52 protein-coding genes (1 of these 52 running past the window's edge) are annotated in these 57671 nt (G+C 68.5%); 20 read left to right on the forward strand and 32 right to left on the reverse strand.

Annotated elements, in window-relative coordinates; all coding sequences use genetic code 11:
- The first annotated feature begins 102 nt into the window (after positions 1 to 102).
- The 7 genes from B9S57_RS08920 to B9S57_RS08950 all read left to right on the forward strand — a co-directional run bounded on the left by B9S57_RS08920 (position 103) and on the right by B9S57_RS08950 (position 9992).
- Positions 103 to 933 carry an IS5 family transposase gene (locus B9S57_RS08920; RefSeq protein ID WP_103514946.1) on the forward strand — a complete coding sequence of 277 codons (831 nt, stop codon included), beginning with the start codon at positions 103 to 105 and terminating at the stop codon, positions 931 to 933.
- Positions 930 to 1352 (forward strand): hypothetical protein, encoded by a 423-nt coding sequence (locus B9S57_RS08925; RefSeq protein ID WP_103514945.1) that lies wholly within the window; start codon positions 930 to 932, stop codon positions 1350 to 1352. Before B9S57_RS08920 ends, B9S57_RS08925 begins: the two co-directional genes overlap by 4 nt.
- A 161-nt stretch (positions 1353 to 1513) precedes the next feature.
- Positions 1514 to 2740, forward strand: coding sequence for an SbcC/MukB-like Walker B domain-containing protein (locus B9S57_RS08930; RefSeq protein ID WP_103514993.1), 1227 nt, complete (start codon positions 1514 to 1516; stop codon positions 2738 to 2740).
- A 517-nt stretch (positions 2741 to 3257) separates the two neighbouring features.
- Positions 3258 to 4760, forward strand: a complete 1503-nt coding sequence (locus B9S57_RS08935; RefSeq protein WP_374935925.1) for a Mu transposase C-terminal domain-containing protein — start codon at positions 3258 to 3260, stop codon at positions 4758 to 4760.
- A complete protein-coding gene (locus B9S57_RS08940) occupies positions 4757 to 5539 on the forward strand; it encodes an AAA family ATPase (RefSeq protein WP_103514994.1) in 783 nt (260 codons plus the stop codon). The genes B9S57_RS08935 and B9S57_RS08940 overlap by 4 nt, the downstream gene beginning before the upstream one ends.
- 128 nt (positions 5540 to 5667) lie before the next feature.
- Entirely contained in the window at positions 5668 to 6696 is a 1029-nt protein-coding gene (locus B9S57_RS08945) for a hypothetical protein (RefSeq protein ID WP_103514995.1), read from the forward strand.
- A 371-nt stretch (positions 6697 to 7067) separates the two neighbouring features.
- On the forward strand, positions 7068 to 9992 hold the full coding sequence (locus tag B9S57_RS08950; protein ID WP_103514996.1) for an NACHT domain-containing NTPase: 2925 nt from the start codon (positions 7068 to 7070) through the stop codon (positions 9990 to 9992).
- Here the strand turns inward: B9S57_RS08950 and B9S57_RS34135 are convergent.
- Both B9S57_RS34135 and B9S57_RS08955 read right to left on the reverse strand, forming a co-directional pair.
- Complete coding sequence (locus B9S57_RS34135) at positions 9926 to 11320, reverse strand: hypothetical protein (RefSeq protein ID WP_146057733.1); 1395 nt, start codon at positions 11318 to 11320, stop codon at positions 9926 to 9928. The two genes, B9S57_RS08950 and B9S57_RS34135, sit on opposite strands and share 67 nt — an antisense overlap.
- A gap of 37 nt (positions 11321 to 11357) precedes the next feature.
- Positions 11358 to 12221 (reverse strand): hypothetical protein, encoded by an 864-nt coding sequence (locus B9S57_RS08955; protein WP_103514997.1) that lies wholly within the window; start codon positions 12219 to 12221, stop codon positions 11358 to 11360.
- Positions 12222 to 12361: 140 nt separating this feature from the next.
- Between B9S57_RS08955 and B9S57_RS34370 the strand changes: the two genes are divergently transcribed.
- On the forward strand, positions 12362 to 12508 hold the full coding sequence (locus B9S57_RS34370) for a hypothetical protein (protein ID WP_181011279.1): 147 nt from the start codon (positions 12362 to 12364) through the stop codon (positions 12506 to 12508).
- A 136-nt stretch (positions 12509 to 12644) separates the two neighbouring features.
- Here the strand turns inward: B9S57_RS34370 and B9S57_RS08960 are convergent, their stop codons facing one another.
- From B9S57_RS08960 to B9S57_RS08975, 4 genes are all read right to left on the reverse strand, one after another.
- Positions 12645 to 14132, reverse strand: coding sequence for a UvrD-helicase domain-containing protein (locus B9S57_RS08960; RefSeq protein ID WP_103515279.1), 1488 nt, complete (start codon positions 14130 to 14132; stop codon positions 12645 to 12647).
- Entirely contained in the window at positions 14129 to 14563 is a 435-nt protein-coding gene (locus tag B9S57_RS08965) for a hypothetical protein (RefSeq protein WP_308457387.1), read from the reverse strand. The genes B9S57_RS08960 and B9S57_RS08965 overlap by 4 nt, the downstream gene beginning before the upstream one ends.
- A 32-nt stretch (positions 14564 to 14595) precedes the next feature.
- A complete protein-coding gene (locus B9S57_RS08970; RefSeq protein ID WP_103514999.1) occupies positions 14596 to 15474 on the reverse strand; it encodes a DUF6083 domain-containing protein in 879 nt (292 codons plus the stop codon).
- A 177-nt stretch (positions 15475 to 15651) separates the two neighbouring features.
- A complete protein-coding gene (locus B9S57_RS08975; RefSeq protein ID WP_103515000.1) occupies positions 15652 to 15906 on the reverse strand; it encodes a helix-turn-helix transcriptional regulator in 255 nt (84 codons plus the stop codon).
- A 155-nt stretch (positions 15907 to 16061) separates the two neighbouring features.
- Here B9S57_RS08975 and B9S57_RS08980 point away from each other — a divergent pair, with 155 nt between their 5' ends.
- Complete coding sequence (locus B9S57_RS08980) at positions 16062 to 17081, forward strand: hypothetical protein (protein ID WP_103515001.1); 1020 nt, start codon at positions 16062 to 16064, stop codon at positions 17079 to 17081.
- Positions 17082 to 17308: 227 nt separating this feature from the next.
- Here the strand turns inward: B9S57_RS08980 and B9S57_RS08985 are convergent, their stop codons facing one another.
- The 5 genes from B9S57_RS08985 to B9S57_RS34140 form a co-directional block, all read right to left on the reverse strand.
- Entirely contained in the window at positions 17309 to 17590 is a 282-nt protein-coding gene (locus tag B9S57_RS08985) for an ANTAR domain-containing protein (RefSeq protein WP_181011280.1), read from the reverse strand.
- Between the two features lie 558 nt (positions 17591 to 18148).
- Positions 18149 to 18916 (reverse strand): hypothetical protein, encoded by a 768-nt coding sequence (locus B9S57_RS08995; RefSeq protein ID WP_103515003.1) that lies wholly within the window; start codon positions 18914 to 18916, stop codon positions 18149 to 18151.
- On the reverse strand, positions 18900 to 21200 hold the full coding sequence (locus tag B9S57_RS09000) for a hypothetical protein (RefSeq protein WP_103515004.1): 2301 nt from the start codon (positions 21198 to 21200) through the stop codon (positions 18900 to 18902). The genes B9S57_RS08995 and B9S57_RS09000 overlap by 17 nt, the downstream gene beginning before the upstream one ends.
- A 51-nt stretch (positions 21201 to 21251) precedes the next feature.
- Positions 21252 to 21785 carry a hypothetical protein gene (locus B9S57_RS09005; RefSeq protein ID WP_181011281.1) on the reverse strand — a complete coding sequence of 178 codons (534 nt, stop codon included), beginning with the start codon at positions 21783 to 21785 and terminating at the stop codon, positions 21252 to 21254.
- A gap of 187 nt (positions 21786 to 21972) precedes the next feature.
- Positions 21973 to 22161 (reverse strand): hypothetical protein, encoded by a 189-nt coding sequence (locus tag B9S57_RS34140; RefSeq protein WP_146057734.1) that lies wholly within the window; start codon positions 22159 to 22161, stop codon positions 21973 to 21975.
- A 721-nt stretch (positions 22162 to 22882) separates the two neighbouring features.
- On the opposite strand from B9S57_RS34140, the gene B9S57_RS09010 reads away from it, so the two are divergent.
- Positions 22883 to 24694, forward strand: coding sequence for a hypothetical protein (locus tag B9S57_RS09010; RefSeq protein WP_181011282.1), 1812 nt, complete (start codon positions 22883 to 22885; stop codon positions 24692 to 24694).
- A 182-nt stretch (positions 24695 to 24876) separates the two neighbouring features.
- Here the strand turns inward: B9S57_RS09010 and B9S57_RS09015 are convergent, their stop codons facing one another.
- Both B9S57_RS09015 and B9S57_RS09020 read right to left on the reverse strand, forming a co-directional pair.
- The gene (locus tag B9S57_RS09015) at positions 24877 to 26652 is read right to left on the reverse strand and encodes an ATP-dependent helicase (protein WP_181011283.1); all 1776 of its coding nucleotides are present in this window, start codon (positions 26650 to 26652) and stop codon (positions 24877 to 24879) included.
- The gene (locus B9S57_RS09020; protein ID WP_219818556.1) at positions 26649 to 28601 is read right to left on the reverse strand and encodes an ATP-dependent endonuclease; all 1953 of its coding nucleotides are present in this window, start codon (positions 28599 to 28601) and stop codon (positions 26649 to 26651) included. The genes B9S57_RS09015 and B9S57_RS09020 overlap by 4 nt, the downstream gene beginning before the upstream one ends.
- A gap of 339 nt (positions 28602 to 28940) precedes the next feature.
- Here B9S57_RS09020 and B9S57_RS09025 point away from each other — a divergent pair, with 339 nt between their 5' ends.
- A complete protein-coding gene (locus tag B9S57_RS09025; RefSeq protein ID WP_146057736.1) occupies positions 28941 to 29555 on the forward strand; it encodes a hypothetical protein in 615 nt (204 codons plus the stop codon).
- 161 nt (positions 29556 to 29716) lie between these two features.
- The gene (locus tag B9S57_RS34145) at positions 29717 to 30232 is read left to right on the forward strand and encodes a hypothetical protein (RefSeq protein ID WP_146057737.1); all 516 of its coding nucleotides are present in this window, start codon (positions 29717 to 29719) and stop codon (positions 30230 to 30232) included.
- A 1452-nt stretch (positions 30233 to 31684) separates the two neighbouring features.
- Here B9S57_RS34145 and B9S57_RS09040 read toward each other — a convergent pair.
- Positions 31685 to 32254 carry a hypothetical protein gene (locus B9S57_RS09040; RefSeq protein WP_103515010.1) on the reverse strand — a complete coding sequence of 190 codons (570 nt, stop codon included), beginning with the start codon at positions 32252 to 32254 and terminating at the stop codon, positions 31685 to 31687.
- A 171-nt stretch (positions 32255 to 32425) separates the two neighbouring features.
- Here B9S57_RS09040 and B9S57_RS09045 point away from each other — a divergent pair, with 171 nt between their 5' ends.
- From B9S57_RS09045 to B9S57_RS09050, 3 genes are all read left to right on the forward strand, one after another.
- Positions 32426 to 34336 carry a KAP family NTPase gene (locus tag B9S57_RS09045; RefSeq protein WP_258036312.1) on the forward strand — a complete coding sequence of 637 codons (1911 nt, stop codon included), beginning with the start codon at positions 32426 to 32428 and terminating at the stop codon, positions 34334 to 34336.
- A gap of 5 nt (positions 34337 to 34341) precedes the next feature.
- On the forward strand, positions 34342 to 34536 hold the full coding sequence (locus B9S57_RS35310; protein ID WP_258036313.1) for a hypothetical protein: 195 nt from the start codon (positions 34342 to 34344) through the stop codon (positions 34534 to 34536).
- 87 nt (positions 34537 to 34623) lie between these two features.
- Positions 34624 to 36795, forward strand: a complete 2172-nt coding sequence (locus tag B9S57_RS09050) for a CHAT domain-containing protein (RefSeq protein ID WP_146057738.1) — start codon at positions 34624 to 34626, stop codon at positions 36793 to 36795.
- Between the two features lie 73 nt (positions 36796 to 36868).
- Here the strand turns inward: B9S57_RS09050 and B9S57_RS09055 are convergent, their stop codons facing one another.
- A complete protein-coding gene (locus tag B9S57_RS09055; RefSeq protein WP_258036340.1) occupies positions 36869 to 38185 on the reverse strand; it encodes a transcriptional regulator in 1317 nt (438 codons plus the stop codon).
- A gap of 167 nt (positions 38186 to 38352) precedes the next feature.
- On the opposite strand from B9S57_RS09055, the gene B9S57_RS09060 reads away from it, so the two are divergent.
- Together B9S57_RS09060 and B9S57_RS34375 are read left to right on the forward strand one after the other, a co-directional pair.
- Positions 38353 to 38958: a hypothetical protein gene (locus B9S57_RS09060; protein ID WP_103515012.1), complete on the forward strand. Its 606-nt coding sequence runs from the start codon at positions 38353 to 38355 to the stop codon at positions 38956 to 38958.
- Positions 38959 to 39233: 275 nt separating this feature from the next.
- Complete coding sequence (locus tag B9S57_RS34375; RefSeq protein WP_181011284.1) at positions 39234 to 39374, forward strand: hypothetical protein; 141 nt, start codon at positions 39234 to 39236, stop codon at positions 39372 to 39374.
- An 85-nt stretch (positions 39375 to 39459) separates the two neighbouring features.
- Here the strand turns inward: B9S57_RS34375 and B9S57_RS09070 are convergent, their stop codons facing one another.
- From B9S57_RS09070 to B9S57_RS09145, 15 genes are all read right to left on the reverse strand, one after another.
- The gene (locus B9S57_RS09070) at positions 39460 to 40338 is read right to left on the reverse strand and encodes a hypothetical protein (RefSeq protein ID WP_103515014.1); all 879 of its coding nucleotides are present in this window, start codon (positions 40336 to 40338) and stop codon (positions 39460 to 39462) included.
- 775 nt (positions 40339 to 41113) lie between these two features.
- Positions 41114 to 41470, reverse strand: coding sequence for a hypothetical protein (locus tag B9S57_RS09075; RefSeq protein ID WP_103515015.1), 357 nt, complete (start codon positions 41468 to 41470; stop codon positions 41114 to 41116).
- Positions 41471 to 41783: 313 nt separating this feature from the next.
- Positions 41784 to 42305: a hypothetical protein gene (locus B9S57_RS09080; protein WP_103515016.1), complete on the reverse strand. Its 522-nt coding sequence runs from the start codon at positions 42303 to 42305 to the stop codon at positions 41784 to 41786.
- A gap of 427 nt (positions 42306 to 42732) precedes the next feature.
- Positions 42733 to 43167, reverse strand: a complete 435-nt coding sequence (locus tag B9S57_RS09090; RefSeq protein WP_103515018.1) for a hypothetical protein — start codon at positions 43165 to 43167, stop codon at positions 42733 to 42735.
- Between the two features lie 251 nt (positions 43168 to 43418).
- Entirely contained in the window at positions 43419 to 43571 is a 153-nt protein-coding gene (locus tag B9S57_RS34380; protein ID WP_181011285.1) for a hypothetical protein, read from the reverse strand.
- 114 nt (positions 43572 to 43685) lie between these two features.
- Entirely contained in the window at positions 43686 to 44204 is a 519-nt protein-coding gene (locus B9S57_RS34385; protein WP_181011286.1) for a hypothetical protein, read from the reverse strand.
- Positions 44205 to 44231: 27 nt separating this feature from the next.
- Positions 44232 to 45050, reverse strand: a complete 819-nt coding sequence (locus tag B9S57_RS09100; RefSeq protein ID WP_258036316.1) for a transporter — start codon at positions 45048 to 45050, stop codon at positions 44232 to 44234.
- Between the two features lie 222 nt (positions 45051 to 45272).
- Entirely contained in the window at positions 45273 to 45506 is a 234-nt protein-coding gene (locus B9S57_RS09105) for a hypothetical protein (RefSeq protein WP_146057740.1), read from the reverse strand.
- A gap of 20 nt (positions 45507 to 45526) precedes the next feature.
- On the reverse strand, positions 45527 to 45955 hold the full coding sequence (locus B9S57_RS09110; protein ID WP_103515021.1) for a hypothetical protein: 429 nt from the start codon (positions 45953 to 45955) through the stop codon (positions 45527 to 45529).
- Positions 45956 to 46022: 67 nt separating this feature from the next.
- Positions 46023 to 46831 (reverse strand): IS5 family transposase gene (locus B9S57_RS09115; protein ID WP_374935921.1). Its coding sequence is split into 2 segments (ribosomal slippage): positions 46023 to 46483 and positions 46483 to 46831, totalling 810 coding nucleotides; the frame shifts between segments, so codons are not numbered across the junction.
- Positions 46832 to 46870: 39 nt separating this feature from the next.
- Positions 46871 to 47272, reverse strand: a complete 402-nt coding sequence (locus B9S57_RS09120) for a DUF4279 domain-containing protein (protein ID WP_103515023.1) — start codon at positions 47270 to 47272, stop codon at positions 46871 to 46873.
- 3 nt (positions 47273 to 47275) lie between these two features.
- Entirely contained in the window at positions 47276 to 47572 is a 297-nt protein-coding gene (locus B9S57_RS34030) for a hypothetical protein (protein WP_181011287.1), read from the reverse strand.
- Positions 47529 to 47939, reverse strand: a complete 411-nt coding sequence (locus tag B9S57_RS09130; RefSeq protein ID WP_219818557.1) for a DUF6233 domain-containing protein — start codon at positions 47937 to 47939, stop codon at positions 47529 to 47531. The genes B9S57_RS34030 and B9S57_RS09130 overlap by 44 nt, the downstream gene beginning before the upstream one ends.
- A 510-nt stretch (positions 47940 to 48449) precedes the next feature.
- Positions 48450 to 49025, reverse strand: a complete 576-nt coding sequence (locus B9S57_RS09140) for a transcriptional regulator (RefSeq protein WP_103515025.1) — start codon at positions 49023 to 49025, stop codon at positions 48450 to 48452.
- The gene (locus B9S57_RS09145; protein WP_103515026.1) at positions 49025 to 50605 is read right to left on the reverse strand and encodes a DNA-binding transcriptional regulator; all 1581 of its coding nucleotides are present in this window, start codon (positions 50603 to 50605) and stop codon (positions 49025 to 49027) included. The genes B9S57_RS09140 and B9S57_RS09145 overlap by 1 nt, the downstream gene beginning before the upstream one ends.
- A gap of 174 nt (positions 50606 to 50779) precedes the next feature.
- Between B9S57_RS09145 and B9S57_RS09150 the strand changes: the two genes are divergently transcribed.
- Positions 50780 to 53398, forward strand: coding sequence for a DEAD/DEAH box helicase (locus tag B9S57_RS09150; RefSeq protein ID WP_103515027.1), 2619 nt, complete (start codon positions 50780 to 50782; stop codon positions 53396 to 53398).
- A gap of 154 nt (positions 53399 to 53552) precedes the next feature.
- Here B9S57_RS09150 and B9S57_RS09155 read toward each other — a convergent pair whose 3' ends face one another.
- Entirely contained in the window at positions 53553 to 54035 is a 483-nt protein-coding gene (locus B9S57_RS09155; protein ID WP_181011288.1) for a serine protease, read from the reverse strand.
- A 108-nt stretch (positions 54036 to 54143) separates the two neighbouring features.
- Here B9S57_RS09155 and B9S57_RS09160 point away from each other — a divergent pair, with 108 nt between their 5' ends.
- Positions 54144 to 55334 carry an ISAs1 family transposase gene (locus tag B9S57_RS09160; protein ID WP_103515029.1) on the forward strand — a complete coding sequence of 397 codons (1191 nt, stop codon included), beginning with the start codon at positions 54144 to 54146 and terminating at the stop codon, positions 55332 to 55334.
- Positions 55335 to 55632: 298 nt separating this feature from the next.
- Here B9S57_RS09160 and B9S57_RS09165 read toward each other — a convergent pair whose 3' ends face one another.
- On the reverse strand, positions 55633 to 56784 hold the full coding sequence (locus B9S57_RS09165; RefSeq protein WP_103515030.1) for a glycine amidinotransferase: 1152 nt from the start codon (positions 56782 to 56784) through the stop codon (positions 55633 to 55635).
- Between the two features lie 301 nt (positions 56785 to 57085).
- Between B9S57_RS09165 and B9S57_RS09170 the strand changes: the two genes are divergently transcribed.
- Positions 57086 to 57671: the 5' portion of a cytochrome P450 gene (locus tag B9S57_RS09170; RefSeq protein WP_103515031.1), read on the forward strand. The gene runs 620 nt beyond the window's last position; the window shows 586 of its 1206 coding nt (coding positions 1–586); the start codon lies at positions 57086 to 57088; its stop codon lies off the right edge, out of view.

Raw genomic sequence — 57671 nt, forward strand, 5'->3', positions numbered from 1 at the left:
AGAGTGCGGAACGTAATCTTCTGTCCGGCTTGTGATCGCTCGATGGTGTGACGTTGGGGCATCATCGCCGGTCAGGCGTTCGGGGTTCGCTTGGGTTGTGGCATGAGCATGCGCAAGCCGTACTCGAGTGACGCTTCCGACGAGCAGTGGGCCCTGGTCGAGCCCGTGATCACAGCGTGGAAGGCCGCGCATCCGTCGGTCAGCGGCCATCGGGGCAGATACGAGATGCGGGAGATCGTGAACGCGATCCTGTACCAGAACCGCAGCGGCTGCCAGTGGGACCTGCTGCCCCACGACCTGCCGCCCGCCGGCGCGGTGAAGTACTACTTCTACAAGTGGCGCGACGATGGCACCGACCAGACCATTCATGATCTGCTGCGGTGGCAACTGCGGGAGAGGAAGCGGCGATTAGCCGACCCGAGCCTCATCGTCATGGACACCCAGAGCATCCGCGTGGCCGTCGGCGTCCCGGCCGCCACGACCGGCAAGGACGCGGCGAAACGGGTGCCGGGGCGCAAGAGATGCCTGGCCGTGGACGTACTGGGTCTCGTCGTAGAGGCTGTCGTCCTGCCTGCGTCCGCGCACGACAACGCCGCCGGAATCGCGCTGCTGGACGGCGTGGCCGCCCAGATGGTCACCGTGAAGAAGGCCCTGGTCGACCAGGGGTTCAAGAAGGCCGTCGTCGACCACGGCAAGCAGTACGGCATCGACGTCGAGATCGTTGAGCGCAACCCGGCCGACAAGGGCTTCGTCCCGCAGGCCAAGCGGTGGATCGTGGAGCAGACGAACGGAATCCTGATGTTCTCCCGCCGCCTGGTCCGTGACTACGAGCACCGGCCCGCCACCTCGCGCTCTCGCGTCTTCTGGGCGATGACCTCGGTCATGGCCCGCCGGCTCACCGGCGCCGCCCTGCCCTCCTGGAGGGCCGCATGAGCGACAACCCGCAGATCAGAGCCATCCTTGCCTACCTCGAGGCCCGGGAGACCGAACTCGGCGAGCAGGCCGGGCAGCTCCGCGCGTCCATCGAGGACCTCACCACCCGCCTCGGCGAACTCGACGCGGAAACCGAGAACCTGCGCATCACCCGCAAGACCATCCTGAACATCCCGGTACCCAAGCCCGCCGACGATTCCCCGCGGCCCGAGGCCCCGGACCACCCCGCCTACCAGCAGATCCTCGCAGCCTTCACCGACACCGGCCAGCCGATGCGGGCCCGCGACCTGTGCGAGGCACTCGACCTGCCGATCCTCCCGAAGAACACCGAAGGCATCCGGTCCAAGCTGAAACGCCTGGTCACACGGGGCATTCTCACCGAACCCGAACCCGGCCTGTTCGCTCAGCCCCGCACCTGAGTACCAGTCCGCCCCGCCGACCAGGACTCCTCACCCAACCCCAAGCACCAACCGGACATCAGGTCACGTACCGCACTCTCAAACGGCAGCGCGCCCGCCTGCAGCGCGAACGCAAACGACTGGACAAGACCCAACGACAGTACGAGACGGACCTCCAGGCGTTGCTGACGGAGATCGCAGGACTTCCCGTCTCGGCTCGCCCCGCACAGCGCTCCGAGCAAGAACTCCCCCGTCAGCAGGACATCGCGTCCTCGCACGACGCGGCAGGCCGCCGCCTTACCAATCTCGATCAGACGACCCGGGACCGCGACGCGGCCAGACAGGCCCTCACCCTGCACGACAAGGACCGGCAGGCCCTCGAAGGGCGCCGTCGGCGCACGATCGAGACTCCCGCACGCAACCTCATCAAACACCTGGAACGGTGGGCGGATGCAGCCACCGATGCCGCCGCTCTGCTCGGCGACGAGCCGTCTGTCGAGCTGCCGCCCGTCCCGGACGGGACCGACCTGGCCGCTGTCGACGCCTACGCCCTGGCCCTCGCTCCGTTGGGGCAACGGCTGACCGGCGCGCTGGAGCAGGCCGCGCTGCAGGCTGGCGCCGAGATCCGTGAGTTCGAGCAGGAGCTGGCCCGCGAGGCCGGCGCCGCCGACGACGAAATCGACTCTGCCCCCGGCTTCTTGGTGCCGGACAACAGCGATCCGCTCGATCCCGGCGTTCTCGACCCACTCAGCCGCAAGACAAGCCAGGCGGAGACCGCACACGACACAGCCGAGGCCGATCTGCGTACCGCGCGGTCCAAGATTCCCTACTACGACAAGCTGATCGCTGCCCTCACCGCCGCGGAGCAACAGGCCACCGCGTGGCGGAGTGTGCGCGATCAGCTGACCGACGGGAAATTCCTCAAGTACCTCACCGACCAGCGCACCCTCTCCCTGCTCTCGCACGGCAGCACAATCCTCCAGCGGATTTCCGCAGGGGCCTATGCGTTCACCGAGAAATTCGAGATCGTCGATCTCGCCACGAACCTCCCGCGCCCTCCAGAGACCCTCTCCGGCGGGGAGACCTTCCAGGCGTCCCTCGCGCTGGCGCTGGCGCTCGTCGAGCTCCGCAACAGCGGCGGCAGCAAGCTGGAAAGCCTGTTCCTGGACGAAGGGTTCGGCTCGCTGGACGGGGAGCGGCTGGACGCCGCCCTCGCCATCCTCAAGAGCGGCGTGACCGGGGACAAGACGGTCGCCGTCATCAGCCACCTGTACCCCGTGGCCGACGCGGTGGACGACGTCCTGTTCGTCAAGAGGACTCCCCAGGGCTCTACCGCCTATTGGCTCACGCCGCAGGAACGTGACGAAGTCGTCCGCAACGGGATCCATCGGATGCTGGAACACACCTGAGTCGCACCTGGCCGGTCCCACCGCCCTCGAGGAGGGACCGGCCCGGTCTTCGAACAGCGCTGTCGGACACCGCCCGCCGGACTCCGGTACGGACCGGTCTGCACCGCGACTTCTTCCAGGCAGGCCATCCCCTCGGCGTGTTCTCCCACTCGACGGCGTCCAAGCCCACCCGCACCCGCCGTCACAGGCCACGGCGAAGCGTCCCACCCGAGCGGCCTCTGCAGTACGCGCATCCGGGCAAGCCGATACGGACAGGCCCCCCATTCGACGGCGCGGGTCCACGGCTCCGCCGTACACCCCGCTGCGCATGACAACGCGCCCGCCGGGGCTGCCCTGCCGTCCGAACCGGGCACCAGCCGACGCCACGGAAAGACGCGGCACTTGTGCCCCTTGCACCACTCATTCCTACGAAAAGGAGCAATCCCCAATGAGCGCCCCCGCTGCCGGCCCGCACGGCGTCGACAAACCGGTGTTCACCACCACCTCAGGACGGGCCGCGGCGACGCCGCGGCTGTTGATGCTGGATCAGCGCGACGAGCTGACCACCGCACACGTGCTGCTGGTCGCCCAGGCGCTGGGCCGGTCGGAACGGGCGGTGTGGCGGTGGATCGCCGCAGCCCGCAACACCGGGCAGACCGCCCCGGCCCCCCGGCACCGGTTCACCATCACCCCGGAGATCCGGCAGCTGCTGGCACTGCGGGGAGGCAACGCCTCCGCCGTGCACCGCGAGCTGAAACAAGCAGCCCTCAACGACCCCCAGTTGCCGGCCGCCCCGTCGCTGGCAACCCTCCACCGGGCACTGCGACGGGACCTGACTGCCGGGGACCGGGCCGGGCTCGCCAATGGCGAAGCCGCCCGACGGGCCTTCGACGTGTTCGGAACACGACCAGTGGAACACCGCAACGCCGCCTGGGAAGGCGACCACAAGTGCGTGCCCGTGCAGGTACAGGTCGAGGACGAACTCGCTCGACCGTGGGTGACGTGGTTCATCGACTGCGCACGGAAGGTCATCATGGGTGTGGCCGTGACACCCCACGCACCCAGCAGGGACGCAGTCCTGGCAGCGCTGCGCATGTCACTGGACCGCGCGGAGCCCTTCGGCCCGGCCGGTGGCGTGCCCGACCTGATCCGTGTGGACCGCGGCAAGGACTTCTTGTCCACCACAGTGATCTCGGCACTGGGCGCTCTCGCCGTGCCCGTCATCGATCTCCCCGCCTACACCCCGCATCTGAAAGGAACCATCGAAGCGCTCAACAACGCCGTCGAGACCATGCTGTTCGCCTCCATGCCGCGCTACGTCCACCAGCAGCGCCTCACCGGCGGCCGCACCGCAGATCCGGACGAACCCGCGCTCACCTTCGAGGCGTTCGTGGAACTGCTGCTGGAGTGGGTGCGCTGGTGGAACAACGAGCACAAGCCCAAGGCATTGGGCAGGCGAACCCCGATGGAGGCGTGGCGGGCCGACCCCACCCCCCTGTACGACGTCCCCGCCGGCCAGCTGGCCCGCTTCGGACTTGAGGACGACGGACTCACGCGCATCGTCACCACGCGGGGCGTGCAAATGGGCAACCGGTTCTACATCGACCCGTGGATGGTCGGCCGGGGCGGCACCCGGGTGGTGGTGCGCCGCCTGCCCCATCACGACACCTCCGTCGAGATCTTCGACCTCGACGGCACGCACCTGTGCAGCGCAGTCCTGGCCGAGGCTGCCAGCAAGGAGCAGGTTCGCGCCGTCCGCAATGCCCGCAAGGCCAAGGAACGCCAGCTGCGCGCAGACTTCAAAGCCGCTGCGCGGCTGCGCCGCGAGCGGTTCAAGGCCTCCACTACACCCGTCCCGCCCCAGCGCCTGGGCGCGTTGACCGAGGCGGAAGCCGAGGCAGAGCTCGCCGGATCGGACACCAGCGACCTGCTGCGAGCCAACCCCGGCTACATCCCGCACCGGCCTGTCCCGGCCGACTGGGCTCCCCCGGTGCCGCCGGGCGACGGCCGGCCCGACGAGGGTCCGGAGGAGAGCGCATGACTATCGACCTGTGCGACATGGACTACGGCAGGCTCCCCACCGAGCGCGACGACCACTTCCACCGCCTCGACGCGCACCTGGTGGCCACCGACACACTAATGAGGACCCTGGACAACATCGAAGAGACGATCGAGGCCAAGGCCATGATGGCCATCTACGGAGCAGCCGGACACGGCAAGACGATGTCGGTGAACGCGGCGCTGCGCCAGGTCGCTCCCGACATCACCTACCGCCTGGAGTTGCGCTCGGGCCCCACGCCCCGCGACATCCGTCACGGACTGTTCCGGGCACTGGGACTGACCGGGGACCCACCGAGCCGGCCGATCGAATTCGACACCCTCTTGAAGGAGACCCTGTCGGAGACGTTCCGGGTCCTGGTGTGTGACGAGGCTCAGTGGATGGGCCGCAGTTCGTTCGAGTACTGGCGCCATCTGTGGGACGACCGGCACACTGACATTGCCGTGATCTTCGCCGGCGGCGACAACTGCTACCGGGTTCTCAAGCGGGAACCGATGCTGGCATCGCGGATCTTCATCTGGCAGCAGCTCCAGCGCATGCCCGAGAACGAGGTCGTCGCGACCCTGCCGGCGTTCCACTCCCTGTGGTCCAAGGCTTCGCCGCAGATGATCCGCAACATCAACCGGGCTGCTGCACACGGCAACTTCCGCAACTGGGTCACCATCACCAAGCACATGCTCAACGGCATGAAGAAGAAGGGGCTGACCGAGATCACCGAGGACCTCGTCCTCTGGGTGTACAGCAAGCTCGGCGGCAGGTAGAGCTCAGCGGCAACCGCGGTGGCCCCGGCGAGCGGGGGCGCCGCGGGCCACCGCACCGCGGAGGCTGCCAACGGCCCGATCTTCTGGGCCGCTGTCGGCGCGCGGCCCGGACAGGGGGATGGCAACTGATGTACGGCGACGTGACGATCGTGGTGGACGAGCACGACGACATGTTCTACACGCGGGCAGCGCTGCAGGCGCATCGTCTTGAGGGCGGCTGTGTCACCGTGCAGCCGACACCGGCCAACGGCAGCCCGGCCGCGCTGGCGCACGACGTTCTGTATGCGCTGGGGAAGCGGCTGGCCCCGGGGCCCCGCTCCCCCGACATATGGCTGGACTCGGTGAACGCCGCGTGGCTCGCGGCGGCATCCTGGAGCATCGCGGCCGGAGTGCGGCACGTCGTCGTCCCCCGGGCCCATCTCCTGACCGGCCGTCGCATCGATCAACTGCTCGCCTGGCGCGAGTGGACGGGAGTCCAGCTGACTCTCCTGTGGCAGACGGCCCCGCATGGTCTGCCGCCGCCGCTGGCCCGCATGGAGCGCCGTATCAGCAGCCGGGTCTCGTTCGAGGCGCACCTCGCCGCGCAAGCGCCGCTGCCCGCGCGCCCGTTCCTTCCTCGTGCTCCCACGGCAATGACGACAGCGGCGGCGGTCGGCCCAGGGCAGTCACCTGCTCTGCTCTCACGGGGTGCCCGGTCGGGAGCGGCAAGGCTGGGACGGCAGGCCGGCTCCTGCCCGAGCGCGATGACGACAGCCCAGGTGCGTGAGGTCGTCCCCGAGGTCGAGGTCAGGCCCGAGGGCACTGCGGCCCTGGCCGCTCTTGCTCACCCGCTGATCTCCGGCGCGCTGAGTGTGCTGGCCTTCAGCCAGGGTGGATTGGGCAGTCTGCGCTTGACCCGCGACATCGACTTCACCGGTGACGTCGGCGCCGTCAAGACGCACGGGATCGGCCATCGGGGCTGCTGTGTGTATGCCGTCCCCGGCTGGGGGCGCCCGTTGCTGGCCGCTGCCCGCGCCCATCACCGTCTGATGGGCCGCCCGCCCACGGACCCTGTGTTCGCCCCCGTGATGCCCGCCGAAGCGCGGCATCTGCGTGCGCATGCCGGACGTCTGCCCGGACTCGATCTGACCGCGCCCGCCAGCCTCCTTGTTCCTTGAGTCGGCGTGCCAAGGGAGCTGGACACGGCCGTCCGGCCGGTCAGCTGGCGTCCGTGCCTTTCCTTCAGCGCGGAACCCGCGGTGTCATCGCCGCCCGGGGCCGGGATGTCCTCCCTTCGTTCGGGGGGAGTGGTTCAGCGGATTGGTTGCACCCTCAGGTCCCGCCGCTTCTGCGACAGGTTCAGTGGCGAGTAGGAACCTGCGGGGCCGATTCGGCTTGGCGGGGAAGCTGTGCACCACGGGGTCCCGCTCAAGGTGCGCCCTCAGGCGGCACAGTGGGCCTCCCGTGCCCCGAGGCCAGGCACCGGAACTACGGGCCGAGATCCGGGCATTGGACTGACCTCTTGTTCGCTGGTCGGCATGATGAAGCGGTGGACTACGACTTCAGCGGCCTGGGAGCACGGCATTTCGAGCACCTGACCCAGGCGGTGGCGCGCAAGGTGCTGGGCCAAGACCTGGAAGTCCTCGGGGACGGTCCCGACGGCGGCAGAGAGGCGTCCTGGCACGGCGCCGTTCCCTTTCCCGAGCCTTCCCCCGACTCGCCTTGGGCGGGCTATGGTGTGCTGCAGGCCAAGTACCGTCAGCGCACTGAGGGCACCCGTCGTGACACCGAATGGCTCATCACTCAAATCCGCGAGGAACTGCGTTCCTGGGCCGGCGCGACGGGTATCCGGGACAGAGGCGCTGTCCCGGACTATCTGCTATTCGCCACCAACGTGGTGCTGTCTCCGCAGCAGGAGCGCGGGGGCATCGATCGCGTACATGTGGCCATCGCGGAGACCCTGGCCCAGCTGAAGCTGAGCGTCCGCGACTGGCGCGTGTGGCACTTCGACTCGTTGTGCACCTACCTGGACCAGTTTCCCGACATCCGACGCCCGTACGCGGCCCTCACTACCGCCGGGGACGTTCTGTCCGCACTGCGTGACCGATTAGCCGCTCGTGAGACACATGTCGCCGACCGCGCCATGACATACGCAATGATGCAACTGGAGTCGAATCAGTGGGTACGGCTGGGGCAGGCAGGCCATGGGGACAACCAGCGGCTGCCGCTGGCCGATCTGGCCGTGGATCTCACCGCCACCACAAGCCACACCCACCCTGCCCCTTCATCTCCCGCTTCCACTTCTCTCTTCGATGACTCTTTTCTCACCGACCTCGGTTCTTCCTCGGCCGTCGAGGTTCTTAGCGGCCAGGTACAGGTAGTGGCGCACGTGCTGCGCCAGGGTGAGGAGATCTTGCGCCTCTCAGCATCCCCTGCAGGATTTATGCATCGGGCAGTTCTGGGTGGGCCGGGGCAAGGCAAGACCACGCTCATGCAGATGATCTGCCAGGCCTACCGCGTGGCCATGCTGTCCTCCAGCCCTCAAAAGCTCAGCCCCACTCAGCAAGCCACCCTGAGCGCTCTGCAGGCGCGGTTCGCTCAACTAGGCCTGTCGCTCCCCAACCACCGGCGCTGGCCTGTCCACATTGATCTGCCTTCCTACGCTGCGGACATGGCCGGCGGGCGGCAGGTGAGTGTTCTGCAACGGATCGCAGATCAGGTAAACGCCTGCACCCCGCAGGTCACCGCGAACGACCTGCGGACCTGGTTGGGTGCCTGGCCGTGGCTCGTGGTCTTCGACGGATTGGACGAGGTCGCCTCATCCCCGGCACGCCGCCAGGTCTTCCGTGCCGTTGAGCAGTTCCTCACCGAGGTACGTCAGACCGACGGGGACGTCCTTGTCATCTCGACCAGCCGGCCCCAAGGCTACCTACAGGAACTAGCCGGCATGGGATTCGCGCATCTGCATCTGGTACCGCTGGAGGCGGGCCAGGCCGTGAGCTATGGGCGTCAAGTCGCCCATGCCCGCTTCAGCGGCGATCCGGGAATGGCTGCGCAGATCGGAGACCGGCTCGCCTCGGCAGCGCAAGAGGATCTCACCGCGCGGCTGATGCGCACCCCTCTGCAGATCACTGTGATGTCGGTGCTGCTGGAGCACCGCGCACGCCCCCCGCAAGAACGTCACCGGCTGTTCCAGGCCTACTACGACACCCTCTATCAGCGCGAGTTGAGTAAGCCCGGCCCTGCCAGTCAGCTCCTGCACAGCTACCGCTACGTCGTGGACCGCCTGCATGAACGCACGGGACTGGTGCTGCATGTGTCCGCCGAACAAGCAAAAGGCGGTGAAGGCTTGATCCGCAAAGAGGAGCTGGACCAGCTCGCCCTGCAGCTGACCATCGCCGAAGGACACACTGACTCACCCGCCACACGTGCCCTGGCCACACAGATCGTGGAGGTATGCCTCAACCGCATCGTGCTGCTATCGGCACGGGGCGACGACAAGGACATCGCCTTCGACGTTCGAAGTCTGCAAGAGTTCATGGCGGCACGAGAGATCTGCCGGGCACCAGATACCGAGGTGGTCGAGCATCTTTCGCAGCTGGCCCACAGCACGCACTGGCGCAACACCTGGCTGTTGGCAGCTGGCAAGATCTTCTATGAGCACCCCCGCAGCCGGGGTCCTCTGCTCACTGCCCTCAGGGAACTGCAGAGCCGGGGCCCAGTCGAGAATCTCGTCAACTCCGGTGGCGTCCTCGCAGCAAACCTGATCGACGATGACATCGCCAGCACCCAACCCCGCTACCTGCGACTGCTCCTTCAACAAGCCCTGGAGCTTCTCAACTCCCCAGCGTGCCCAGCACCTCTGCTGGGCGATGCACTGCAACGCGCCGTGGAGCTCGATGCCGACTGCCGCCCCTTCATCGACCACGCACTCGAAGCCGGTCTTGACTCCACCAACTGGCGCTTCGCCGTCGCCTTCCAGCTTCTGGAATGCTGGTCACAACAGCATGGCCCTCTCTCTCCTGCGGCACGCGAACGGCTCGCCACCCTCCAGCGCCCCGATGCCCTCTACCTCTTTCCGCCTCGCACAATGCGTCCTCGCACTCACGGAGAGATCACTGAATTCAGTCTCTACTCTCTGATCGCGCCATACCTTTCGCTACCAGCTGCACCTGACGCCGACACTCGCGAGGCTTGTGCCCGTGCACTCCGTGACGAGTCCGTCCTGCTGAACAGTCCCTTTAACGGCCACGCCACCATTCTTTACAGTGAACCCGGCGGACTGCCGGACAACGCCGCCGAAGCCCTCACCGACCCGGCCGTACGCAATTTGATCGCCGACACAGCACGACGACTGCCCTACCCCCTCCACATACCCGCAGCCCAACTCGTCGGCCTGTGCGCCGCTTACCTGCAGCACCAGCCCGCCGGACAAAACCTCCTCTCCGCTCTTCCCCTCAGTAGCGAAGACTGACGGCAAACTGGTTCGACAGTCACGCGCGGCCCATACCGGACGCTGTCATGCCCGCTTGGGCTCGTACGGGCCCAGCCCCGCAGGTAGGGGCGCAGGTCCTCTGGTGTGATCGTCGCAGGGTCCGGTAGACCGGGATTTCGAGGTAGAGGGTCGATGCGATCGGCGTAGGCCCGGGCCCAGGTGGTCCAGGCAGTGGCTGCTTCGGCCGCGCCGAGGGTGACGTGGTGGTCCTCGATCGCGTCGCAGTAGGCGCGGATGGCGGTGGCTTCCCGCCAGGCCCGCACCTGTGTGCGCAAGGCTTTCAGCCGGTGCTCTTCCAGCAGGGCGGTGCGGGCCTGCCGCATCGCGGTCAGCCAGTGTTGGCGTGTCTCCTCCTCTTTGCGCTGTTGAACCTGGCGTCGTTCGTACTCGGTGTGCGCGCGGTGGGCGATCTCGCGGAACAGGGCGGGGAGTTTGTCTTCCAGGCGCCAGCGTTGCCGGTCTCCCCAGTGAGAGCGCCTGCCTCGATGCGCATAGGTGTGCGCGAGGCTGAGCTCGAGTTCGTGGGATGGGCGTGTGGTGCGCGCGGTCACGCGTTGCCATGCATATTTCGCGCCGCTGAGGTCGGGGACCTCGTAGGAGCCTTCGTGGAAGGAAAGCGGGAAGGAACTGTCGCCGATGGTGATCACCAGGCTGGCTGCTGAACCGGACTCCGGCGTGTTGGCCGTGTAGTTCTTGGACTCAGCAGCATGGCAAAGGGCGTGGAGGATGCGGCGGGCCCGGGGCTGACACTCGGGGCAGGCCGGGATGTGCGCTGCGACGGCTGCGGGGTGCAGGCGTTCTAGGGACAGGTCGTCAGGGACGGGGACAGCCTCCTCTGGAGGCGTGGAGCGTCGCGGCGGCGGCCCTGAGCGCAGGGTGATGACCAGGTCGCCTTTGTCGCGTCCGGTGTGCTGGAGATGGTGGCCGTCGGGGTGGTCTGCACGTACGGAGTGCAGGACGCGGCGCCAGCGGGCGCGCTCGGTGGGAGTGGGGTTGGTGATATGCAGAGTGCCGCCGGATTGCTGGAGTCTGGTGATCAGTTCGGCCGCCTCGGGTGCCGCCGACGGGGCAGGGACGCTCGGGCCTGGGGCGGGCGTGGCGTCGGTGTGGGCGAGGTGTTGGAGGCCGGCCTCAGTGGGGGCTGCGCTCCAGCGGCCGTCGGCCCCGCTCGTGGTGACTAGGCCACGATTGCGCAGGGCGTAGACGGTTGCGGCGAGGCCGGAGTCGTCGGAGGTGATAGGTGTCTGGCCGTGGCAGACGCGGCGCAGGACGTCGAGTTGGCGCTCGTTGAGCTTGGTGCGGGCCACGGATCTTCCTGTCGTCGGTGCCCGGACGGTCGGGGAGTCAGTCGTCGCGCTCGGCCTGGCGCAACGTCTCGAGAGGGATGCCGAGTTCCCGCTCGAAGCGGTCGGCCGCCTTGGCCTGTCCGGCCTGTCGGAGGCAGCCGATGGCCTTCTCCATGAGCTGGCCGATGCGGAGGACTTCGTCCCGCAGAGCCTTCAGCTCTTCGAAGCTCTCGACAACGTCCGCGCCGCACCACTGGCGCAGCAGGCCGTAACCAGGCTGGGAGCTGCGATCGACCTCCGCGCAGATCTCGGGGCTGATGTAGGTGCCGGGATTCTTGCCGCGGCCGCGATAGTAGCGGCCGTAGATCGCTTCTTGCCGTGCCCGGGTTTCGTGTTCGTGCACGACGGTCATGAGGTGGTCGGCCCGGGTGCGGGCCAGGAGTTGCGCCACCTGGACGGTGGTCGGCCAGGGTGCGGTCAGCGCACCGTCGGCGTCGGTGAAGGACCGCGGATCGCTGTGAAAGAAGCTTTGGGGAACGTCGAGGAGCGCGGCCAGCGCAGGCACATCGTCGACGTACAGCACGCCCCGGTCCCGATAGTTGACGCCGAAGGACACGAGCCCTTCCCACAGGTGCTCGTCAAACAGGATGATGACTGCCCGGAACGCAGTGTCGTCATCGTCCGGACTGTCCCGCGTCAGCTCGCTCCACCGTTCCTCGTGGGCCAACCAGGCATCCTTGTCCTGCCAGGCAACCCGTAGCCGGGCCGGTGGCACCCACTCCTGCCTGCCTTCCGCTTCCTCCGCGACGAAGCAGACTTTGACCCGCACCGGGCGTTGCGTACCTATCTTCAGGACCTCGACCTCCGCGACCGGTCCGTGGTGCGGCGCCACCCGGTACGCCCACCGCTCCCCCACCTCCACACGCCCCCCTCTCCTGGCCAACGCCTCGCCACCATCTTGCTCCTGATACACGGCTGGAGGGCGAGCTCCGTCGGCGGGTTCGTCCGTGACGGCGAGCACGGTCCTGCCGCACTCGTTCATCCTCTCGTCGCTGCCTTGCCGTGCCAGGCGTTTCGCTGCCCTGGTTCCTCGGCTCCGGCGAGATCACCGACATCAATGTGCTGCGCTCATGTCTCATCGGCACTATGCGCTCGGTGAATCCCGACAGCGCCCGCGCCGCCCAGTACACGCAGCTCCACAGCCGCTAGCGAGTCCTGCGGAACGCCACGGACACCACACCCCCTCGTTCAGCCGGCTGTCACCCATCAGGCAGGCGGCTGGTCCACTCCTCTGAGGATGGCGGCTGCCGGGCATCGCGATCTTTTCCGCTCCATCGAGCTGTCCTCAGCGCTGTAGCTCCAAGGCGGCGCATGACGGCAGGCCCGCAGGGTGGTGGTTGATCCAGGACAGTCCTCCGATATCGAGCCGGGTACGGGTGCGGGTGACAGCGACATAGGCAAGGCGCGCTTCACCGTCATCGACCGGACCAGGTACAGGGTTGCCCGTCGCGTCGCGCTCGTCGCTGTCCTTGGGCGGAGTGAAGTCCTCAGCAATCTTCACGCAGGGCCATTCGCGCCCTTTGGCCTTGTGGGCGGTGGAGACGGTCACCTCGGCCGCCTCTTCGGCGGTGAGTTGGGCGACAGCGGCGAGGATGGTGTCGGTGCCGTGGGTGTCGACCAGGTCGACCAGGGGCTGCAGGTCGCGTCCTGCGGGGTCGTGGGCGGCGTAGTCCTGCAGCTCTCCCCAGGTGGGGAAGAGCACGAGTTCGGGGTGGTGGGTGCGGCGCCCTTCCTTGAGGTCGTCGGCGGCCTGTGCCAGGGCGCGCAGGCTGGCTCCTCCCCCGGCCAGAGCGACATTGAGTCCGGCGGCCAGCAGCTGCATGACTTGGGTCATGGCGCCGACGTTGGTGCGGCACAGGACGGCGTCGGGCCGTTCAACTGGGCCGAGTTCGGTGAACACCTGCGGGGTGCCCTTCAGCCGGAGAGGGGCGTCGGCCAGGGCCAGCCACCGGTTGGCCTCTGCGGCCAGGCGCGGGCCGAAGCGGAAGGACTGCGACAGGACGAGCCGAGTGCCGTCGAAGGCGGTCATGACGTCCTTGGCGCCGCGCCATTGGTAGATGGCCTGGGCGGAGTCGCCGACCATCACCAGCTGAGTGTGGTCGCGCTGGCTGTTGAAGATGTGCTCGACGACGGGATTGGTGTCCTGGGCCTCATCCAGCAGCAGGAAGTCCGCCTGGATCTTCGGGGAGGTCAGGGACCAGAGTTTGAGGTAATGGTCATGGTCGAAGCGCACGGCGCCGTCGTCGGGGTGCTGCAGATCGGCCCAGGCTCTGCGGGCGAACGGGAGGACGTGTGTGGCGAGTTCGCGGTGGTAGCCGAGGTCTTCCAGGCCGCGCAGGCGGGGTACGTGATGCTGGGTGAGGGCGGGGTCGGCGGAGTGGCAGAAGCGGGTGATGGTGCGCAGGGTGGCGTAGGAGAGGGCGGTGGGGGTCAGGTCGCGGTCGCCGATGCGGATCATTTTGGTGATGCCCAGGGCCTGGCCGGCCTGCCAGCCGGGGCGTCGGGGGGCGTTCAGGCGGCGGTGGTAGCGGTGGCCGACGGCGGCGTAGGCCAGCGAGTGGGCGGTCTTGCAGGTGACGGTGGTCGGGAAGCGGGCGGCTGCGTCCTGGGCGATGGCCCGGTTGTAGGCGAGGTAGCGGCCGCGGCGCGGGGTGGACTTGGCGAGCAGGGCCAGGGTGGTGGTCTTGCCGGTTCCGGCGCCGGCCTGCAGGACCAGGTGGGCGCCGGCGTGGAAGGCGTCGGCCGCGGCGGTCTGTTCGTCGGTGGGGTTCAGCACGAGTGTGCTCCGGTGGTCAGGGCGCGTCCCAGAGCTGCCAGGAGCTGGGCCGTGGACGTGCGGGTGAGCAGGGCGTGCAGGGTGAGGTCGAGGTAGTCGGCTTCGTTCCGAGTCTGACGGGCCACGGCCTGACTCAGCGTCTGCTCGACGAAGGTGTGCGGGGCTTGGCCGCGCGCCGTGGCCGCCCGGCGGATGCTGTCGTGTACGGCGGGCGGGAAGGCGATGTTGAGCAGGGTGTGGTTCTGGGGGTCGGGGTAGTGGGTGCTGATCACGTCGATGGGCAGCAGCGGATCGAGGCGGCGGCGCAGGCGGTGCAGCGCCCGGTGGGGGGTCTTCGCGCGGACGACGGCCATGAGGCGGGTGGCGTCGTGGCTGGCGGCCAGCGGCACCGTGCGGGCGGCCCGATGAAGCTCAGCCTCAGTGAGCACCCGGGTCAGGGTGATCTCCAAGGCATGGTGCATCACGGCCGGGCCCCGCAGCCGCCGTTGGGAGCGGCGCCAGGCAAGCGGGGGCGAATGTGGGAGTGGTGGATCAGGGGGTCGAAGGTCTGCCATTGGGTCAGGGCGAGGTCGGCGGCGCCGAGGGCGCCGGCGTGGGCGGTGCAGCGCTGGGCCCGCCAGCGCAGTTGCTCGGCGTAGGGCAGGTGGGTGAGGTCGTAGAGGGCCATAAGCCCGTCGGGCAGCGCCAGTTGCCCGTGCACGGGGCCGGCGGGCCGGAGGGTCCAGGTGCCGGTCGGGGCGGCGGTGTCGAGGACGGGGCGCGGGCAGCGGTAGCGGGTGCGGGTCTGGGCCACGCACCGGATGGCTTCGAGGGGGTGCGCGGCGAGGTAGCGGGTGTAGAGGAACTGCACGACGGGCCGGGTGATGGCACAGGCCGTAGATGCCTGGGGCGGCGGGTGTGGGGACGCCGGTGCGGCTGGAGTGAAGAGGCCGGCGTCGATCAGGGTGCGGGTGCGCACAGCGAGTTGGCGGCGCGCCTCGGCCAGACGGGGAGTGAGGCGCGTGGTGGGAGTGCGGCGGCTGGGGCACAGGACGGCGTGCGGGATGCGGCACCAAGTACTGCCGTCGCCATGGCGATAGGCGATGCCTCCACTCAGGTGCCAGCGGCAGGAGGCCGGGACGGTGCTGGTGGCGACTTCGTACGGGTGCAGACTGACGGGCCGGTGATTGTCGCGCTGGTACCACTCGATGCGGTTGCCGCACGCGCGGCAGCGGCTGGTCTGTCCGGTGCGCAGCAGGCGGCTGGGGCTGTTTGCCGAAACGCGCAGCGAGCGGTGACGGCGGGAGCCGAGTGGACTGCCGTCCCAGCGGCAGGCCACGGGCGGGGGGTGGGGGCACATGGGAGGGAACGTGCCAGGCGGCGCGCCGCGGGCGCGGGGCTCGTGGCGGGTGTGTCCTGCGGATGGCGCAGCGGATACGAACTTCCGCGCGAGGATGGGAGTGTGCGTTCTATTGCGGTGACCCGTCCGGGTGGTGCGTTCCCGGCGGCCGCGGGACGGCGGGGCGGTCCGGACGTGTCAGGCGCCGGGCGGGGTGTGGCCGTCGCAGAGGGTGCCCAGCAGGTGGTCGACGGGGACGTCGAGGGCGTGGGCGAGGGCGTGCCATGTTTTCAGGCTGCCGATGGTGCGCCCCTGTTCGATCTCGATGAGGGTGCGCCTGGCCAGGCCACTGCGGTCGGCCAGTTCGTCGTAGGTGAATCCTCGCTCGGCCCTCAGGCGCGCCAGCTCCAGGCGCAGCGCGGTGAGGTTGGGGTCGGGCGGGAAGATCGTCACCCCACCATCCGATGGTGCAGCACCCTGCCCTGTCAGTGCAGACCTCTGCCCTATTTCTGCAGGTCGTCACCCTCAGCGGCAGGGCAGAGGTCTGCACTAGCGTGTGCGGGTTGTCATCCGGCGACGGCAAGGATCAGGAGGGAGGGACACACCCTATGAGGCTCTGCACACCGCACGTGAGGGTGCGGCGCATCTGGACCGTGGAACTCAGGCCGCAGGAGGGGGGCACGGTGCTGGTGTGCCCGCAGTGCCGCCCCGGCCCGCTCCCCCTCACCGCGGGCTCGGCACGCTCGGCGGTGCTAGCCCACCTGGCGCAGCACGCCCGCCGCGACGTACTGCCGCCGCACCTGCGGATCTGTCAGTGCCGGGAGCGGGGCTGCAGGTGGCATCCGCGCCACCGCGGCTGCGCCGGCGCCGTACTGCTGGTCCTCATGCGCGCCCATGGCGGGCGCCTGTGGCGTCTGGCCGATGCCTGCGCCGCGTGCGCCGCCGCGACCGCGCAGGCAGCCGTGGTACCCGACGCCCTGCTGCCCTCCGCCGCCCAGCCGTCCACGGCACCCCGGCCGCCACGCCGTCGCGCGGGCAGCCGCAGGCCAGGAACGGACAAGCACGTACGCGTGAAGGAGATGCTCACCTATCTGGCCGCGGCACTGCCCCGCTTCTCCTCCCCCACCGCCCGCCTGCTCGCACTGCAGTGCGCGCTGCGCGCCGACGGCCGCGGACGCGTCGGCCTGCCGGATGGGTTCCTGCGCGGCATACGCCTGGCCTCGCACGCCGCCCCCTGGCACGAACTCGAGCACGCCGCATGGCTGCGCTGCACCGGCAGGCAGCACGGGTCGCTCCACGCACAGATCCTGGACGCCGCGATCCTGCACCAGGCGCCCGGCCGCCAGGAGCGGGCGCGCGCCGCCCACTGGGCCCTGCACCCCACACCGCTGGCTGCGCCCCATGGAGCGCCGCCGTCGATACAGCTGGCAGCTCTTGCCCTCGCCGTCCACACACGGAACACCGAGGCAAGCACCGACCTCGACGACCTCACCCGCCTGACGGCCACCGCCCCTTCCTCCCTAGAGGACCTCCTCGACCAACTCGTCCGCGCCCGCACGCTGAGCGCCTGGAGACACGACAACGAGACCGGCAAGATCTGCTGGCAGCTCCCCCCGGCGCACGGCTGAGCAGCAGACGGCACACCGCTCCCGTACCCTCATCCGTCCTCGGCCTCTGCACGCCGCGCCCCTGGCCGTCCCGTGCGGTCGAGGGCTCGCCCCTAAGAACCCGCCGGACACCCTCGACAAGCTCAGCACTCTGCGCCGGCACCCGCCTGGCCCTCACCCTGGAGTTGAGGTTGAGGCGCACTTCGATGTGCCCATGCGCCACCGCACGGGTGCAGCAGCCAGTTGGTTCAGCTGCGCCCGGGCCGAGCAAGGCTCGCGAGGTCGGCAGATCCCTGGATGATCTCCGAGGCAACGTCGGCCAGCGGCTTTCGCTGGGACCGGGCATGACGGCGCATCAGAGTGAAGGCCTCATTGATGTCCACACCAAGGCGGTTGGCCAGGACGGCCTTGGCGTGTTCGATGGGAATCCGGCTGTGGAGAGCTGCTGCGAGCCGGTCTGATACGGACGGGGCGGTCATCGGTTCACTGCGCAGACCGGCCAGCGCGATGTCGAATCTAATGCCGAGCACCCTCGGCCGGTGACAATCTGGTCCGGGCGAGTGCTCCCCAGCGTCGAGTACGTCAGAGACCATGAACTATGCGCCCGGATGACTGGCATCTCGCCGAAGACGTCGACGACTTCCTCGCCCAATCTGGAGGTTTCCTGCGCTCCCGCCCTGCCCTGCGCACCATGCCCCTGACGGTGACGGAGGAGCTGCGAACGGACAAGGCGGCTGAGGGCGGCGCAGGCCAGTGCGTGAGCAGTGCGGGTCATGCGACCTGCCTACCGGGCGGACATGGTCCAGCTCACCACGAGCGGCCAACGGGTCGCTCGTGTGCGGGGATTGGTCGTACTGGAGAAGCGACACGGCGCCGAGCCCGCGCCACGGTGACCGCTGAGCGAACTCCAGTACTGGCTCCGTCAGCACCCCGCCCCTCCGCTTCCTGACAGACAAACCGTCAAACCGTCCGGGCCCGTCCTTCACGAACCAGGGCCGCTCTGAGCCAACATGCCGGAGCCGACCAAGGCCGGACAACAACGTCTCAAGCCTGACTGGCCGCCCATGCGCCGCTCAGAATGCGGTCGCTCAGTCCCCCGGACGTCCTTGAGGTTCTGACGCTGCAGGCGTCCGGGGCTGCGGTGTCTGCGCCGTGGCACGCAGCTGCTGGGCGCGGTCGGTGTGGCCGTACCGGTCGAGGATGTGAGCCAGGCTGATGATGAGGTGCTGGCGGGAGTCGTCGGGCAGGGTGTGGACGAATTCCTGGAGGATGCGCGCCACTTGGACCCAGGTGGTATGCGGGGCGTAGGAGGCTGCGGCGTTGATGAGGTGTTCGACGCGCTGCACGCTCTGTTCGTCGACGGTCTCCGGGTGGTCGAGGAACCAGTAGGCGAATGCCAGGGAGGGGTCGGTGAGCAGTGCGTCGCGGAGGTCTTTGGCGCGTTGGAGACGGTGGTGGTCTTGGCGGGCGTGGTGTTCGGTCTGGTGCTGGTCGCGCAGGAGGGCATCGGCGCGGTCGGCCTGCTGGGGGTCGGCGGTCAGCCGGATATGGGCCCACAGCAGGCGGACGGGGGTGTGCGGTACGTCCATGGGCCGGCCGAGCTGGCGGTTGGCGCGTGCTTCGGCGAGGGCGGCCTGGCTGAGCTGGACGGTGCCGGCTGCCTCCTGCGCCAGGGTCAGGGCGTATTCGACCGCGGCGGCCTGGGGGTTGTGGTGCGGGCGGGCGACAGGCTGCTGCCAGGCGCCGGTGAGGTGGGCCTCGAAGTGGTAGCCGGGGAGCTCGCTGTCCAGGGTGCAGCACAGCTCCAGGCTTCCGCGGCGTTGGCGCCGCCACCACCCGCTAGTCCTGTGCCGCATGGCCCTCCGGCGCCGGGGCTGCCGGGTCGGCTTGGCGCAGTGCCAGGAGCAACTGGTCGCGCAGCTTTTCCGGGCCGGAGGAGGGGTGTTGGGGCTGGACGGGTGCCCAGGCGAAGAGGAGGTGGCTGAGGGCGAGGTAGCGGTCGGCGGCGTAGACGGTGTCGGTCTGCGGCTGGTAGACGGCGTGCTGGAGCGTGGTCAGGACGAGGTCCTGCACGTCGGGTAGGGCGAGGGCAGCGTCCATCCAGATGGTCAGGGCCTGCTGCAGGAGCGGGCGGGGCAGTGAGCGGCTGTCCTGCAGCAGGCCGCGCCATCGGGCGGTCTGCCAGGCGGCCTGGGCGTTGTCCTGGTGCGCGGTGGCCAGCAGCACGGGAGCGCCGTCCTTGCTGGTGCGCGCGGCGAGGTGGAGGAAGGCGTGGTGGGCGGCGTTGCGGCGGCCTGGGTCCTGGTTGCCGGACCAGCCGGCGAGTTGGTCCTGGATGTCCTGGCGCTTTTGGGGCTGGTCCCACAGGACGGTAAGCGCGTGTCCGACGGCGCCGGTCACATCCTTGCTGTCGGTGTGGGCGGCGAGTTCGGTCAGCCGCAGCAGCATCATGGTGGGATAGACGTCGGCCAGGCGCTCGCAGGCCCGGGCCAGTGCCGTCTTGAGCCGGGGCGGGGTCTCCTGGTCGCTGGTGCGGGCCCATTCGAGGTAGACATCGCGGACGCGGCGGCCGGCGTCGGTGTCCAGTGCGGCCACGGTGAGCAGGTCGCGGGCCTGCTCGGGCAGGGACTGGGACCACTGGCCGGCGATTTGGCGCAGCAGGTTCGTGGCGCGTTTGCCGCGCTTGGCGCGCATGTATTTCAGGGCCCAGCCGGTGACGCGGTCGGCCAGCTGGTGTGCCACGTCCTCGGGCAGGTTCTTGTTGCCGGTCTGGTCGGCGGTCCATCGGGTGAAGTCCTGGACGAGGTGGGGGCGGTCGGCCCAGAAGTAGTCGACGACGGCCTCGGCGTAGCCGGTCCGCAGGAAGCAGACGGTGTCTTCGTCGCTCACGTCGGCGTCGATGGCGTCGGTCAGGGCTATGACGCCCAGGCCCTGCTGCCCGCGTGGGGGCTTGGGTTTTTCTCCCAGGGCTTTGGCCAGGCTCTGGGCGGCGTCGTACACGGTCTCCACGGGGGCGCCGTCCAGGACCGCGGCGGCCAGCAGGTAGTTGCGGTGGGCGCTGTCCTGCTGTTTGGTGTGCCAGTCGAGCAGTTGGGTGCGCCAGTCTTCCGCGGCCTGGACCACCTCGTCGACCAGGTCGTCGAGGGAGCACTCGCCTAACGGGTCGAGGTGTTCGGCCTCGCGGATGGCGCGGGCCCACGCGGCTATCTCGGCGGGGAGCCGTCCCGCGATGCCTTCGGTGATCTCGGACCTTGCGAGCCAGCGGTCTGCCTTGACGGGCGGTGCCACGTTCTCCAGGTGGGCGCGCAACACGCCGTTCGGGTCCGGGAGGGACAGCGGGTGGGCCAGGACGTCGGTACCTCTGCTGACGTTGCGCCAGGTGTGGGTGGCAGTCAGGACGGTCAGGTAGGAGCCGGCCTTCCGCAGGTGGGGGGCGTCTTCCAGCAGAGCGGGGCCCACGCCGGAGGGCAGCCGGTCTCCCTCGTCGCGCAGATCGAGGATCCAGCCGGTCCTCTCGCCCTCCAGCCCTTCGGCGCTGAAGGACTCCCCGGGTTCGCGCCGCACTTGGCGGATGTTGTCGCCCACCATGTGGTGCAGGGCGGCCAGGGCGGCGGTGTAGCGGCCGACACTCTCCGGGGCGTGCAGTACAAGAACGTGGCTGAGGGTGAGGGCGGTGCGCAGGGCCTGCTGTTCGTCGTCGGGCCGGGTGAAGGTGGCGAGCTGCTGGGCGATCCAGTCCGGGGGCAGTAGATCGCCGCGCAGCCGGTTGATCGCCTGGACGATCTGCAGGCCGATGTTCTGGCCGTCGTTGCGGTCCAGGTGCTGTTCGATGGTGAGGCCGGGGATGGTGTGGTCATCGTTGCGCTCGAGGTGCTGCTGCTCGGCAGCACGACGGCTGGTGTGGTCTGCGCCGTCTTCCCGGTCCGTGCTGCGGCCCGGCTGGTCCGTGCTGCGGTCCGGGGTTGTCTTCGGGTCGGCGGGGCTGCCGTCCGGGGGCGGCGGCGGAGTGGCTGCCGGACGGCCGAGGAAGGCGGCCGGGGCGGCTCCGGTGGCTCCAATGGGCGGTGGGGCCGGTGCGGGGGTGTCGCTGCGGTGCTCGGCGGGGTGGCCGGATGACGGGGCTGCGTTCTCGGTGGACATGCCTGAACCTCCCGGACGGTGGTGGGAACGAGGTGCCGGGGCAGGGGGCAGTCAGACCGGCGGCAGACCGCCGATCCTGCGGGCCCGCATGCCGATGTTGGTGCTGCCGCGTTCCACCGTGTGGGTCTTCTGCTCCACGGAGGCGTTGCCTTCGATCTCGTCGGCGTCCATGCCGATCTGCTCGCCCTGCACGCGCTCGGTGTCCTGGCGCACGAACGGACCTGATGCCGGGCGTTGTTCGCCCGCGAAGGTCAGGCGCTGGCTGTAGATGTCCTCCAGCAGGCTGCGCGCCCTCCCGAGGGTGCGCAGCAGTGCGTCGTCGGTGGCCGCGACGGGGGCGTCGCCGCGGTAGTACACGTTGAGTCCGTCTCGCAGAGACGCCAGGTCGCGCTCATGCTGGGCGAGCCGGGTGGCATCGGCCTGCAGGGGCAGTGCGAGTGTGCCGGTCAGTTCGGCGGGAACCGCTGGGTCCGGCTCGGGCGCGCCGCCGCGGTCCAGCAGTTGCTCCAGACGCTGGTAGAGAAAGGCCAGCGTGGGTGTCAGGCCGGCGCCGATCACGGCAGACAGCGAGGCAAAATCCGGCACAGCAGCTCCCCCGTATGCAGACAGAATTCGACAGGATCTCAGCGTTTCCAAAAGATTCTCGCCGCGCACCCCTGAGTCCTCTATGCATTCTGTGGATCTGACTCAAAAACGCGCCTCATTCGCTGCCGTGCCCTGCGCCAGTATTTCCGTGCACGGCGCCCGGCCGTGTCGGCCGGGCGCCGTGCTGTCACGTCTCACGCTCGTCCGGGGCCCGGTGCCCGTAGCGCTGGTAGGGCAGCTCGTCCGGGCGGCTGACCAGGCGTGTGCGACGCCAGGCGGCATCGAAGTCCAGGCGTCCTTTACTGGCGGCCACCAGCTTACGGGCGCGCCAGCTGGTGGCCGGGGACAACAGCCAACGCGTCAAGGAAAGTCGCATTCACTCATCGTCGCGACGGCTTCCCCCACACGAAGTCAGATTTCTGCTTTCAGCCGGAGACGACCTCCATGAAAGGAGATTACAAGCCAGCACCGAAGTTGCCATAGGGACAGACGGTGTTGCAGTTACAGAATTGACTTCCGATGTCTCCCGGTTCTCTTGTTCTCCTTTGTGGCACAGGAACGGACAGAGCTCTGGCGCAATACCCGCCTGTGTCCAGGCTCCACGGCCTTTGCGAAACCAGGCGACAGAGCTCACGCCGTAGTCGTCTCAGGCAGAGCGAGCCCCTTCCTTCCGCGCGGAGCGCAGGCAGCGGGCGGTGAGCGGGGGCAATCGGACGCGGGGGACGCGGGGCGGGTTGCAGATCCAGTGGCCGGAGCCGGCGCGGTCGAGGGCTTCTGTGCGGCGACTTGGTTCAGCAGCCGCTGCCGGTCTTCCTTGATCTGGTACTCGTATTCATCGCGGTCCCAGGGGCCTCAGCGGTGTCAGCATCCGCGAGGGTGAGGGGCTCGGCGGAGTACTGCACATGCGCAGGCGCGCGGGGATGCCTACTGCGACGGCCGCTTCCGTCAGACCGCGTTCAGGGCGGCCGGTCGCGCCGAAGAGCGCATGGTGTTCAGAGTGCGCTCGGGCTCGTCACCTCGCCACCGGCACGTCGTTGAACAGGACCAACGTGCCGAGCAACTCGCAAAGGGGCCGTCCGGTGGGGCCATTGGTCAGCGTGAGCAAGCTTCGATTCCTGTGCGCGGACGGGGTGTGGCGCGAGCGCAGCATCGCTGCGTCGGCGTGGGCGGTGACCGGTCCGGTGGGCAACGGTACCTCCACCGCGCTGGAGGCCCTGTTTTATGTGGTGGGGCTGAACAAGGGCGATGTGGCGGTGATGCCGCCGGTCAAGGCCCTCAAGGAGCTGGAGGCGCGGTGCACGATCGGCGGCGTGTCTTGGAGCATCTCTCGCACCACGGCGGGCAACACCGTCGTCTTCCGGGAAGCAGGCGGCACGTCGCGGCGCGTCGAAGCGTTTTCCGCCACCGGCAGATCCGGCAAGCGCACCGCCGGCGACTTCCTGCTGGAGCTGCTGGGCATCGCCGATGCCCGCCGCGGCACGGCCCGTCTGGGTCTTCCGCAGCTCGCCCGCGCGATGTACTTGCAGGAGGCCACCATCGCCACCCACTACCTGGGGGGTCTGGGCGCCGAGGAACGCAAGCTGCTGTTCGACGTGCTGCTCGGGCTGCGTGACCAGGAGTTGCAGCGGCTGGAGGACGAGCACACCGCCGCGGAGAGCGCCTACAGCAAAACGTCCAGGCTGCTGAGCCAGCTCCTCAAGCAGCGCAAGGAGCGAGATCTGGACGAGCCTGAGGTCATCATCGCCGAGCAGGAGCGTAAGCAGGCTCAGCTGAAAGAGGCCCGTGGCCGTCTGGAGGCCCAGAAGAAGAAGCTGAGCGACATTGCGGCGCAGCGCGGCCGGCTTGACCTTGCCCTGCAGCAGGCCCGCCAGGCCGAGAAGGCGGCGCGCGCGGCCTGTGACCTGGCGGGCAGAGAGGTCACAGCGACGGAGGCCGATCTTGCCGATACCAGGGGGTACTTGCGCGGGCTCAAGCGGCGCTCGGCCCAGCGTGACAGCTGCAGCGAGTGCCGCAAGCCCCTGCCGGAGCGCCCCGAGGGACACTGCCGCCAGTGCGCGCAGCCTGGCGAGGGACGGACCGGCCCGGCGGTGGAAGAGCTCGCCGAGGCTGCCGCGCGCATCGAGGCAGCCACTTTGGTGGCCAAGCTGCGCAGGGGTCAGCAGGCCGAAGCGGCCCTCCTGGCCCGGCAGGCCTCGGACGCCACGCAGGAAGCCGAGAGGGCGCGCGACCGGCACGATCGCGATGTCTGGCAGCCGCAGCACCAGTGCGTCCTGGAGGCTGAGACGCTCGTCGGCGGGCTGGACGGGGAACTCGTCCAGCTGAAATGGCGGCTCAAAGAGGTCGAGAACATTCTCGATCTCACCGCCGAGAAGGAGACGCTGGGCAAGCAGCGTACCCAGGCCCGGGAGACGCTCACTGTGGCCCAGCACGAACGCGAAACCCGCCGCAAGGAACGCATCCAGCTGTGGTCACAGCACTTCCTGGCCCGCGTACAGACCGTCCTGCCCGGCGTGGAGCGAGCCCGTATCGACCCCGACGCCTACACCACGGTGATCGGGCACACCGTCTTCGAGGACTCCAGCGTGGCCGGCGGCGAACGCATCCTGCGCAACGTCTGCGCGCTGCTGGCTCTCCGGGACGTCGCCCGAGAGGTGCCGTCCGCCCCGATTCCGTCGCTGCTCGTCGTCGACTTCCCCGTCTACGGGAGCGACACCAACGAAACCGACCGGCATACCGGCACCCGTCTCCTGGGGCAGCTGGTCGATGCGGCCCGCGACGGACACGGCCAGGTCCTCCTCGCCGCGCGGGCCCTGCCCCCATCCACGCACGACAGGGTGCGGTGCCTCGCCCTGTCCCCCACACACCACTTCTTCGACCACGCGCCCCGCAGCAGCGACCAGGACGGATAGGGGGCAGGCCACGCAGGCGGGCCACGGGGACCGCGAGGAGGCGGCGTGACGCCGGCGGACGCCGGCACCATCGCCCGCGTGTGCCGGTTCCGGCGGTGACCGCCTGCGCTTCGACGTCGACAGCGAGTCGACACGCGTGTCGCTCTGCGCTTGGCGGAATGTGCGGGACCGGGCAATCAGGGCTACGGCCTGGCGTAAGGGACACCGTTTTTGTCGAGCACGGCTTCGATGCGGCCGATGTGCCGTTTGTGGATGGCGCAGATCAACAGCTGCTGTGCTCGGGACCCTGCGACGTAGAGGACGCGTCGGGCCTCGGTGTTGTAGTCGCCTTCCCAGTCGTCGACAACGTTCCGCTCCGTGGCGGTGTCGGTGCGCAGCCGTTCGGGGACGACCAGTACCACTCCTGGGTACTGGCGGCCCTTGACGCCATGCACGGTGGAGAAGCGCATGAGGGGTTCGGCGCCGGTGGAGGCGATGCTGGTCCACGTTGCGTCATTCGGAGCTCTGAAGAGTCCGCCCAGCTCTGAGGTGTTGGGAGGGCGGGTGTCGCCCCAGTCTGCGTCTCGCAGGTAGGTACGGACGTCCGTTGCGAAGGTGTTCCTGGTTGTGTCTGCCGCGTCGAGGCGCAGTGCCATGCGCACGGCGAAGGCCTCGAGCCAGCGCGGTTCGACGCCTGCCAGTTCGCATTGGGCGTCGAAGCCTTCGCGTCCCGTTTTCGTCCCCTGGTCGGCGGTGAGGGCGTCGAGCACCGTGCGCTGCACCTGGTCGATGGCCTTACGGCGGGTCCGGGGGTCCGTCGTTCGTGATCTGAGGATCTGGCCTGCCGCTGCGATGCGTGCCACCCGGTTGGGTGTGTTGTTGTCGATGCCGGGCACTCCGGCGGCTTTCATGCCGTGGGTCTCGGCGTGTGACAGCAGGATGAGGTCATCGGCGGTGAGTTTGTTGCGCTCGGCGATGCTGAGGGCGGTGGGCACGATTTCGCCATGCGCCTTGTATTCGACCAGGTGCACGGGGGTGGGGTTCCAGGAGTTTTCGCCGCGGGCGAGCTCGGTGCGTTGTCCGGACCGCAGCGAGGTGTTGAACGCGCAAATGGCAGGTGTGCTGCGCCAGTTGTCCCTGAGCTGGATGGGATCGCCGGGAAGGCTGTCGGCGAAGGCCCGCACGCCCTCGGGGGTGGCGCTGCGAAACTCGTAGATCGACTGGTCCGTGTCTCCGACCATGACGATGCGGATGCCCTGCTGCCGCAGGAACGCGAGGATACGCAGTTCCTCGCGTCCGCAGTCCTGGGCTTCATCGACGATCACCTCGGCGAAGCGGGAGCGCAGCAGCGGGGCGAGGATCTGCTGCTTGTCAGCTTCCTGCAGCCAGTACTCAGCCAGGCAGCGGGCAGCCACGCAGCTGACGGTGCCGGCGTTGACGAGGCGGCCGAAGATGTGGGAGGCATGGGCCTCCGCTGCATGTTTTCTTGCAAGGAGCTCTGCGCGGACCATGGGGCTGCCGAAGTCGCGCGGGATGCGGCTTTCTATCAGGTGGGCGCGGCCGTCCGGGTCGAAGTCGAACCAGTCGAGGTGCAGGTTCTTGGCTCGGCCGATCTGGCTGAGGCGGAAGCTCGCACTGGGTATGTCGCGCCAGCGTTGCACGTAGTTGGGTCTCTTCCCGAACGCCTTGGCGTACAGGGGGGTGACGATGAAGCGGTGGATGAAGGCGTCGAAGGTTCCGACGAAGTGGGGTGCTTCGAGGGCTTGTGTGCGCTGCCCGCATCGTTGGCGGACTTCTTCTACCGCTGCGTTGGTGAAGGACAGCAGCGCGATGCCTCGGCGGTCTTCCTCGGCCGTTCGTTTGAGGAATCGGGCGACCATCGCGCGGGTTTTGCCGGCGCCTGGGCAGGCCACCGCGAACAGGCTTTCTTCGGCATCGACCAGCGCCTGCTGGTCGATGGTCAGGGGCAGTTCGCTCACTGTGCGCCGCCCTGCTGATCGGCCAGGACACCGTGCACGGCGTCGGTGAGGTACTGCGGTGCCTCGAAGGCTGCCCCGTCCTGGATGGCCAGGGCGACGTCGTGGGCGAACTCGCCCTTGCTGATGAACTTGGCGTGCTTGCAGAGCTTTTGGTAGAAGCCGAAGGCTCGGCCCTTGGGGTGGGTGAGGATGTCGCCCCAGTGCTGTTGCGATTTCGGGTGCTGCTTGAGGTAGGCGGCCCGGAGGGTCGGTTCGTTGGCCATCGGGGTGAGGAGGTCGGCCTCGAGGGTGTGGGGTGCCTCCGCGACGATGAGGTGGCCGGCCGCGCCGATGGCGGCAGCATGCTCCTCCAGGAGCTCCTTGCGGTTGCTGACCTTGGTGCGGTTGCCGATCTGGTCTTCGTCGCCGCCGTCGTCCGTCGTGGCTTCGAGTTCTTCGGCCGGGGGCGTCTGGTCCGGCTGGCCGTCCTCGCTCTTTTTCTTGGGGAGTTCGGGGTCGGGGTCCCGGTCTGTGATGACTGTCAGCCGGTCCAGCAGCCGGCAGCCGTTGACTTCTGAGAGCAGCAGGGTGATGTAGGGGGCGAAGTCGACGCTGCCGACGTTGATGATGGTGGCGCCGTGGAAGTCCCGGCGCTGCTTGGCCTGGTCGTCGCCGTTGAACAGGCAGTGCCGGGCGATGACCGGCAGCAGGACGGCTTCCGCGATGCCTTCGACCAGGACAACACGGCGGGCGAAGAGCAGGCTGGCGCGGGTGGCATCCAGGTACTGGTTGATCTTCCGTCGCTCGTTGTCGGCCAGATCCAGTTTGGCCAGAGGAAGTGAGTGGGTCTTACGGCGCAGGACCTCGATGTCACGCCCCTTGTCGTCCTGGGCGGTCTCCTGTTCGGCGAGGGTGCGCAGGGCGACGACGTTCTCGATGCCGACGCTGCTGGCGAGGTTCGGTGAGTGCGTGCTGGCGATGACCTGGATCCGCCCGGCCGGCCCCTGCAGGTCGTCGCGGGGTGAGGCCTCGGCCTGTTCGCGCAGGTAGTCCAGGAGCACGGCCTGCAGCTGCGGGTGGAGGTGGGCTTCGGGCTCTTCGACGAGGAACAGCGTCAGCTCTGCCGACTGGGCCTTGCGCAATTCGAGGATGACGGTCGCGATGAACAGGAGGTTGGCGTAGCCCAGGCCCGATTCGGCGAGGTCGGCGGGTTCGATCCCGGACTCGGCCATCTTCACGCGCAGGCTGCGAGCCAGGCGGTGCAGTTGGTACTCGGCGAACGTGACCTGGACGCTCTGCCCCCGGACCGAGTCGGTCAGCTTGCCCAGATGGGTTTGGATCGCGCCGGTCGTGGAGGTGAGGACGTCGTGATTGGTGAGTTCCTTGAGGGAGTCGTTGGCAGTCGTGCGGAACTTCTCCTGGTCGTCCTCCGTAGTGAGGTACTTGATGATGCGCAGCAGTCGGCTGCCGTCGGAGGAGTCGAGCTCCCTTTGCGCATCGCGCAGCGGGGCCAGGTAGACGTGCGTGATCTGCTCCCGCTTGGCCGGCTCGGCATCGGGGCCGCCCACGGGTCCTGCGGTCACGCTGGCCCGCATCTGCTGGCGGACGGGGTCCTTCCAGTAGGTGGTGGTGTAGCTGGCCTGGTGGGTATCGACATCGAGGGCGGTGATGTAGTGCGCCCGCTGGGTGTCGGTCAGTCCGTCGTAGGTAGCCGTGAATTCGGCCTCGGCCCCCTCCCGGCCGCGGGACAGGTCGGTGTCTTCGAACCAGCGGGTGCCACGACGGTTCAGGGGCGTGGTGGCCAGCCGCAGCGATTCGATGACGTTGGACTTGCCGGAGTTGTTCTCGCCGACAAGCAGTGTGATGCCCGGCTGGAAGTCGACCTTCAGGTCGTAGCAGGACCGGAAGTTCTTGATGCCCAGCCGGCTCAGGTACATCCCGCCCTGCGTCTGGTTATGCCTCTGGTGCACTGGCGCACTCCCCCGTTGCTCGGTGTCTTCTCCCCCCACACATGAGTGGCGTGGACCCCACGAGACCCGCCCGTCACCCCACGCGAACCTTTACACAATCTCCACGCGATGAGTGAGCGAACGCGCAAACAGCGGGATGCGCCACGCCTGACGCCCGGGAGTCCCCTCCGCGCACCCTGCAGGATCAGCCACTCTCCTTCTGCGGTGAGGCAGTTGAGCCCACGGCCGGGGCGGCAGACACCACCACGATCGCGTATTGAAGCAACACACAGCGCGTTGCTTCAATACACTTGCTGGCGCCCCAGGCACGGGGGTGTCCCGTCTCCCGAAAGGCCTTCCATGCTGCCCGCGATCACGCTATCCTCCCCGGTTCCCGTCGCGGCCGACACCCTTACCCGGCCACAGGCCGCGAGCATGCTCGGCATCTCCCCCAACACCGTTGGCAAGCTTCTCAACAGCCAGTTCCTGCCCCACCTTCTGTCGACTCACGTCATAGCGCTGGCGAATGCGCCCCAGGTTGGGGTAGTCGAAGGCCTTCTGCCTGTGCTGCGCACGGCGGCGGCCGCCCGCCCCGAACGCGCGGGCGACACGCGGGACTTCATCGGAGATTCTCCGACTCTCTCGGACCCCCAGTTCCTCGAAGCGTCCCGGCAGTGGTGGCGCTGCGACGCCGGCGCGATCGTGAACGCCGGGATCCTTCCGGTCGCCGTGGCCGGCTGGGTAACCGGTGTGCTGGACATCCAGGGAGTGGAGACGACCGAACGGTTCGGTCCGACCGAAGTACGGCACGCCTTCACCGCACAGGTCGCCGGCCGCGTCGGGGCGCTGCACGACCGTTCCACGTACCGAGTACTCACGAAGGACGCGACCCTCGCCGCGCTGACGGAGCAACTCCTGGGAGCACGCGTGCAAGCCGCAGTGTCGGGCGGCCCTATCGCCTACCTGTCCGCCTGACTTGGCGCGAGGGCCCCGGCACCTCATACGCCGGGGCCTTCGCCGCACGCGGCAGCCAAACGGGTGTTGACGGCGGCCGAGCGGCGCGCCCCGGTCGGCCGAGCTCCACTTCTCGGAGCCGTGGCCCGTGGCTGTCAGTCCTGTCCGGCACACTGCCCCGCATGCTGAATCGAGAAGAAGCCGCTACCGCACGGCAGCGAGTGATGCAGGCGTACGCACAACTGCCGCACGCGGTACCGGACGTAACTGCCGCCGACTTACGACGGGCTAACCAACTGGCCTGGGCGGAACTGGAGACGGCAGGCGCGCCCCTGGATGCGCCCGGCGAGCGGATCTACGCTCTCGGTTTCGTAGGACCTGGGCCAGATCTGAAGGTCGGGCTCACCAGCTCACGAGCGGGGCAGACCGGTAGATCTGGCAGAACTGCCATTGCGCGCATCAAGTCCCTGGAGCGGGTCAGCATGGCTCACTACACGGTCATGGTGCGGGCCTGGATATCGAGGCCCGTAGCCAACGCCCGCAACTGGGAAGCCAAATCCCTCAACGCGCTGGAGCAGCTTGAGGGATCCACGGCGATAGGCGAGTACTTCCGCGGCGTCGACTTCGATGTGGCCCTGGAGATCATCGAAAGCGTCCGCAAGGACTCCATGACCTCAGTCCGGCGAGGAGGTAGGTGAATGCTGGCACCTACCGACAGGACTACAGCCCCAGCCGCACAGGAGACCGAGCAGGCCAGAAGCCACATGCTGACGCCCCCGAGAGGCCGCACGCGGGGCTCTCCTGCGCTTCTGCAGCCTCCCACTCCTCTGCCCGCTTCTTGACCTGCGGGTCATCGGCCACCTTTCGGGAAGTTGCGTGTCCTCGGTGAGTGCGCCTCGACGAGCTGCCGGGCAGTAAGTCCTCTGGCCGTACTCAGGTCGGCAGCAGTGAGTTGGGCGTTTTGGGCAGCTACGCGCCAACCCACCGGTAATGCCGCTCTGCCAGGCTGCCCACGGGCGTTGGCTGCTCAAGACCCCCGCAGCGCGGTGGATCAAATCCCCGGTGAGGTCAGTATCAATGCCTACGCCTCGGGCGAGTCCTCGAAGGTGGCATCGAGCACTCCGTATCTGCCACATCATGTGAACTGAACCCCTCGCATGGATGCAGGCAACGGAAGCACCGCACAGCCCGGCCATTCGGCTGCTGTCCCAGGCTGTGCGCAAGTTCCTGCGCATCAACTTCGATCTTCGCGAATCGGGCTAGGGGGTCCCTCGGCCGGGACACCAGGCTTACTTCATGGATCTGCGCCTCGGTGGTGACTGGGCGCGGGTAGGCAAGAACACTCTGGCCGTCAGTATGAGAGCAGCTGCGCCGCCCGCATGCGTTGCAGCTGCCATCCGGAGTGTGGCGGACTCTGAGCTGATACCGGGTATCGAGCATATGCTCGCACTCATCGAGGTCCTTACCGCACAGGGAGCAGAGCTGCGTCGCGGTGAATCCGATGGACAGGCCCGATCTGCGATGCATCAGAGACAGAGGGCAGCTATCCCAGTAGCTGCCCTCGCTGTATTCGACGTCGCATCCGAAGATGCCTCCGACCAGGGCAGCGACGCGATGCGCATGCTGATGCGCCAACTCCGCAAGGTCTGTGTCCTCGAGAAAGTTGAAGGCGTCGACCGCCCGGGCCAGGGACTGCCTTGCCCAGTCCTCGAGTTGGGGCCACAGTTGCAAAGGCACCTGCGTGAGGGGATCCACTTGCACGGTGCGAGCCATCGCCTGGTATTGGCGGTGCACAGCTCGGGAAGTCCGCAGCACCACGGCCTCTGCGAGGGTGGGCTCGGCGCGCAGGACATCGCGGGGGCCTCTCCGCAACCGCTGCTCGGCCCGAGACCATACTCTCGCGAGGTAATCCTGCTGCGCCTTCATGGTATGGAGCCCGCGCCGGTGGATGGCTTCGGTAGTGGCCTCCCACGACGGAAGCTCTGACAACGGCAAGCTCCAGTTCAGAGACGTGCTGCGACAGCACTGTCCGTACAGGCGCATGGACTGTCTCAGGCTCGCGACTCCCTCCTGCCTCATCATCGACTGGCGACCTGGCCCGCCGGCCGGTGGCAAGGGGACGCCGGTACGGATGAGACGTCCGGTGAATCTCATTCGGGGTTGTCCGCCGCCCCCGCGTCGTCCGGGGCAGCGGGAGGCAGTGGTGTGGACTCTTGAGCGGACAGAGCATCACGGAGCAGGCCTTCGATGTCTGTGGCCCGGCCGCTGATCTCCAGACCTCGAATGACGACCTCGTCCCCGTTCCGTGTCACCTCAGCGGCCCTCACCGTCACCGGTGCGGAGTCGATCTGCTGCGATGTGCATTCGCCCCCGAGGGCGGCTCGAGCCCGGTGCCATACCAGCCGGGCGATACTCTTGGCCACATCGCTGGTGAGGCTGCCCGCGACCGCCACAGCGATGACGGCGACCACCTCAAGGGCCCCGTATTCACTGAGATAGCGTCTGTCTTCCCTCGGCAGAGCGAAGTCGACATCTATGCCCTGATTCCGCATCGTCTTGACCAGGCCGGCCACGTCCTCACGGTAGATACCGACGCCGTCAAGGGTCGTATCCGGGAGCAGGAACAGTCGACTGTCCGCAGGGGCGGCCAGCACCTGCCAGGGCAGTTCCGGGACATCCCAGGATGTCCTCACGTTCTCAGGCGGGCGGGTGTCAGGCATTGGCAGATCATGCTCCCCTCGTTGCATCCGGTTCTGCCACGAGAGTAGCGACAGGTGCGTGCCGGTAAGGCGTTTGACTTGCTGCCCACCTGATAGAAGATGGCTGGCCGTCGCCTCTTTGTCAGAAGGCGACGTTACGCTCGCTCTCTTCGTGACCAAGGACGGTGGGGCATGACGGACAACATATTGATCAATGTCGGCAGTCTCCTCAGCGGAGACGACCCGATCGATAACGCCAGCCAGGCCTTGCTGCAGCGTGCAGGCCTGGCTGATGCGTTCGCTGTGGAAGTCCGCCGAACGTCTGCGAAGCACGGCGCAGTTGTCGCGCTAACGGGGACGTGGGGCTCGGGCAAGACATCGCTGGCGAATCTCGCCTGTCGCGCTTTGGACGCGGTCGATGACGTGCAGGTCGTCAGGTTCAATCCGTGGTTCTTCTCTGGAACCGACCAGCTTATGCAGTTCTTCTTCGACGAACTTGCCGGGCAGTTGCGGGACGGGCGCCGGCTGAAGGACAAACTCGCCAGCGCGGGCCGCATCGTCGCTGAGCGACTGGGCAAGTACTCGGCCGCCCTATCACCTCTGAAGTTCGTCCCTGGGGCCGACGTCGTCCTCAACAGCGCAAGCGCGACCGCCACTGGGACATCGAAGCTCCTCGGTGAAGAGCAGGGGACCATTTATGAACAACGAGCACAGCTCACTGAGCTCCTCGGCAAGCTGCCGGGACGGATTGTGGTGTTCATCGATGATATTGACCGGCTGTCGCAGCAAGAGATCCGAGATCTCTTCCGCCTGGTGCGCCTGACCGGCTCGTTCCCGAACATCGTCTACGTCCTGTGCTTCGACCGCGAAGTGGTGGAGTCAGCACTGACAGACGAAACGGTCAGGGGGGCCGCGTACCTCGAGAAGATCGTGAAGATGTCGGTGGAAGTACCACCGCTGCCCACACAGGCGCTCTCCCCGTTCATCACCGAAGGGCTGGCCCAGGCGCTCGACGGGATCGAGAACGGGCCCTTCCATGCGGCTCGGTGGCCGGACGTGTTAGTGCAGTTGATCCTCCCGATGTTCTCCACCATCCGGGATGTGAAGCGGTACCTGGCATCGGTGCCACTGGCCGTGCGGAGCCTGGGTACGGAGGTGAATCTGGTCGATGTTCTGGCGCTTGAGGTCCTGCGTGTACGGCACCCCGCAGCACACGCGATGCTACCGGCCGCCGCGGACCTGCTGACGCCGGCCAAGGCGGTTCACCAGACCGACGCGGACCGGACACCGCGTGAGAAGGCATTCGTGGAGGAGTTCAGCGGACGCTTGAACGGCCAGGCCCAGGTGGTCGTCCGCCTGCTGTTCCCTGCCGCCGAGAGGCTGTTCGGCGGCCCCCATTACGGTTCTGACTGGATACCGGCCTGGGAACAGGACCGGCGAGTCGCCTGCAGCACGGTGCTCGACTTCTATTTCCACCGCCAGCTGCCGTCCAGACGGGCCCCCGCCGAATGCGTCGACCAGATCGCGGATTGCATCGGCGACCAGAGTGCGCTCGACGAGGCTCTGGAACGGGTGCCGGAAGACCTGCTGGACGACACGCTCAAGCGTCTGGTCTCCCGTTGCCGCGACGTGCCCGAGGAGGCCGTGCTGCCGACGGCCGCAGCGCTGATGCGTCAACTACCGCGGGTCAGGCTGGGGTCAACGGGGATGTATTCCCTTGGCGGTGAATGGGCGGTGCTGAGGCCGGTGAGCGTTCTGCTGCACAACCTCAGCGGCGACGTCGCCGACCGCACCGTCCGCAGCCTCTTCGACAGCATCCCGAGCCTGTACGGGAAGGTCCTTCTGCTCGACATCACTGCGGGCCATCCGGACAAGCAAGGGTTGATCACCGAGGGATCAGCCCGGTCACTGCGGCAGGACCTTGCCGCCCGGCTCCGCACGGCCAGTCCCGACAGCCTCGCCGACGAGCGGATGCTGCTGCGGACCGTCGTTGTGGCAACAGCCGCCGCAGATGGTCTCCCTGTCCTTGAGCCCGTCTTTGATGCCCGCGTCGTCGCGCGCCTGCTGGAGAGCGGGGTGACGCCGACGTCAGTAATGCACTAGGCAGTGTGGTCGTGCGAACCGAGAAGCGGCTCGTGTGGGACTCCCTGGTGAGTGTCTACGGCGGAGAGGGACATCTGGCCGAAGCTGTCGCATCGTTGCGCCAGTCCCTGCAGGAGGAAACAGTCGAGCCGACCGCAGACCTAGCGGCCGCTCTGGAGCTGTACGCGAAGTACGCGGCAGGCTGGCGCCCGGAGTTCTGACACGCGCCGGGTCTCGCGGGCGGCTCCTTCCATGATGTTGCAGGGAATTGGCGCTCCCCCAGGGCCTGCCCGGCCTAGGCTCGAGGAGTGACAACAGCATCCCCTCAGCCCTCGGATGTCGACAGACATCTGCTCTACCTCGTGGTCTTCGACCCGGAGGACGGTGCGGCCCCCGTTGAGATCTCTCCAGTCATCGAGGCAATGCCTGATGAGGGCCCCGATCAGTTCTCCATGCCTCACAGCCTGGCCCGAGACGTGGCCCAGACGCTGCCTGGGCTGTGGTATTGCCTGCACCTGCCGCAATCACGGGCAGACCTGGTCGACCTTGAAGCCTGGAAGCTGAAGGGTCTGCAACAGCTGGCGATGGGGCATCACGTAGTCCCCATTCCCGTCACTGCACTCGACAGCCTGATTCTGCCACCGTGGTGGCGACCGATGCTGGCGTTGTGCCCGGACGGGCTTGTCGAGCGGACCGCGCAAGGAGCGGCCGCGCTGGGGGTCGAACTCCCCGTCGCCTCATTCTCGTCTCTGGGCGACGCGAGTCTTGAAGAACACTGGCGGGCCATCCACGAGCGCGTGTATCCCGACATCCCTCCGCTGGAGGGAAAGGTTCGTCTCAGTCGCCGCTTGGACGTGGCCGCGTTGGACTTGCCTTGGCGTTTCACGGCTCGCAGGATGGGCTGGAAATTCGATGCACCCGCCGCCAAGGAAGCCCTTCCACTGATGCGTCGTACCCTGCAGGGGCACACGCTCGTCGCGGCTACGGCTCGGCTGGAGCGCCAAGGTCTGACTCTCGAAGAGGCCGAACCGGTCTTTGGGCAGACGGTTCTTGAGGAAGAGGCACGGCTACGACTGCCGATTGCTCTGGCACTGCCCGGGGTCGCCCCTGCATACATGCGCGGCGCCTACTCTCCCCAGCTGCGCAAGGCCCGCGTCCGCCCGCTCGCCGCAGTGGATGCCAGTGACACCTGGTCGACTGAGATCGGTGAACGCGATGATGCCCACGTCGAACGGGCGGCCATCGAGTACGCGCTGACCCACAGGGCTGTCGCCAACGACAGCCTGGGGCTGATGATGCCTTCCGTTCCCCCCAGCGCATTCACGATTCTGGCCGAGTTGGAGAAACACTTTCGGAACTCCCCCGCGGACCGCCCCCGCTCGGTGGCGAAGCGGCTCAGCCGACTCAATGCCGTTGTCAGGCCTCTGTTCACCGAGCCAGTGATGGAGGCCATCAGCCGGGCATCCATGCTCACCGTGTTCTCCAACTTCCCGCTGGGCCTTGCCACCATGCCCGGCGACACCGCCCCGCTGGCTGCGCGCCTGCCCCTGACGTACGAGCCACTGCTGCCGCTGACCCGCACCGTGCAGAAGTCTGGCGCTACCCCTCTTGGAATCGAGTGGAAGAACGACATCCGTGTCCTGGTGGCGGAATGCATCCCCTCCAAAGACCCAGTGGGCCGAATCTCACGAGCCGGCTGGTGGGAAACTCAGGACGTTCTCAAGGACGTCGAGGGGCTGAGTATCCACACGGTGGAGACACTCTCCCTTGAAGCTCTACGCAAGGCAGTCGACGAGCACAGACCTGACCTGCTGATCATCAGCGCGCACGGCACGCTCGTTGGCAACCTGGCAGCCATCGTCATCGGCGACGAACCGCACATCGAGCTCGGCCTGAAGTACACCCCGCCCGTCATCGTGCTGAGCGCATGTCACGTTGCTCCGCGGGGTGCCAGTGCCGTCTCGATCACCGATCTCCTGTTGCGCGAGGGGGCACTGGCCGTACTGGGCACCCAAGTGCCAGTGGACGTGCGCCGCAACATGATGCTGACCGGTCGCCTGTTGACCAACCTCGCCGACCATCTCACCAACCAAGGACGTCACGCCACGCTGCTGGAGGTCTGGCATCACACCCAGACAACCAACACGGTCAACGACATCCTCATGTCCACCCCGTCGCTGCTCAGTTGGGGAAGCACCCCCGGTCCGGGCGGCGGGCTGGCTCCACTGCAGGAATTCATGATCAGCAGATCGGCCGGGCGGCTTCGCGGCGCCCACATCTATGAGGACTCCGAGCAAGTTCTCGGCGAGATCGCAGAAGATCAGGGACGCGGCGAACAGGTCCGCAACTGGTTCCGCCGCCCCGGCTACGTCCCGGAATCACTCTTCTATCTCTTTGCAGGCCGTCCCGAGCGCATCCTCATCTCCTCGATGGAGGAACGCGTCGCTGCGCTCTGGCCGGACTCCGACACTCCAGCCTGATAAGGCCTGTGACCAGCGCAGACCCGGCACCCGCCATAGCGGTCTGCACGAGAATGGCATGGCCCTTCGTCAGTCATGTCAGTAACAGATGAGCACTATGTGTCAGTGCCAACCCCCAGGTCACCGGGCTTGCGCCACTGACACGTAGATGACGATGCCCAACTGACACTCCCCTGCAGACCATCAGTCCAGAGTCCGAGTCTGTGATCCAGCGCCCTTCGGCGGAGTCGTGCACGTACGCCGGCCTCCCTCTGGTCCCGCTCGTGCGGAACGGCTTCCCGCCGTCCGTGATCCGCACCGTCCCCGTACGGCCTCCGGCGCTCCACTCCAGCTCCAGGTACCAGCGGCAGTCGCAGCCCGCCGTCCGCGCGGAGACCAGCAGCTCCTCGGGGTCGGAGGAGGTGACCTTGTACGGGAAGGAGACGGCCGGGATCTTGCGGACCTTTGCGCCGGAGGCGTCAAGGCCGTCGACGGGCCTCGCGAGCGGGCGCGGCCGGTCGAGGTCCACGGCGAAGTGGCGCGGGGTGACGGCGCCGCCACAGCCGTTGTCCATCCGGTACGCGTTCCACGGCAGCGGCGCGGCGCGGTCGACCACGCGCACGTGCAGGGCATGGAGGACGACGGCGTCGGACGGCGACCGGCCCTGGACCGTAATCCGCACCAGCGCCTCCCCGCCGTGCACGGCACCGTGCGTCCCGGCCCACGCTCCGGAGTCGGCCGCGACCGGCGGCGGGGCGACCGCGCGGGGGGCCCGGTCCACGAGGTAGGTGTGCCCGCAGCCGCCCTCCCGGAGCTGGGAACCGATGTTCCAGGTGAAGGGGAGGGGGGCCGCGGTCCGCCCCGGAGCGGTGGAAGGGGGAGCGGGGGCGGAAGCGGTACGGGTGGGGTGGCCGAGCAGGGCGGCGGCGAGGGCGAACACGACGAGGGCGACGGCGGCGGCGACGAGGAGGGGAGCGGGGGCGCCACGATGGGGGCGGGCGCGGGGCGCCTCCGGCGCGGACGGATCCGCGGCGGACGGGTCCGGCGCGGTCGGGTCCGGGGCGGGGCCGGGGCCCGGTTCCGGCGCGGACGGTTCCGGGTTCGATTCCGGCGCGGCCGACACGGCTGGCACAGGAGTGGGCGCGGGCGAGGCCGCTCGGCGGCGGGCGCGGTCCGCCTCCGTCCAGGCCGCCTCCAGGGCTCGCCGTTCCTCCTCGTCCGCCCCGCACAGCAGGGCGAGGCGGTCGACCACGGCGAACTCCTCCGGGACGGTCGCGCCCGAGCAGTAGCGGTGGAGGGTGGACGCGCTGACGCTCAGCCGCCGGCCCAGCACCTCGTAACTTCTCCCGTCCCGCGCCTTCAGCGCGCGCACGAGCCCCGCGAACTCCTCGACGGCGGCGTCCTTCGGCATTCCATCCCCCTCGACCCTGCGTCCCATTCTTCACGTCCTTGCACGTCAGCGGGGGTGGAATGGTTCCGGGACGGCTGGTGGGCGCGTGATCGTTGCAGTCGGCGGGCGCTGGCCCCACGCTGGTTGAGCACTGACCGAACGAACGACCCGACGGGGGATCCACCACCATGAACAAGCTCCGCACCGCACTCGCCACCGCAGCCGCTGGCGCGCTGGGCTTCGCGGCCCTCGCCACAGCCCCGGCGCAGGCCGCTGCCCAGCCCGCCTTCCTCGCCGTCTCCCAGATGCCGCCGTCGTCGACGCCGTGGACCGCCGCCCAGGTCTTCACCGGCGTCCCGGAGAACGGCGGCGTCCTCTGCGCCCCGTACAAGTTCCCGGCGCAGAACACCCGCTACCGCGAGTTCAGCACCGAGCTCGACACCAACGGCGTCCAGGTCACCACGGTCGCCCGTACCGAGGCCGACGCCGTGAAGCTGGTTGACACCCTCCGCGGGGCCCTCGCCGGCTGCGGCCCCCTGCTGGAGCAGCAGAACCCGGGCCTGCAGGCCGTCAGCGCCTCCCACGGCAAGCTCGCCGTCGAGGAAGGCGCCTGGGTCTACAGCCTGGACACCGCCGACCCGCAGATCGGCATCTCCGACATCCACCTGTTCTCCGTCGGCCGCGACGGCCGCACCGTCACCCTCGTTCGCTGGGGCCAGATGGGCGACCTCGAGGACGCCCCGCTGACCGCCTTCCGCACCACGACGAAGACCGCCGTCAACAAGCTCCACTGACCCGGGGGCTCCCCCGGGGGCTGACCACAGCTCGACAGCGGCGCGGCCGGAACCCGGGCGCGCCGCTGTCGTGCCCACCTGCTCCGCCGGCGGCGACCACTTCCTGGCCTTCACCAGCATCGCCTGCACCCTCATCTGCTACCGCAGGCTCGCCAAATGAGATGGTCTCTTAGCGCCGCCCGGGAACCCGCGGTGAGGACGCTGACGTGTGGGTCCAGACCACCACGCGGTCGTGGGAGTCACCGACGGCTGTAGGGCTCCTTCTGCGGTTCCGTATGAACCGGGCGATCGAACTGGCGAAGCTGTTCACGCCGGTGTTCACCATCGTCTCCATCGCGATCGCTGCGGTCTTCGGCTGCATCGAGTGGGTCCGGAAGCTCAGGAAGGCCCGGCCGGCGACCGCCAGGCCGCGATGAGGGACCAAGACGCCTTGCCGCACCGTGCGGCCCTCGCACGCAGAAGAGGGCCCCGCCGGAGTGTGGCCCTCTTTGTCCGCGGTCGCTACGTGGGTGTCTTCGGCTCCCAGCGGGTGGCGGCGCGGATGGTGCGCGCCTCGTCGGAGACCGCTGTCCGGAGTTGCTCCAGGCGCTCGGCGTCGGCCTCTCCTCCTGCGGCTGCCGCGTCCCATCCGGCACGGAACGCGGTCTTGTCGAGTGTGGATCGGACCTCGCGGAGCGCGAGGAGCCCGGCTTCAAGGACGTCCAAGGGCGCCGGGGCGGAGCGGCGTGGTGCCGGGCTCTTCTTCGGCGTGGTCACCTCGAGTTCCAGTTCCTGCGCCGCCGCCTCGAGGGACGCGACGGTGACCTTTCCGCCGTTTGCCTCCGCCCTCTCCAGCACTGTTCGGGCCTTGTCCTGCCCGTGGGTCTCGACGATCGGGGCCAGGACCTTCGCCTGTGCGGGCAGGAGGGGCCGGTTCGTCGATTTGCTGAGTGGGGCCACCAGGGCGGGGCGCGTGCGGTCCTTGATGAATTCGTAGACGGCCGTATGGTCCATGTGGAGCACGGTGGCTGCGTACTCGTCGAGCGACGCGTAACCCGCCTCCTTGTGGAGCTCGTCCTCCACGAGGATCGCCAGGGCCGCCCCGGCCTCGATGCGTCCGCGGACGCGGGCCGCGCGGACGCTCTCCCTCTCGGTGAGCTTCGCCCGGCGCAGTGTGTCCTCGACGAGGGCCAGGCGCTCGGCCGGCGTGCCAGTGACCTGATCGCGCTGGAGCGGCACGGCTTCGAACGGGTCGGGCAGCACTGGAACAGTGGAGGTGTCCGGCTCTGCGGCGTCCCGCTTCGGGGCACGCCCGGGGAGGCCGGCGGCGCGACCGCCGCCGGGTGTCATGCCGAACAGGTCCCCCGTCGTCTCGGCCGTCGTCTCGGTCGTGTCGGTCATGCGGCGTGGTCCCTTTCAGCGGCTCGGAGCAGTACTTCGCGGGCGAGGTTGGCGAGGTCCTCGGCCACGGATGCCGAGGTGCGCGAGACTGCCGGCCCCGTGGCGGTCCCCGCTCGCACCTCCCAGAACTTCGGGTTGTCGGCGATGGCGAGGCCAGTTCGTGAGCGAGGAGACCGCGGTCTCTGGCGTCCACGCCCACCCCTTCGGCGTGCCGGGTGAACGCGTCGAAGATGATGCCCTCGTCCACGCCCAGTTCCTCGGCGACATACCGCCGGGCGCGGCTGCGGATCTGTGTCGGGCTGGTGCCGGTCCCGAACAGGACGACGCCGACAACCCGTGGTGCGGCCGCCTCGGGCCCGGGAAGCGCGTCCACCAAACGAAGCACCGTGCTGCGGCTGACGGAAACGCCGAGGACGCCGGCGATGCGGGCCCCGGCCCGCGAGCGCCAAGCCGACCGACGCCGGGGTCGAGCGCAACCGTTCGGTCCGCTGACTGTGCCGGCGCGTCAGGCCCGGTATCTGCTCGACGAAGGTACGGCGTGCGCGGGCGGCCATCGTCGACCGCCTCACCTTCAACGGCACCATCATCGAGGCCGGCACCGACTCCTAGGGTCTCGCCAGCGCCCGAGCCCGAGCTGAAGAACCAGCCAATGCCCTCTGACCAGCGCAGGCTCCTACCCGACGGCCCTCCGTCCTCCGTCCTCCGGCGCGGAGGGCGGTCGCCGGTACGCACTTCCTGCGCTCGTGAGTACCGGTCAGTCCTGGGGGCTTCGCCTCTACCAGGCATTCCAGAGCACACCATGACGGTGGCGGACCGGCGGTATATCTGCGTCGTCAAGGTCGTGGCCAGCGCGGTGCAGCCCGCGGATCCGCTGGGCCTCGAGGCGCCCCTGGAGCCGGGCGCGGCCCTCAGCCGAAGCGATCTCGCCGGAGAACGAGCCCTTCCTGCAGTACAGCACCATCCATTGCCAAGAGGTGATCCGGCGCAGCTTCGCCGGGGCAGGGCGACGGCCTTCGCGGGCGGCTTGGGCCAGTTCAGCATTCGCGTAGCGCAGGTCATACAGGAACATGGACTCCGACGCGCCCTCTCCGACGCGGAGCTGCCTGGGAGTCGTGCGGACAGTTCGGGACATCAGGAGCCTCCGTAGGGCCCTCTGGGCTTTCCAGAGGGTCCTACGGAGGGTGCGTAGTGGTCAGCACAACCCGGCTCCCTTCGTCGGGCGGGACGATCTACCAGCAGCACAGTAGTCGCGCGGAGATGTGGAAGCCGAGGTTTTCCGCTCGCCCCTACTGCCGGGTCAAGCCGCTCCAAGATCCTTCACGGAACCGCGGTCAGACCCACTGCTGGATGGCGTCATCTCTCGTGGACATTGACGGCACTCAAGATCGTCAACTGCTGCTCAAAGTGCTGACCACTCGCTGCTACTTCATGTGAACGAAGCCAACTCATGCAGCCGCTCGTCCGCGACCGCAGGCTCCGTGGTCGACGGGCACAGCGTCCACGGCGGCCCGAGCCGAGTGGTCGGCGAACAGCGCCTCCAAGACCTCGCGGCGGCGCGCGAACGGATCCTCCAGCAGCTCCTGGCCGTCACTCTGCAGAGCGTCGAACGCGATGAAGTGGGCGGGCGTTGCGGCCGCCAGGACGCGGGCGCTGCAGGCGCCAGGACGCGGGCGCTGCAGGGCGGTGAAGCTCAGCTGCCCGTGGGGGTCGAGTACGGCGAGCTCGCCGTCGAGGACGAGACCGCCGGGGAGGCTGCGGGCGGCGGCGGCCAGGTCGGGGAAACGGTCCTGAATGAGCGCCGCGCGCCGGGTCTGCAACAACACCGGCTCGTCCGCGCGCAGCGGGGTGAAGAGCAGGGCCCGGAACCCCTCGAACTTGGGCTGCACCGCCACCTGGCCGGGGGCAAGGGGTGGGAGGGTGTCGCGGGCCTGCGCGAGCATCGGCTCCACCGGCGGCCTCAGGACCACGCGAAGCTTCCTCCCGGGGCGGTCAAGCGCTGGGGTTCAGGAGTCGGGGTGCGCGTCCGTCTGAAGCGTCCACGAGCCCCCGGAGCAGCCGGCCGGGAGGGGCGGGAAGCGGTGGCCCTTCACGTCGGTGCTCCAGTGGTGGCCCGCACCGCAGTCACACTCATAGATCCCACTCTCCGGCACGGCCTCGCCCGGATGCCACGACCTCTGTTCCTCGCTCATGTATCCGGTGTACGTCCACCTGCCCTGCGGCGCGACTCCGGGACGAGTGCCTGCCGCGCTCGTCAGCCGGCACAACCAGAACGGACCCGCGGCTGCTCTGTGTCCCCAGCAGGCATACGAGAGCCCCGGCCGCTGGCGAGCGGCCGGGGTTTCCTGGTGCGCACAGAGGATTTCCTGCCGGGGTGGCCGGTGGGGTAGTTCAGAATCAGTAGGTGGAGCTGACCCTGTTGCGCAGGTCCATGATGACGCGGTCCCCGCCGGGGAGTGTCGCGACAGCGGAGCTGAGCGTGTTCAGCGCTTCGCCGGAGGGGACAACGACTTTGGCGCCCTGCTTCTCGGTCCCGTCGTACAGGTCGCAGGACCAAACTTGCCGGGTGCAGTACACCGAGTCGGCGTCGTCGCCGACGCCGTAGGAGTGCAGGTTCCACACCAGGCCGGCGGGGAGGATCACCACTCGGGCATCCCTGGAGGCGTTGAAGTTCGGAAGTTCGTACAGGCACAGCGACGGGTCGGGGCAGGCGTTCGTGCCCTGCGAGATCTGCACCTTGATTTCCGGGTACAGGTCGATGGCGTACACGGGCGCGGTGACGGTGGTCAGCGCGGCGGCCAGGCCCAGAGCGAGGGCAATCTTCTTGATCACACGTACCCATCGACCAGCCATCTGCCGGGACACCGCCAACCTGCCCCCTACACACGACCAGTCCTGCCACGTGCTGCCTTCTGCTGCCGGGTGGGTCGTGGGGGCAGGGTCTCGATGGTTGGCGCGGTTGGGGGCCTGCCCCCACTTCATGAGTCTGGTGACGCGACGGCTGGCGGTGACCGCACCTCGCCGAAAGTACAGCGGGAACGGGACACCCGTTTGATCACCGAGCCGTACGAGGGCAAGCTCGGTCAGCCCTCGACCGTCTTGATGACGCCAGGCCCGGACTGCGTGGACGGCTCGTGGTAATTCCCTCCCTCCTGCGTTGTTTCGAGAAGACTGAAGGTCTTCTCCGTGGTGAGCTGGTTGTGGCTATTGAGGAGACCGGTGCTCTTCTCGACCATCCGTGGACCTTCGGGAGTCGGGTCTGCAGCGTGGGCCGGAACGGCCATAGCGAAGGCGCCAACGACCGTGGCGAGGCCGACGGCTGCTGCGGAGAGTTTCCTGTTCACACCCCGTCAACGACCTTGCGGCTGCCACGTCACAACCCCGGGCCCAACTCCGATCAGCAGAGGGAACGACAAAGATCTGTGCCGGGGCCCGTACTGCGTCGCACCGAATGGCAGAACATCAGCTCGGGCTGCGTCCAGTGGGAGCCGTTCGTAGCGCAGCGGGTGGCGCCACACACCGTGGTCCTGGGACACGTCGGCGCTGATCTCCGCGACGAGGACGGGGTCGACGAGGACCGGTTCCAGTGGGGTGCGGCTGTTCCAGGAGGCGGTGAAGCGGACGCCGGTCCACGGGTGGTCGGGGCCGGCCGCGGTGAGGTGGCCGGCGACCTCTTGGGCCGGGCCGGGTTTCAGCGGGGTTGTCTTGCCGACCAGGCGTAGGCGGCCGGTGGTGTCGTTGCGGCCCAGCAGCAGAACCTGGGGGCGGTGCAGAGAGCCGGTGACGCCGCCGATGAGCGCTTCGGTGGAGTCCCGGCGGCACTGGTGAAGTGTCGGTATTCGAGGGTTGCAGTATTTGGCTTCGTTCACTGCTAGAAGCAGCGCTTGTCTCGTGCGTCAGCTCAGACGCTTCCGTGTCCACCAGACGCACAGGGCACCGAGCCCGATGGCGAGGGCGAGGTAGACGCCAGCCTCGGCCCATTGCAGGGTCCAGAAGTTGTTGGCGGGCTGGTAGGTGATGCGCTGCTGGTAGCCGGCGCTCGTCAGACTACTGACGCATTCCTTGATTGATTCGCAGTCGGCGTATCCGGGTGGCATGCCGTGTGCGGGAAGGCCGGTGCCGTCGAGGGTGTGTTCGGCGGTTACCCCGACCTCGGGTTTGCCGAATTCGACGTGGGAGACGGAGTCGAGGGCGTAGTTGGCCAGGCGGTCGGGGGTGAACGGGGCCGTGACGGTGGTGGTGGGGGCCAAGTGCTCGCGGACCCACATCGGCACGACGAGCTGGACCGTGGTGTACGTCGCCAGGGTCGCGGCCATGGCCGGCAGGGTGCGGCGGATGATGACGCCGAGGGTGACGCCCAGGACGAAGGCGAATGCGGCGTAGGCCAGGGGGGCGATGCCGCGGATGCGGCGTAGGCCAGGGGGGGCGATGCCGCGGATGCGGCGTAGGCCAGGGGGGGCGATGCCGCGGATGGGGAAGGTGGCAGGGTCAATGCGCGGGACGAAGTTGTCTCCGTTGTCCGAGCCGCCCGTGGCCACGGCCTGGTCGATGGGGTCGGCCCACCAGGACACGGCGAGGCTGAGCAGGCCCGAGGCTGCCATGGCGATGAGGCCGCTGAGGGCGAGCCTGGTCAGCAGCCAGCGAGTACGGGTGACGCCCTGGTTCCAGACGAGTCGGTGGGTGCCGGCCTCCAGTTCGCGCGCGACGAGGGGCACCCCAGAACATGCCGAGGAGGGCGGGTAGAGCCAGGACGGCCACTCCGCCGACGAAGTACAGGGCGGTGTCGGTGCCGGTGAGCTGCTGGATCAGGCCGCGGCCTGCGGTGGTGTGCAGATCGGCCAGCTGAGGACCGGTGGCGGCGAGCACGACCGCCAAAGCGGTCAGCACGACGAGGACCAGCATTGCCTACGTACGGAGCAGGCGCCAGGTCAGCCAGATCATCGGAGAGTCTCCAGAGCGATGGTCGGGCGGGACACGGAGGTGGTGCGGCGGCTCATGTAGGCGAGGACGATGTCTTCGAGGGGAAGTGGGCTGACGGCCCATGCGGGATCGTGCGGTGCGCGGTCCGGGACGTCGGTGCGTACGACGAGGGTCATCTGTCCGTCGGCACGGTTCGTGGAGACGATGTGGCCGCCCGCGGGTGGGGCGGCCTGGCCGTGTCTCGTTGACATGAGCCGCTGGTGGCAGGCCATCAGCTCGTCGATGTCACCGCGACCTGGACACGGGACTCGACCAGGACGATGACGTGGTCGCAGACCCGCTCGACATCGGAGACCAGGTGGGAGGAGAGGACGACGCTCATCTCCTGTCCCGCGATGGCCTCGGTGAGGTGCTGAAGGAACTCGCGGCGGGCCAGCGGGTCGAGGGCGGCGACCAGCTCGTCGAGGATCAGCAGCCCGGGGCGCTTGGCGAGTCCGAGTGTGAGGGCAAGCTGGGCACGCTGGCCGCCCGACAGACGCCCGGCGCGCTGGCCGGGGTCGAGCCCGAGGTGGCGGATCCGCGTCTTGGCGAGGCCCGCGTCCCAGCCCGGGTTGAGACGGGCGCCGAGTCCGAGGTGCCCATGGCGTGCCGCAGTTCCGCCATCGCCGCGCGCCCGCCCGCTTCGATGACGAGCCCACATCCTGCTCACCATCCCCCAATAGCGCAGACTCGGAACACCGCTCTGCTCAACTGCCTTAGAAGTCATCTCATTTGGCAAGCCTTCGGTAACAGATGAGGGTGCAGGCGATGCTGGTGAAGGCGAGGAAGTGATCGGCCTTGCGTTCGTAGCGTCGATGAAGGCGGCGGCAGCCGGCGAGCCAGGCCATGGTTCGTTCCACGGTCCAGCGGTGGCGGCCCAGCCGTTGCGAGGACTCGACTCCCTTGCGGGCGATGCGGTGGGTGATGCCGCGTTCGCGTAGCCATCGCCGCAGGTGAGCGTAGTCGTACCCTTTGTCGGCGTGGAGTTTTCCGGGCTTGCGCCGTCGCCGGCCGCGGCGCGAGCGGATCGGCGGAATGCCCTTCACGAGCGGGATCAGGGCCTGGCTGTCGTGCACGTTGGCCCCGGAGATGCCGACAGATATGGGCAGACCCGACCGTTCCGTGATCAGGTGGATCTTCGAGCCGTACTTGCCCCGATCGACAGGATTCGGACCTGTCAGGTCCCCTTTTTCAGGGCCCGCATGTTCACCGAGTCGATCGCGCAACGCGACCAGTCCAGCTCGCCTCGGGCACCGAGCTCGTCAAGGACCAGGCGGTGGAGCTTGGCCCACACCCTGGCCTTCGACCACTCCGAGAACCTCCGGTGGGCGGTCGCGCCGGACGGGCCGAACGACGCCGAAGGCAGCTGCAACCAGGTGCAACCCGACGTGGCCACGAAGACGATCGCGGCCAGCACTTCCCGGTCACCGTGCCGACGCCGACCACCGCCCTGCGGTCGCGACGGCGCCTCCGGCACCACCCGCTGGAACAACTCCCACAACTCGTCCGGCACCAGCCGCTCAACGATCCCCACCATGACTCACAGAATACCGAGTCACCCAAATGAGATGACTTCTTAGGGCGCGTACTGGTCCACGTCCATCTGTGCATTGATTCCGGCCAGGAAGCGCAATTCTTGGGCACCGAGCCCAAAACCGGGCTGGTGCGGATCAGCCTCGGAGATCCATTGGACGAGGGAGAGCTGGATGAAGCTTCCGCGCTGCGCAAGCTCGGCCAGTCCGCGCTCCAAGGGAAGGATCCTCGGCCACAGTCGCTCCAAGGCGAGCCCGAGGTATTCCTCCCGGGCGACATCCTCTCTTACTTCCCATACATTGACCTTGAGGGGGCGTGCAGGGGGCAATCCAGTATCACCCTTTCGGCGGAAACGATCCGGATGCTGCCCGATGATGTCGGAGATCTCCTCCACAGAGAGATCTTTGGACTCGACCAGGAGTATTGCCGAGCGCTTATTTTTCATACCTCAACAGCTCCAGCACTCGCCACTCTTGCGCAGAAGAGTGGCGATATAGGATTTCTGGTCCTTAGGCATGAGGAAGAGAAACCCACTCGTCTTGTCCATGAAGATGTCGTAGTGCGAAACGATCCTGTCACGGGCGCCAGCATCGCGCAGCACCTCGCCCTTGAACTCATTCGCATCGCCGACCATATTCTCGATCTCCGTTGCGGACAGCTTGCGCAGCTTTGAGGGGTCCGTCTTGAATGCTGGCCCCGATTCATCGGAGTTGTGGACCAGTACCGGCTTGTCGCCTGCCAGCACATAGTAGGTGTGCAGGCCTCTTACGGTGAGGTTGTAGTCCGGTGTCCGGCCGGCAGACCTCGCATGGCTCGATGTCCGGCTCGGCCAGGGCCACCATCGCGTCCTCCCGAGAGATCAGCCCGACCTGGTCCGGGTAGGTGGCGCACGTGCCGCGGTGCAGCAGGGCGGTCGAGGAGGAGCGCTGCGGCTGGATCTTCCAGGACATCTCCGCCCGTGCTCGCTCCCGGCGTTGCCGTTCCTGGGCTTCCTGGATCTCCAGTTCCCGGATGCGGCGTTCGGTCTGTCCGACCTGCCAGCGCAGCCAGTCCAGGAGAACCCGGTTCCTGTCCAGGTCGCTGGTGCCGGATTTCGGGGTGGCGTCGGGCATGACTATGCCCCGGGGCCGGCTGTATCGTGGGCGTGCTTGAGGGCGGTGCGGGCTGCACCCGGTCCGGGCCGGAGAGCGTCCGCCAGTACAGGTGGGTGAGCACGAAGGTGGTCAGCTCCAGGATCCGCGCCCGGTATCCGGCGAGGCGCTCGGCCTCCTCGGGCGTGTAGCCGGGGCTGTCTTCCTTTTCCGGCCGGTAGTCGCTGTGCAGCTGCTTGTCGGCCTTCCACCCGGGCAGGGGCTCCGCCGACCACGGCAGGCTCTGGACGAACAGGTCACGCTCGGCCCGCACCTCGTCGAGGGCGGCTTGGGCGTCGAGACGATCCTGAGGGAAGTCGAAGGCGGGCACCGCAATGCTACGTCTGTTCGAATTATGGATGCGAGTGGCGCACAAGGCGCCACTCGCTGAAAGCACGCAAACGCTGGGGGACGATTCACGGGTCCGACTACCATGCGAGACGCCCCGCCCCCGGCAGCTGCAATGCCGGGGGCGGGGCGTTTGTGCTGGTCTCAGGCGGCCCAGCCGATGGAGGAGACGTTGCTGTAGGCGTCGTAGTCGGAGCCGAGGTCCTCGATGATGTCGTCCCAGACTGCGTCGAGTTCGTCGACGTCGTCGTTCATCCAGGCGTCGACGGCGCGGTCCCAGACGCCGCGCACGTTGATGCTGCGGCTGGACAGGTCCCGCTGGTGCCGGCCGTCGACGCGGGTCTGGTCGACGGGGTTGATCTCGACACGGGTTCCGCGGCCGTGGTTGTTGAGCCGCTTCTTGAGGTCGGCTGCGACGTTGCGGCGGCGGAGGTCCCAGTACGCGGCGTCCAGCCGGGAGCGGTTGGCCTTGTTCGGGGTCCGCTCTTCGGCGAGCCAGGCCATGAGGGTGCGGGGGGAGACGTGGATGCCGGCGCGGTCCATGGCTTCGTATCCGGCGTCGGTCTTGGTGAGGTAGTTCAGGCGGGCGGCGAGGCCGCGTTCGCTGTCGACTGGTGAGGCGATGCCGCTCACCATGCGCTCGATCGCGACGCCCAGGGCGTCGGCACCGGGCAGGCCCCAGGCGTTGAGCGCACCGAGGTCCATCCAGCGGCCGGCCATCAGCGGCCCACCGTGCCCACGCTGTACTCACCCGTGGCCTTGGCGTCGCCGTGCTTGATCTTCATCTGGGCCACGCCCCGGCCCTCGGGGAACACCTTCCGCCAGTCGCCGGTGACGTGGAGTTCGTCGGTGCCCATCATCGCGACGACGTCGAGCCCGGCCTGGTGGGCCTTGTAGGCCTTGCCCCACAGGTTCGCGTACGCCTGGGAGTGGATGATGTGCATCCAGTCCGGGCGCGCCATCTCGCGGTTGTGGATCGACTCCCCCATGGTGCTGATGAACTTGCTGTACATGGCCTTGACGTACTCCAGGGTCAGCGTGTCCTGGTTCTCGATCGCCTCGTCACGGGCGGCGGACAGCAGCTTGCGCAGCGCGTCGAGGAAGTTCTCCGTCGCGCCGGAGGTCCAAGACTCGTGGATGACCGGAGCGTCGGTGAGGCCGTACTTGGGGTCGGCGAGGCGCTGGAGGAGGCGCAGTGTGCTGTTGGTGATCCAGAGGGCGCCGGGTTCGTCGCGGTCGCCGATCGGGTCGGGCAGGTGCGGGTGTGTCCAGGGGGCGGGGGTGATCAGGTGGACTCCGGAGCGCTTCGGCTCGACACCGTCGGTGCCGGTACTGTGCTCGAGTTTCCCGATCGGCAGCCAGCACTTGAGCGCGGACAGGTAGGCGGCGTTGACGTCCAGGGCGGTGACCTTGATGTCGCCGGGGGCGCGCAGGGAGTAGCCGGGGTGGTGGAACTTGGGGCGTGCTTCCCAGATCTGGTCGGGGTCTTTCTTGGACGGCTTCTTCAGGATGTCGGGGAGGGCCGGGTAGGCGGTGTAGTCGTAGCGGCCGGTGGCTCGGGTCTCGTTGAACAGGTGCATGACGTCGGGGATCGCCCGCTTGATCAGCGCCTTCAGTGCCGCTTCCTCGTCCCCGCCGGCCCGCTCGGCTTCCTCGTGGACGGCGCGGCTGATGAGGAGGGTGGTGTCGGCCTGGGCGCGGGCGGCGCTGCGGGCGCGGCGCTCCGGCCGGTTGGGCAGGGGTGCCGGGGTTGGTGAGGCGGGCGCGGGTGCCGCCGGGGCTGCGGCCGGAGTGCTCGGCGCGGTCCCGGTGGTGTGTGGGGCGGCGGCGGGGCTAGCGGGCTGGCACAGGGCGCCGGAGTGCAGGGGGCGGCCGTCGGTGGACTGGTAGGTCGTCTCGATGCCGCAGCGGACGCAGGGGCCGGGGTCGCCCTCGATGGCGTGCCCGTCCGAGCCCCGCAGCGTCTGCGGTGCGGCGGCGAACGCGGGAGGCACCGGGGCCGGATCCGCGGTGTGTTCAGGGGTGGGGTCGGGGGTGGCTGCGGGTGCGGGGGCGGCCGGGCAGATCTCTGCGAGGCCCTTGAGGAGCTTCAGGTACGGCAGACGTCCGGGCGGGGTCGGATCCGAGTGGCCGGTCTCCCAGTTGGCGACCGTGGTGCGCCCGACGCCGACGGCTGCGGCGACCTGGGCGCGGGACAGGTTCGCGGCCTCGCGCAGGCGCTGGCGCTCGGCCGGGGGCGGGATGGAGGCGTTCAACCGGGCCTCTTCGAGGAGCGCTTCCACGCTGTTCTCTTCACTCATGCCGCGACCCTAGCGCATTTGGACGACATCCGGAGCCAAATTGGACGTTCAGTGAACAAGTATTGTGCGAGTGCGCTACGGTCGTCATCAGCACAACGGAACGGCGGGCAGCGAGGCAAGGGCCTCACGCCGGCCAGTGCTTCAGGAACCGCTGGTCGTGAGGGAGTGGTGGGTATGCAGGGTGGTATCTCGCTTCGGCCGCATCAGGTCGAGGCCGTCGACTCGATCATCGAGGGCCTCTCGCTCCCCGTGGACGGCTCCGTGCCCGCCCGGGGGCGGCGCGGACAGGTCCACATGTCCACCGGCTCCGGCAAGACCATCACGGCGGCCTTGGCGGCACTGCGCATGGTCCCGCGCGGGACGGTCGGCGTCCTGGTCCCCACCCTCGATCTCCTGACGCAGACCGTGGAAGCCTGGCGGGCGGTCGGACACCAGGCCCCTGCGGTCGCGGTGTGCAGTCTCGGGGCCGATCCGCTGCTGGACGCGCTCGATGTGCGGTGCACGACCAACCCCACCCAACTCGCCCTGTGGACCGCGCAGGCCGGGCCCATGCTCGTGTTCGCGACGTACGCGAGCCTGTCCCCACAGGGCCTCGTCGACGACCAGGGCGACCCGGAAAACGGCGACGCGGCACCGGGCGTGCTGGAACGCGCGCTGCGCGGCTCCTACGGCCAGACCATGCGCCCCTTCGACCTCCTGGTCGTCGATGAGGCGCACCGCACCTCGGGTGACCTCGGCAAGGCGTGGGCGTCCGTGCACGACCAGGCGCGGATCCCTGCGGAGCGGCGGCTGTACATGACGGCCACCCCCCGCCTGTGGGAGGCATCGCCCGGAAGTGCCGGCGCGGACGAGAGCGGCGGGCGCCTGGTCGCGTCGATGGACGACGTCGATCTGTACGGGCCGGTGCTGTTCGAGTTCGGGCTGATGGAAAGCGTCGAGCGCGGCATCCTGGCCCGGTTCGAGATCGACGTGCTGGAGATCCGGGACCCGCAGGCGCCGGGGCCGGACGCGTCGGTGGAGGAGCGGCGCGGCCGACGGCTCGCCGCGCTGCAAGAGGCGCTGCTCAAGCATGCGGATGAGTCGGGGGTGCGGTCGTTCATGACGTTCCACACCCGGACCCTGGACGCTATGGCATTTGCCCGCGCGCTGCCGGAGACGGCCGCGGAACTCCACGCCACCGACCCCGTCACCTACCCGGGCCGGGTCGGGGCGGAGTGGCTGTGCGGCGAGCACCCCGCCGCGCACCGCCGGGTCGTGCTGGGCAGGTTCGCGGACGGCATCGACGCCGCCGGGTGGGTCACCGACCTCGGAGTCCTGTCCAGCTGCCGGGTGCTCGGTGAGGGCGTCGACATCCGGGGCAAGCGCGGCGTCGGCGCCGTGGTGTTCGCCGACACCCGCAGCTCTCCCGTGGAGATCGTCCAGATCACCGGGCGGGGCCTGCGCCAGGACCCCGGAGAGGGCAAGGTCGCGCGGCTGATCGTGCCGGTCTTCCTGGAGCCGGGAGAGGACCCCTCCGACATGATGGCGTCCTCCAGCTACCGCCCCCTGGTCTCGGTGCTCCAGGGCCTGCGCGCTCATGACGAACGGGCCATCGAGCGCATGGCGCTGAGCACCACCACCGCCCGGGGCCGGGCCACGTCCGTCGTCGCGCTCGATCCGGTCCACGAGGACGACGGCGTCCAGGAGGTCAACGCCGACCACGACATCGAGGCGGCGGCCGGCGCTGAGGGCGCCACGGGCGAGGAGACAGCAGAGGCCGCCGCCCAGGACGGTACGGACGACGAAGCGACCGAGGAGGAGCACCCGGGCGCCGGCGTACCCCTGCTGCGGTTCTCCCTCCCCCGCGATCCCGGTGCGGTCGCCCTGTTCCTGCGCACCCGGGTCCTGCACCCCGACTCCGAGGTCTGGCTCACCGGCTACAACGCCCTGCACCACTGGGTGCGCAAGCACAGCAACGCCCAGGTCCCGCTCGACGCGTCCGTGGAGCTCGGCGAGGACGGCATCACGTATGCGCTGGGCGCATGGGTCAGCGAGCAGCGCCGCGCGTTCCGGCTCGGCACCCTGAAAGCCTGGCGGGCCGATCTCCTGAACGAGGTAGGCATGGTGTGGTCCGTCGCGGACGCCGGATTCTGGCGCAACCTCACCGCGGCCCGGAACTACCACTCGGTGCACGGCAGCCTCGCCGCCCCGAAGGACGCGATGGTGGACGGGGTGGCGGTCGGTCAGTGGCTCGCCAATCTCCGCAAGGCCGGCGGACTCGGCAAGGACCAGGACCGGGCCGCACAGCGGCGGGCCGCGCTGGAGAGCATCGACCCGGACTGGTGCCCCGAGTGGTCCACCGAGTGGCAGCGCCACTACGCCACCGCACGCGCCCTGCTCTCCGAAGAAGGCGGGCTGACCGAGGTCCTGCCAGGCGTGATCGTCCACGGCTGCGACATCGGCGCCTGGATCAACCGCCAGCGCGAGCACACCGTATGGGAGAACCTGCTCCCCGAACAGCGCCAGCGGCTCGAAGACCTCGGGCTGACCCCCCTGCCCCCCGCGCCGGCCAGGAAGAAGGCCGCGACGACGAGCGGGGCATTCGAGCGGGGCATCCTCGCCCTGGAGCAGTACAAGGCCCGCACCGGAAGCCTGACCGTCCCCCGAGCCCACATCGAAACGGTCGTCGTCGACGGCCAGGAACACGCTGTGAAACTCGGGGTATTCCTCACGAACAACAAGACCCGCCGGGCCAAGCTCACCGCCGACAAACTCGCCGTCCTCGCCGCCCTCGGACTGGAATGGGCGGCGTAGGAACCCGGCCCCAGGGATGGAAGGTGGAGCGGTCGCCGCCGCCGCGGGCGGCCAGCTCGCCCTCCTCACCATCCCGATCCGGCTCGCCATCAGCCCCCGAGCACAGCCCGTTTCGATTCCTGAACCGGGGACGCGGGGAACCCGGCCTGGTGGTCTACGGGACGGACAGTGGTCCGGTGGCGGCCGTGATCCACTGGCGGTAGGCGGCCACCCGGGTGTGAATAGTCGGGGAGCTGGTGGCGCACCCGCTGCTGGCGGTGATGACGCCGATGAGGATCGGTCTGCCGTCGGCGTGCTCGACCACCGGGCCGCCGCTGTCGTACTGGCAGGTGTCGCTGCCCGCGGTGTACGTGCACAGCTGGGTGGAGCCGTTCAACTGCGGGTAGGTGGCTCTGCACTCCTTCGGGGGGACCACGCTCAACGGCACCTTCCGCAGTCTGCTCGACACCGGCCCGCCGTACGACGCGCTTCCCCATCCCAGGGCCTCGACGGTCTTGCCCGCGTGCGAGCTGGCGATGGTGTCCAGCTGGATCGGGCGGACGGCATCGTTCAATGTCGCCGGCCGGCGCAGCTTGATCAGCGCGATGTCGTTGAGGTTGGTGCAGGGCCCGAGCGTTCTCGCGTGACGAGACGTCACGCTCGCCCCAAGGTGGACAGGTTGTCTGAGTTGCGGGAGTGGTGAAAACAGAGCACGGCCCCTGATGATCGAGGTGTCTAAGCCGGATCATCACAAGGGCCGTGCCACATGCCATCCTCCCCGATACCCGTCCTCTCACGCCACCTCGGCCAGGAGGTTCTTCCCGAACCGGCCGCCGATCCGGACCGCTATGTCGCCCTTGCCGACTTCCTCGACCGGCTGCCGGATCCGCGCAGGCGCCAGGGCCGGCGTTACCGGCTCGGCGCCCTCCTCTCGCTCTGCTCCGCCGCGGTACTGGCCGGCGCGGTCACACTCGCCGCGATCACCCGCTTCGCCGTCGGCCTCGACCCGGACCTGCACCGTCGACTCGGCCTGACACACGGCGTCCCCCGCTCCTGCACCCTGGGCCGGCTCCTGGCCCGCCTCGACGGCGATGCCCTGGACACAGCCATCGGAACCTGGATGAACCTTCAGCTCAGCGACGACAGCCCGGCACCGGCCTCGGCCAGACCGTCACTGCGGGCCATCGCCGTCGACGGCAAGGCCCTGCGCGGCTCACGCACCGCCACCACAGCCGCGGTCCACCTGGTCGCCGCGCTCGTCCACGGCGAACGCGCCATCGTCGCCCAGCGCCAAGTCTTGACCAAGAGTAACGAAATAACCGCCTTCCGACCCCTCCTGGAGCCTTTGGACCTGCGGGACACGGTGGTCACCTTCGACGCGCTCCACACTCAGCACGACCACGCCCGCTTCCTCGTCGAGGAGAAGAAGGCGCACTACGTGGCCGTGGTGAAGGGCAATCACCCCACCCTCCAGGCCCAGCTGAAGCAACTGCCCTGGCGGGACGTGCCCCTCCTGGACAGAACCCGCGAGCGCGGACACGGCCGCGACGAGATCCGCCGGCTCAAGGCGGCCGCCGTCAACGGCCTGCCTTTCCCCCACGCCGGCCAGGCCCTGCAGATCGTCCGACGCCGCCGTGACCTCCGCACCGGGAAGGTCAGCATCGAGGGCGTCTACGCGGTCACCGACCTGACCATGCACCAGGCCACGGCCCCGCAACTCGCCCAATACGCCCGCGGGCACTGGGAGATCGAGGCACTGCACAACGTCAGGGACACCACGCTCGCCGAGGACGCCTCAAAAATCCACACCGGCAACGCACCCCGCGCGATGGCCACCTTCCGCAACCTCGCCATCGGCCTCGCCCACCTCATCGGCTGGCGCAACCAGGCCGCCGCAGCCGATCACTACAGGTCACACCCCGGTCACGCATTCGACCTCGTTACGCCCACCGGCTGAGAACGCCCGCGCCTTGGGGGACCTCCGAACTCTCTGTACGAAGAGCGAAAACGCCAAAGCAAAAGGCGGAGAACGTACGCGAGTGAGCGGAATTCCCGCACACCGTTCCCCCCGGAAAGAGAAGCGGGACATGTGCGAGCAGTACGCCTCGCGAGCGTCCCACGCTTTCATTCGGCGGGTGCGGCACCATCGGCGAAGGCCGCCGTTACGTCCCCGGGGCGCCCCGCGCCACCGTGTCGCGGTGCACCGGTCTCCCCGTACCGGAGAAACCGGAAATGCCACGGAGTGCGGCGGCCGGTCAGTCGAGGTAGTCCTCGGCCCCGCCCTCGCGCACGGTGTCGAGGGTGAAGCAGTGGAACCCTCCCCCGAAGAGGCGGCGGTGCCGGTGGCGTACCGGCACGACGGTGAACTTCGCCCTCTCCAGGGTCCGGACGAGCTCGGGGCTGGCCTCGTTGACCAGCACCGTCTCCGGATCGACGGACAGCACGTTCAGGTCGATGAAGGGACTGGTCAGGATGAGTGCGTCGTCGTCGTACCGCGGGAAGCCGTTCTGCGTGGGGGTCGGGGCGACGATGCGGTCCCAGCGGCGCAGGGCGGGCGGCAGGGCGTCGGCGACCGCCTCGGAGCGGACGAGCAGCAGGCCGGGGCGCAGGGCCAGCACCATACTGTCGATGTGGCTGTCGCTCAGCCGGTGGACACGGTGGATCCGGAAGCGGCCTTCGAGGTGGCGTTCCAGCCAGGTGACGGCGAGTGCGTGGTTCTCCGTCGAGACGTTCGCGACGATGTCCCGGCCGAGCCGGAGGCACTGCGCCGCGTCGAACATCATCTCCGGGCCGACGTCCCAGGGAGAGGGGCTGGGTTCCGCGATCGGCTCGGTCGGTCCGCCGACGGTCGCGGTCCGCACGTAGGAGAGGTCGAACGAGGCGTCCGTCATCAGCGGGCGGGGCATCGTGGTCCAGCGGCAGCCGCGCCGGAAGTACTCCTGGAACAGCGGTTTCAGCATCTGGGTCTCGAAGTAGCGGGAGCGGATCATCGGGGGTGTCTCGATGATCTCGTCACCGAGGACGAGCGTGTTGTCGCGGATGTTGAGCGGCGGTACGACGGAAGCGGACCAGGCCGGGGTGGTGACCTCGGCGGTTCCGGCGGGCAGCGTGCGGGGGCGGTGGACGGTGACGCCGAGGTCGCGCAGCGTACCGGCGAGGCCTTCGAGGTCCTCGTTCAGTTCGTCCACGTAGCGCCGGGCCACCGGCAGCCGTTGCCGGTCGGCTCCCTCGCTCCGTGAGGAGAGCCGGGGGTAGTACCACTCGGACCGGCCGGGGTTGTCCTGGGCGAGGTTGTCGTGGAAGAAGAGGTCGAACGAGAGCTCCCGCTCGTGCGAGACGTAGTTCTCCGCGGAGCCGACCACGACCTCGCGCAGGCGCGACCACTCGTCGAAACTGTTCAGAAGCATGCAGGGAACCGCCTACTCGTCGGGGTGGCCGGCCGGCCGTGAACTCCACAGAGCTCTCGCCATCGTCACCGCGGCCCGGCCTGCGCCGGTATCAGCGACTTCCGCCGTTACGGCACGGATCTTCTTTTCACATGACTCCGCGGTGAGCGATCGTGCGACATTGAGGTACCGGAGTTGCGGAGGGACTACCGGAAGCAGGCGGCGGAGGAGACATCATCCGGCTGAGGCCCTTTCCGGACCCGCAGCGCTCCGGAATTCCGGGAATGGTCGAATTCGTACTCTCGCGAGATGAGGAAGGGTCATGGGTGACCCGTTGCACACCGTCTCCACACTGCCCGCGGCACGGCGGGCCGGCTGCCCCTTCGACCCTCCGGCGGAGCTGCTCGAAGCCCGGCGGGACGGTCCGCTCAGCCGCTACACCTTCCCCGGCGGTCACCTCGGCTGGCTGGTCACGGGGTACGACCTGATCAGGTCGGTGCTGGCGGACCCCCGGTTCAGTTCGCGGCGGGAGTTCATGCGTCATCCGACCGTCGACTACGGCGGCCTGACGCTGCCGCCGGTGCCGCCGGGTGAGTTCCTCCTCATGGACGACCCGGAGCACAGCCGCTACCGCAAGCCGCTGATGGGGAAGTTCACCGTGCGACGGATGCGGCTGCTTACCGAGCGCGTCGAGCAGATCACCGCCGAACACCTGGACGTCATGGCGGAGTCGGGCCCGCCCACGGATCTGGTGAGCGCGTTCGCCCAGCCCGTCCCGGCCATGATGATCTGTGAACTGCTGGGCGTGCCGCACTCCGACCGGGCCTCCTTCCAGGCGCAGTTCGAGTCCTTCATGGACGCCGAGGCGCAGGAGGAGGACGCCGTCGCCGCCTACACGGAGACCCGGC

The sequence above is a fragment of the Streptomyces sp. SM10 genome (assembly GCF_002910915.1).
In the GTDB taxonomy this organism is placed as follows: Bacteria; Actinomycetota; Actinomycetes; order Streptomycetales; family Streptomycetaceae; genus Streptomyces.

Coding starts and splice junctions, on each gene's coding strand:
- B9S57_RS08920 (WP_103514946.1), top strand. CDS start 103: ATGAGCATGCGCAAGCCGTACTCGAGTGACGCTTCCGACGAGCAGTGG.
- B9S57_RS08925 (WP_103514945.1), top strand. CDS start 930: ATGAGCGACAACCCGCAGATCAGAGCCATCCTTGCCTACCTCGAGGCC.
- B9S57_RS08935 (WP_374935925.1), top strand. CDS start 3,258: ATGCTGGATCAGCGCGACGAGCTGACCACCGCACACGTGCTGCTGGTC.
- B9S57_RS08940 (WP_103514994.1), top strand. CDS start 4,757: ATGACTATCGACCTGTGCGACATGGACTACGGCAGGCTCCCCACCGAG.
- B9S57_RS08945 (WP_103514995.1), top strand. CDS start 5,668: ATGTACGGCGACGTGACGATCGTGGTGGACGAGCACGACGACATGTTC.
- B9S57_RS08970 (WP_103514999.1), bottom strand. CDS start 15,474: ATGTGCCCCCACCCCCCGCCCGTGGCCTGCCGCTGGGACGGCAGTCCA.
- B9S57_RS08980 (WP_103515001.1), top strand. CDS start 16,062: ATGAGGCTCTGCACACCGCACGTGAGGGTGCGGCGCATCTGGACCGTG.
- B9S57_RS08995 (WP_103515003.1), bottom strand. CDS start 18,916: ATGCGGCACAGGACTAGCGGGTGGTGGCGGCGCCAACGCCGCGGAAGC.
- B9S57_RS09000 (WP_103515004.1), bottom strand. CDS start 21,200: ATGTCCACCGAGAACGCAGCCCCGTCATCCGGCCACCCCGCCGAGCAC.
- B9S57_RS34140 (WP_146057734.1), bottom strand. CDS start 22,161: ATGCGACTTTCCTTGACGCGTTGGCTGTTGTCCCCGGCCACCAGCTGG.
- B9S57_RS09025 (WP_146057736.1), top strand. CDS start 28,941: ATGCTGCCCGCGATCACGCTATCCTCCCCGGTTCCCGTCGCGGCCGAC.
- B9S57_RS34145 (WP_146057737.1), top strand. CDS start 29,717: ATGCTGAATCGAGAAGAAGCCGCTACCGCACGGCAGCGAGTGATGCAG.
- B9S57_RS09040 (WP_103515010.1), bottom strand. CDS start 32,254: ATGCCTGACACCCGCCCGCCTGAGAACGTGAGGACATCCTGGGATGTC.
- B9S57_RS09045 (WP_258036312.1), top strand. CDS start 32,426: ATGACGGACAACATATTGATCAATGTCGGCAGTCTCCTCAGCGGAGAC.
- B9S57_RS09055 (WP_258036340.1), bottom strand. CDS start 38,185: ATGCCGAAGGACGCCGCCGTCGAGGAGTTCGCGGGGCTCGTGCGCGCG.
- B9S57_RS09060 (WP_103515012.1), top strand. CDS start 38,353: ATGAACAAGCTCCGCACCGCACTCGCCACCGCAGCCGCTGGCGCGCTG.
- B9S57_RS34375 (WP_181011284.1), top strand. CDS start 39,234: ATGAACCGGGCGATCGAACTGGCGAAGCTGTTCACGCCGGTGTTCACC.
- B9S57_RS09070 (WP_103515014.1), bottom strand. CDS start 40,338: ATGACCGACACGACCGAGACGACGGCCGAGACGACGGGGGACCTGTTC.
- B9S57_RS09075 (WP_103515015.1), bottom strand. CDS start 41,470: ATGTCCCGAACTGTCCGCACGACTCCCAGGCAGCTCCGCGTCGGAGAG.
- B9S57_RS34380 (WP_181011285.1), bottom strand. CDS start 43,571: ATGGTCGAGAAGAGCACCGGTCTCCTCAATAGCCACAACCAGCTCACC.
- B9S57_RS09105 (WP_146057740.1), bottom strand. CDS start 45,506: ATGTCAACGAGACACGGCCAGGCCGCCCCACCCGCGGGCGGCCACATC.
- B9S57_RS09110 (WP_103515021.1), bottom strand. CDS start 45,955: ATGTGGGCTCGTCATCGAAGCGGGCGGGCGCGCGGCGATGGCGGAACT.
- B9S57_RS09120 (WP_103515023.1), bottom strand. CDS start 47,272: ATGAAAAATAAGCGCTCGGCAATACTCCTGGTCGAGTCCAAAGATCTC.
- B9S57_RS09130 (WP_219818557.1), bottom strand. CDS start 47,939: ATGCCCGACGCCACCCCGAAATCCGGCACCAGCGACCTGGACAGGAAC.
- B9S57_RS09140 (WP_103515025.1), bottom strand. CDS start 49,025: ATGGCCGGCCGCTGGATGGACCTCGGTGCGCTCAACGCCTGGGGCCTG.
- B9S57_RS09145 (WP_103515026.1), bottom strand. CDS start 50,605: ATGAGTGAAGAGAACAGCGTGGAAGCGCTCCTCGAAGAGGCCCGGTTG.
- B9S57_RS09150 (WP_103515027.1), top strand. CDS start 50,780: ATGCAGGGTGGTATCTCGCTTCGGCCGCATCAGGTCGAGGCCGTCGAC.
- B9S57_RS09160 (WP_103515029.1), top strand. CDS start 54,144: ATGCCATCCTCCCCGATACCCGTCCTCTCACGCCACCTCGGCCAGGAG.
- B9S57_RS09165 (WP_103515030.1), bottom strand. CDS start 56,784: ATGCTTCTGAACAGTTTCGACGAGTGGTCGCGCCTGCGCGAGGTCGTG.